Origin of the sequence: Streptomyces sp. ADI96-02 (assembly GCF_003846185.1) — a bacterium.
In the GTDB taxonomy this organism is placed as follows: domain Bacteria; phylum Actinomycetota; class Actinomycetes; order Streptomycetales; family Streptomycetaceae; genus Streptomyces.
Genome location: NZ_ML123034.1, coordinates 6,078,899 through 6,133,760, shown reverse-complemented (window position 1 = coordinate 6,133,760; position 54,862 = coordinate 6,078,899). Strand labels below are relative to the sequence as shown.

46 protein-coding genes are annotated in these 54,862 nt (G+C 73.1%); 12 read left to right on the top strand and 34 right to left on the bottom strand.

Annotated features, from left to right (window positions below; genetic code table 11):
• Positions 1-108: 108 nt before the first annotated feature.
• Entirely contained in the window at positions 109-1,746 is a 1,638-nt protein-coding gene (locus EES43_RS26825) for an ABC-F family ATP-binding cassette domain-containing protein (RefSeq protein ID WP_124271136.1), read from the bottom strand.
• A 144-nt stretch (positions 1,747-1,890) separates the two neighbouring features.
• Between EES43_RS26825 and EES43_RS26820 the strand changes: the two genes are divergently transcribed.
• Positions 1,891-2,814: an FAD-dependent oxidoreductase gene (locus EES43_RS26820; RefSeq protein ID WP_124271135.1), complete on the top strand. Its 924-nt coding sequence runs from the start codon at positions 1,891-1,893 to the stop codon at positions 2,812-2,814.
• A 56-nt stretch (positions 2,815-2,870) separates the two neighbouring features.
• Here EES43_RS26820 and EES43_RS26815 read toward each other — a convergent pair whose 3' ends face one another.
• The 3 genes from EES43_RS26815 to EES43_RS26805 all read right to left on the bottom strand — a co-directional run bounded on the left by EES43_RS26815 (position 2,871) and on the right by EES43_RS26805 (position 7,157).
• Positions 2,871-4,616 (bottom strand): BCCT family transporter, encoded by a 1,746-nt coding sequence (locus EES43_RS26815; RefSeq protein ID WP_124271134.1) that lies wholly within the window; start codon positions 4,614-4,616, stop codon positions 2,871-2,873.
• A 73-nt stretch (positions 4,617-4,689) separates the two neighbouring features.
• On the bottom strand, positions 4,690-6,072 hold the full coding sequence (locus EES43_RS26810; RefSeq protein ID WP_124271133.1) for a M14 family metallopeptidase: 1,383 nt from the start codon (positions 6,070-6,072) through the stop codon (positions 4,690-4,692).
• A gap of 170 nt (positions 6,073-6,242) precedes the next feature.
• On the bottom strand, positions 6,243-7,157 hold the full coding sequence (locus EES43_RS26805; protein WP_124271132.1) for an oxygenase MpaB family protein: 915 nt from the start codon (positions 7,155-7,157) through the stop codon (positions 6,243-6,245).
• A 234-nt stretch (positions 7,158-7,391) separates the two neighbouring features.
• Here EES43_RS26805 and EES43_RS26800 point away from each other — a divergent pair, with 234 nt between their 5' ends.
• A complete protein-coding gene (locus EES43_RS26800; protein WP_124271131.1) occupies positions 7,392-8,123 on the top strand; it encodes a MerR family transcriptional regulator in 732 nt (243 codons plus the stop codon).
• 24 nt (positions 8,124-8,147) lie between these two features.
• Here the strand turns inward: EES43_RS26800 and EES43_RS26795 are convergent, their stop codons facing one another.
• Genes EES43_RS26795 through EES43_RS26780 form a run of 4 tightly spaced genes read right to left on the bottom strand, consistent with a single transcriptional unit; the run spans position 8,148 to position 13,924 of the window.
• Positions 8,148-10,319, bottom strand: a complete 2,172-nt coding sequence (locus EES43_RS26795) for a 3-hydroxyacyl-CoA dehydrogenase NAD-binding domain-containing protein (protein WP_124271130.1) — start codon at positions 10,317-10,319, stop codon at positions 8,148-8,150.
• 43 nt (positions 10,320-10,362) lie between these two features.
• Positions 10,363-11,577 (bottom strand): acetyl-CoA C-acetyltransferase, encoded by a 1,215-nt coding sequence (locus EES43_RS26790; protein ID WP_124271129.1) that lies wholly within the window; start codon positions 11,575-11,577, stop codon positions 10,363-10,365.
• Positions 11,578-11,617: 40 nt separating this feature from the next.
• Entirely contained in the window at positions 11,618-12,760 is a 1,143-nt protein-coding gene (locus EES43_RS26785; protein WP_124271128.1) for an acyl-CoA dehydrogenase family protein, read from the bottom strand.
• A gap of 27 nt (positions 12,761-12,787) precedes the next feature.
• The gene (locus EES43_RS26780) at positions 12,788-13,924 is read right to left on the bottom strand and encodes a CaiB/BaiF CoA transferase family protein (protein WP_124271127.1); all 1,137 of its coding nucleotides are present in this window, start codon (positions 13,922-13,924) and stop codon (positions 12,788-12,790) included.
• 206 nt (positions 13,925-14,130) lie between these two features.
• Between EES43_RS26780 and EES43_RS26775 the strand changes: the two genes are divergently transcribed.
• Positions 14,131-15,333, top strand: a complete 1,203-nt coding sequence (locus EES43_RS26775) for a saccharopine dehydrogenase family protein (RefSeq protein ID WP_124271126.1) — start codon at positions 14,131-14,133, stop codon at positions 15,331-15,333.
• Positions 15,334-15,375: 42 nt separating this feature from the next.
• Here the strand turns inward: EES43_RS26775 and EES43_RS30845 are convergent, their stop codons facing one another.
• Together EES43_RS30845 and EES43_RS26770 are read right to left on the bottom strand one after the other, a co-directional pair.
• A complete protein-coding gene (locus tag EES43_RS30845) occupies positions 15,376-15,519 on the bottom strand; it encodes a morphogenic membrane protein MmpA (protein ID WP_164493285.1) in 144 nt (47 codons plus the stop codon).
• A gap of 79 nt (positions 15,520-15,598) precedes the next feature.
• The gene (locus EES43_RS26770; protein WP_124271125.1) at positions 15,599-16,291 is read right to left on the bottom strand and encodes an endonuclease V; all 693 of its coding nucleotides are present in this window, start codon (positions 16,289-16,291) and stop codon (positions 15,599-15,601) included.
• Positions 16,292-16,419: 128 nt separating this feature from the next.
• On the opposite strand from EES43_RS26770, the gene EES43_RS26765 reads away from it, so the two are divergent.
• On the top strand, positions 16,420-16,719 hold the full coding sequence (locus EES43_RS26765; protein ID WP_124271124.1) for a YciI family protein: 300 nt from the start codon (positions 16,420-16,422) through the stop codon (positions 16,717-16,719).
• Positions 16,720-16,778: 59 nt separating this feature from the next.
• On the opposite strand, the gene EES43_RS26760 is transcribed toward EES43_RS26765, so the two are convergent.
• The gene (locus tag EES43_RS26760; protein ID WP_124271123.1) at positions 16,779-16,958 is read right to left on the bottom strand and encodes a hypothetical protein; all 180 of its coding nucleotides are present in this window, start codon (positions 16,956-16,958) and stop codon (positions 16,779-16,781) included.
• Between the two features lie 285 nt (positions 16,959-17,243).
• Between EES43_RS26760 and EES43_RS26755 the strand changes: the two genes are divergently transcribed.
• The gene (locus tag EES43_RS26755) at positions 17,244-17,660 is read left to right on the top strand and encodes a spore wall synthesis regulator SsgD (protein ID WP_124271122.1); all 417 of its coding nucleotides are present in this window, start codon (positions 17,244-17,246) and stop codon (positions 17,658-17,660) included.
• Positions 17,661-17,763: 103 nt separating this feature from the next.
• On the top strand, positions 17,764-18,738 hold the full coding sequence (locus EES43_RS26750; protein ID WP_124271121.1) for an acyl-ACP desaturase: 975 nt from the start codon (positions 17,764-17,766) through the stop codon (positions 18,736-18,738).
• A 66-nt stretch (positions 18,739-18,804) separates the two neighbouring features.
• Here EES43_RS26750 and EES43_RS26745 read toward each other — a convergent pair whose 3' ends face one another.
• The 3 genes from EES43_RS26745 to EES43_RS26735 form a co-directional block, all read right to left on the bottom strand.
• Positions 18,805-22,215 carry a hypothetical protein gene (locus EES43_RS26745; protein ID WP_124271120.1) on the bottom strand — a complete coding sequence of 1,137 codons (3,411 nt, stop codon included), beginning with the start codon at positions 22,213-22,215 and terminating at the stop codon, positions 18,805-18,807.
• A 22-nt stretch (positions 22,216-22,237) separates the two neighbouring features.
• Complete coding sequence (locus EES43_RS26740; RefSeq protein WP_124271119.1) at positions 22,238-22,507, bottom strand: WhiB family transcriptional regulator; 270 nt, start codon at positions 22,505-22,507, stop codon at positions 22,238-22,240.
• A 129-nt stretch (positions 22,508-22,636) separates the two neighbouring features.
• Positions 22,637-23,431 carry a VOC family protein gene (locus EES43_RS26735; RefSeq protein WP_124271118.1) on the bottom strand — a complete coding sequence of 265 codons (795 nt, stop codon included), beginning with the start codon at positions 23,429-23,431 and terminating at the stop codon, positions 22,637-22,639.
• 237 nt (positions 23,432-23,668) lie between these two features.
• On the opposite strand from EES43_RS26735, the gene EES43_RS26730 reads away from it, so the two are divergent.
• Complete coding sequence (locus tag EES43_RS26730) at positions 23,669-25,903, top strand: DEAD/DEAH box helicase (RefSeq protein ID WP_124271117.1); 2,235 nt, start codon at positions 23,669-23,671, stop codon at positions 25,901-25,903.
• Positions 25,904-25,925: 22 nt separating this feature from the next.
• On the opposite strand, the gene EES43_RS26725 is transcribed toward EES43_RS26730, so the two are convergent.
• Positions 25,926-27,008 (bottom strand): multicopper oxidase domain-containing protein, encoded by a 1,083-nt coding sequence (locus tag EES43_RS26725; RefSeq protein WP_124271116.1) that lies wholly within the window; start codon positions 27,006-27,008, stop codon positions 25,926-25,928.
• Positions 27,009-27,267: 259 nt separating this feature from the next.
• Between EES43_RS26725 and EES43_RS26720 the strand changes: the two genes are divergently transcribed.
• Together EES43_RS26720 and EES43_RS26715 are read left to right on the top strand one after the other, a co-directional pair.
• Positions 27,268-29,775 carry a ThuA domain-containing protein gene (locus EES43_RS26720; RefSeq protein ID WP_124271115.1) on the top strand — a complete coding sequence of 836 codons (2,508 nt, stop codon included), beginning with the start codon at positions 27,268-27,270 and terminating at the stop codon, positions 29,773-29,775.
• 8 nt (positions 29,776-29,783) lie between these two features.
• Positions 29,784-32,012: an OmpL47-type beta-barrel domain-containing protein gene (locus EES43_RS26715; RefSeq protein WP_124271114.1), complete on the top strand. Its 2,229-nt coding sequence runs from the start codon at positions 29,784-29,786 to the stop codon at positions 32,010-32,012.
• A gap of 13 nt (positions 32,013-32,025) precedes the next feature.
• Here EES43_RS26715 and EES43_RS26710 read toward each other — a convergent pair whose 3' ends face one another.
• Both EES43_RS26710 and ligD read right to left on the bottom strand, forming a co-directional pair.
• Positions 32,026-33,105, bottom strand: a complete 1,080-nt coding sequence (locus EES43_RS26710; RefSeq protein WP_124271113.1) for an ABC transporter permease — start codon at positions 33,103-33,105, stop codon at positions 32,026-32,028.
• A complete protein-coding gene (gene ligD, locus EES43_RS26705; protein ID WP_241192542.1) occupies positions 33,102-34,127 on the bottom strand; it encodes a non-homologous end-joining DNA ligase in 1,026 nt (341 codons plus the stop codon). Before ligD ends, EES43_RS26710 begins: the two co-directional genes overlap by 4 nt.
• Before the next feature lie 76 nt (positions 34,128-34,203).
• On the opposite strand from ligD, the gene EES43_RS26700 reads away from it, so the two are divergent.
• From EES43_RS26700 to EES43_RS26690, 3 genes are all read left to right on the top strand, one after another.
• A complete protein-coding gene (locus tag EES43_RS26700; RefSeq protein ID WP_124271112.1) occupies positions 34,204-35,265 on the top strand; it encodes an ATP-dependent DNA ligase in 1,062 nt (353 codons plus the stop codon).
• 178 nt (positions 35,266-35,443) lie between these two features.
• On the top strand, positions 35,444-36,409 hold the full coding sequence (gene ppk2, locus EES43_RS26695) for a polyphosphate kinase 2 (protein WP_124271111.1): 966 nt from the start codon (positions 35,444-35,446) through the stop codon (positions 36,407-36,409).
• A gap of 612 nt (positions 36,410-37,021) precedes the next feature.
• Positions 37,022-37,486: an ATP-binding protein gene (locus tag EES43_RS26690; protein WP_241192541.1), complete on the top strand. Its 465-nt coding sequence runs from the start codon at positions 37,022-37,024 to the stop codon at positions 37,484-37,486.
• Between the two features lie 27 nt (positions 37,487-37,513).
• Here the strand turns inward: EES43_RS26690 and EES43_RS26685 are convergent, their stop codons facing one another.
• The 17 genes from EES43_RS26685 to EES43_RS26605 form a co-directional block, all read right to left on the bottom strand.
• Entirely contained in the window at positions 37,514-37,927 is a 414-nt protein-coding gene (locus EES43_RS26685) for an STAS domain-containing protein (RefSeq protein WP_124271110.1), read from the bottom strand.
• Entirely contained in the window at positions 37,924-39,015 is a 1,092-nt protein-coding gene (locus EES43_RS26680; protein ID WP_124271109.1) for a cobalamin B12-binding domain-containing protein, read from the bottom strand. Before EES43_RS26680 ends, EES43_RS26685 begins: the two co-directional genes overlap by 4 nt.
• Positions 39,012-40,673, bottom strand: a complete 1,662-nt coding sequence (locus EES43_RS26675) for a PP2C family protein-serine/threonine phosphatase (protein ID WP_124271108.1) — start codon at positions 40,671-40,673, stop codon at positions 39,012-39,014. Before EES43_RS26675 ends, EES43_RS26680 begins: the two co-directional genes overlap by 4 nt.
• Positions 40,674-40,854: 181 nt before the next feature.
• Entirely contained in the window at positions 40,855-42,096 is a 1,242-nt protein-coding gene (locus tag EES43_RS26670) for a lytic transglycosylase domain-containing protein (protein ID WP_124271107.1), read from the bottom strand.
• Positions 42,097-42,125: 29 nt separating this feature from the next.
• Positions 42,126-42,968, bottom strand: coding sequence for a hypothetical protein (locus tag EES43_RS26665; protein ID WP_124271106.1), 843 nt, complete (start codon positions 42,966-42,968; stop codon positions 42,126-42,128).
• 46 nt (positions 42,969-43,014) lie between these two features.
• Positions 43,015-43,545 (bottom strand): hypothetical protein, encoded by a 531-nt coding sequence (locus tag EES43_RS26660; protein ID WP_124271105.1) that lies wholly within the window; start codon positions 43,543-43,545, stop codon positions 43,015-43,017.
• A 65-nt stretch (positions 43,546-43,610) separates the two neighbouring features.
• Complete coding sequence (locus EES43_RS26655) at positions 43,611-44,249, bottom strand: hypothetical protein (RefSeq protein ID WP_241192540.1); 639 nt, start codon at positions 44,247-44,249, stop codon at positions 43,611-43,613.
• A 23-nt stretch (positions 44,250-44,272) separates the two neighbouring features.
• Positions 44,273-44,794: a hypothetical protein gene (locus EES43_RS26650; protein WP_124271103.1), complete on the bottom strand. Its 522-nt coding sequence runs from the start codon at positions 44,792-44,794 to the stop codon at positions 44,273-44,275.
• Positions 44,791-46,044 carry an MCE family protein gene (locus tag EES43_RS26645; RefSeq protein WP_124271102.1) on the bottom strand — a complete coding sequence of 418 codons (1,254 nt, stop codon included), beginning with the start codon at positions 46,042-46,044 and terminating at the stop codon, positions 44,791-44,793. The genes EES43_RS26650 and EES43_RS26645 overlap by 4 nt, the downstream gene beginning before the upstream one ends.
• On the bottom strand, positions 46,041-47,207 hold the full coding sequence (locus EES43_RS26640) for an MCE family protein (RefSeq protein ID WP_124271101.1): 1,167 nt from the start codon (positions 47,205-47,207) through the stop codon (positions 46,041-46,043). Before EES43_RS26640 ends, EES43_RS26645 begins: the two co-directional genes overlap by 4 nt.
• Complete coding sequence (locus tag EES43_RS26635; RefSeq protein WP_124271100.1) at positions 47,204-48,349, bottom strand: MCE family protein; 1,146 nt, start codon at positions 48,347-48,349, stop codon at positions 47,204-47,206. The genes EES43_RS26640 and EES43_RS26635 overlap by 4 nt, the downstream gene beginning before the upstream one ends.
• Before the next feature lies 1 nt (position 48,350).
• Positions 48,351-49,367 (bottom strand): MCE family protein, encoded by a 1,017-nt coding sequence (locus EES43_RS26630; protein WP_124271099.1) that lies wholly within the window; start codon positions 49,365-49,367, stop codon positions 48,351-48,353.
• Positions 49,364-50,395 carry an MCE family protein gene (locus EES43_RS26625; protein WP_124271098.1) on the bottom strand — a complete coding sequence of 344 codons (1,032 nt, stop codon included), beginning with the start codon at positions 50,393-50,395 and terminating at the stop codon, positions 49,364-49,366. Before EES43_RS26625 ends, EES43_RS26630 begins: the two co-directional genes overlap by 4 nt.
• Positions 50,392-51,672, bottom strand: coding sequence for an MCE family protein (locus EES43_RS26620; protein ID WP_124271097.1), 1,281 nt, complete (start codon positions 51,670-51,672; stop codon positions 50,392-50,394). Before EES43_RS26620 ends, EES43_RS26625 begins: the two co-directional genes overlap by 4 nt.
• Positions 51,672-52,475 carry an MlaE family ABC transporter permease gene (locus EES43_RS26615; RefSeq protein WP_124271096.1) on the bottom strand — a complete coding sequence of 268 codons (804 nt, stop codon included), beginning with the start codon at positions 52,473-52,475 and terminating at the stop codon, positions 51,672-51,674. The genes EES43_RS26620 and EES43_RS26615 overlap by 1 nt, the downstream gene beginning before the upstream one ends.
• 3 nt (positions 52,476-52,478) lie before the next feature.
• Positions 52,479-53,351, bottom strand: coding sequence for an MlaE family ABC transporter permease (locus tag EES43_RS26610; RefSeq protein ID WP_124271095.1), 873 nt, complete (start codon positions 53,349-53,351; stop codon positions 52,479-52,481).
• The gene (locus EES43_RS26605; protein WP_124271094.1) at positions 53,348-54,334 is read right to left on the bottom strand and encodes an ABC transporter ATP-binding protein; all 987 of its coding nucleotides are present in this window, start codon (positions 54,332-54,334) and stop codon (positions 53,348-53,350) included. Before EES43_RS26605 ends, EES43_RS26610 begins: the two co-directional genes overlap by 4 nt.
• Positions 54,335-54,862: the final 528 nt, after the last annotated feature.

Sequence of the window (54,862 nt, the reverse complement as noted above, 5' to 3'; positions counted from 1 at the left end):
GGGGCGGGGCGGGCGCACAGACCGCCCCGCCCCGCCCCGGCAGGGTGCTCGCGGAATTCCGCGGCCCGTCGAGGTGCGCTATCGCCTCCCCGCACGGCCCGGGTGCGCTCAGACTTCGGCGACCCGGCCGTCCGCCACCTCGATACGGCGCGTGGTGCGTACCGCCTCCAGCATCCGCCGGTCGTGGGTGACCAGCAGCAGCGTGCCGGTATAGGTCTCCAGCGCCGCCTCCAACTGCTCGATGGCGGGCAGGTCCAGGTGGTTCGTCGGCTCGTCGAGGACCAGGAGGTTGACGCCGCGTCCCTGGAGCAGGGCGAGCGCGGCGCGGGTGCGTTCGCCCGGCGACAGGCTGGTGGCGGGACGCGTCACATGCTCGGCGCGGAGTCCGAACTTGGCGAGCAGGGTGCGCACGTCGGCCGGTTCGGTGTCGGGGACGGCCGCGCAGAACGCCTCCAGCAGCGACTGTGCGCCGAGGAACAGCCTGCGGGCCTGGTCCACCTCGCCGACCACCACGCCGGAGCCGAGCGCGGCGTGGCCGGAGTCCAGCGGCAGCCGTTCCAGCAGGGCGGCGAGCAGGGTGGACTTGCCCGCCCCGTTCGCTCCGGTGATCGCGACCCGGTCCGCCCAGTCGATCTGGAGCGACGCGGGGCCGAAGGAGAAGTCGCCGCGCGCCACGCGGGCCTCGCGCAGGGTCGCGACGACGGAGCCGGAGCGGGGGGCGGCGGCGATCTCCATCCGCAGCTCCCACTCCTTGCGCGGCTCCTCGACGACGTCGAGGCGCTCGATCATGCGCTGGGTCTGCCGGGCCTTGGCCGCCTGCTTCTCGCTGGCCTCGCTGCGGGCGTTGCGGCCGATCTTGTCGCCGTCGGTGGCCTTGCGGCGGGCGTTCTTGACGCCCTTGTCCATCCAGGAGCGCTGCATGTGACCGCGTGCTTCCAGGGCGGCCTTCCGGTCCGCGTACTCCTCGTAGCCTTCGCGGGCGTGGCGGCGGGCCCGCTCGCGCTCCTCCAGGTAGGCGGCGTAGCCGCCGCCGTACAGGTTGATCTGCTGCTGGGCGAGGTCGAGTTCCAGGACCTTGGTGACCGTGCGCATGAGGAACTCGCGGTCGTGGCTGATGACGACGGTGCCGGCGCGCAGTCCGGAGACGAAGCGCTCCAGGCGCTCCAGGCCGTCGAGATCGAGGTCGTTGGTGGGCTCGTCGAGCAGGAAGACGTCGTAGCGGGACAGCAGCAGCGAGGCGAGACCCGCGCGGGCGGCCTGCCCGCCGGAGAGGGCGGTCATGGGCAGGTCCAGGCCGACCGTGAGGCCGAGGTCGGCGGCGACCTGCTCGGCGCGTTCGTCCAGGTCCGCGCCGCCGAGGGCGAGCCAGCGCTCCAGGGTCTCGGAGTACGCGTCGTCCGCGCCGGGAGCTCCGGCGACCAGCGCGTCGGTCGCCTCGTCCATGGCGCGCTGGGCGTCGGCGACTCCGGTGCGGCGGGCGAGGAACGCCCGCACGCTCTCGCCGTCGCGCCGCTCGGGCTCCTGCGGGAGGTGGCCTACGGAGGCGGTGGGCGGTGAGAGCTGGAGTTCGCCCTCCTCCGGGCGCTCCAGGCCGGCGAGCAGACGGAGGAGGGAGGATTTGCCGGCCCCGTTGACTCCGACGAGACCGATCACGTCACCGGGTGCGACGACGAGGTCGAGTCCGGCGAAGAGCGTGCGGTCGCCGTGTCCGGCGGCGAGGTCCTTGGCGACGAGAGTGGCAGTCATCAGGGTGCCGATCCTAATCGCCGTCCGGTGCGCCGCGGGCAGGGGGAAGCCGGAGCGGGCGGTCTCGCCGAGCGGGGTCCGGTGTCCGCCGCGTTCCGTTAGCGTCCTTCCCGGACGTGGCGGCCGGACGAGGGAGTGGGCGGGATGACGCGGGTGATCGTGGTGGGCGGCGGAGTGATCGGTCTCACCACCGCCGTGACGCTGGCGGAGCGGGGGCTGCGGGTGCGGGTCTGGTCGCGCGATCCGGCCGGGGCGACGACCTCGGCGGTGGCCGGGGCGCTGTGGTGGCCGTACCGCATCGAGCCGGCGGAGCGGGTGGGCGGCTGGGCGCTGGAGACGCTGGCGGTGTACGAGGAGCTGGCCGCGGCTCCGGAGCGGACCGGGGTGCGGCTGGCGGCGGGCGTGCACGGCGGTGAGCGGCTTGCGGCGCTGGGCCCGTGGGCGGCGGGGCTGACGGGGGCCGCCGAGGTGCCCGAGGGGCTGCGGGTGGTGCTGCCGCTGCTGGACATGCCGGTGCATCTGGCCTGGCTGGAGCGGCGGCTGGCGGCGGCGGGCGGTGCGGTGGAGCGGCGCGCGGTGGCGGGCTTCGGCGAGGCGGGGGCGTCGGCAGCGGTGGTGGTGAACTGCACGGGGCTGGGGGCGCGGGAGCTGGTGCCGGACGCGGGGGTGCGGCCGGTGCGCGGGCAACTGGTCGTGGTGGAGAACCCGGGCGTCGAGGAGTGGTTCACCGAGGCGGACGCGTCGTCCGCCGCGACGACGTACTTCTTCCCGCAGCCGGGCCGGCTGGTGCTGGGCGGGACGGCGGAGGCGGACGACGAGCGTCCGGAGGGGGACGCGGGGACGGCGCGGGAGATCGTGGCGCGGTGCGCGCGGGTGCGGCCGGAGATCGCCGGGGCCCGGGTGCTGGGCCACCGGGTGGGGCTGCGGCCGACGCGGGAGGCGGGGGTCAGGATCGAGGCGGAGCCGCTGCCGGGCGGGGGCCTGCTGGTGCACAACTACGGGCACGGCGGTGCGGGGGTGACGGTGGCCTGGGGATGCGCGCGGGCGGCGGCGGCCCTGGTGGGCTGAGCCGCCGCCGCGTACGTTCCCGGCGTTCCCGCGGTCCGTTCCCGGCGTTCGCGCGGTCAGTCGCCCGGGGGCGGGCCTGCGGGGCCGGGGCGGTGGCGCTCGTCCGTGGTGACGGCCGCGCCGGGGCCGATCCGGATCTCGAAGTCGCCGTCGTACTTGGCGTGCCCCTCGATGACGGCCGACTCGACCGCCTCCACGCCGAACTCCTGGCGGACGATCTGCGGGTCCCTGCGCAGGTCGCGCATGAGGGCCACGCACATGCCGATCATCACGACGACGAAGGGGGCGGCGACCAGGATGGTGAGGTTCTGGAGGCCTTGCAGCGCGTTCTCCTCGCCGTCGCCGATGAGCAGCATGACCGCGGCCACGGCGCCGGTCACCACGCCCCAGAAGACGACGACCCACTTGCCCGGTTCGAGGACGCCCTTCTGGGAGAGGGTGCCCATGACGATCGACGCGGCGTCGGCGCCGGAGACGAAGAAGATGCCCACGAGGACCATCACGAGGACGCTCATCGCGGTGGCGATCGGGAACTGCTGCAGGAGGCCGAAGAGCTGCGCCTCCGGGGTCTCGGCCCCGGTGAGCTTCCCGGCCTCGTCCAGCTTCATGGCCGCGCCGCCGAACACCGCGAACCAGACGAGGCTGACCGTGCTGGGCACCAGGATGACCCCGCCGACGAACTGGCGGATGGTCCGGCCCCGGCTGATCCGGGCGATGAACATGCCGACGAAGGGCGTCCAGGAGATCCACCAGGCCCAGTAGAAGACCGTCCAGGAGGCGAGCCAGTCGGCCACGTCGTCGCCGCCGGTGGCCTCGGTGCGTCCGGCCAGCTGTCCCAGGTTGCTGAAGTAGGCGCCGAGTGACGTGGGGAGCAGGTCGAGCACGATGACGGTGGGCCCGGCGATGAAGACGAACACCGCGAGGATCAGGGCCAGCACCATGTTGGTGTTGGAGAGCCACTGGATGCCCTTCTCCACGCCGGAGACCGCGGAGAGCACGAAGCAGAGCGTCAGCACGGCGATGATGCCGACCAGGAGGCCGGTGCCGGTCTTCTCCATCCAGTCCAGTTCCTGGAAACCGCTGCCGATCTGGAGCGCGCCGAGGCCGAGCGAGGCCGCGGAGCCGAAGAGCGTGGCGAAGATGGCCAGGATGTCGATGAAGCGGCCGAAGCCGCCGTTGGCGCGCCGCTCGCCGATCAGCGGCTCGAAGACGGCGCTGATCGTCTGCCGCCTGCGCCGCCGGTAGGCGCTGTAGGCGATCGCGAGGCCGACCACCGCGTAGATGGCCCAGGGGTGCAGCGTCCAGTGGAAGAGGGTGGTGGCCATGGCGGTCTGCATGGCCTCGGCCGCGTCGGCGGGATCGGTCCCCGGCGGCGGGTTGCGGAAGTGGGCCAGCGGCTCGCTCACTCCGTAGAACATCAGCCCGATGCCCATGCCGGCGCTGAACATCATGGCGACCCAGGAGACCGTCCGGAACTCCGGTTCCTCACCCTCCTGGCCGAGGCAGATCTTCCCGTAGCGGCTGATGGCCAGCCACAGCGCGAAGATCACGAAGCCCGAGGCGGCCAGCATGAAGGCCCAGCCGCCGTTGTGGATGAGCCCGTTGAGCGCGCTTCCGGAGACGCTCTCCAGGGAGTCGGTGGCCGTCGCGCCCCAGACGACGAAGGCGAGGGTGAGCGCCGCCGTGACCCCGAACACCACCCGGTCGGTGGTCGGACTCTTGGTACTGGGCGGTTCGGCGGGGAGGTCCGCCGTGACCGGCAGTCCCTCCCGCCCGTCCGATGTCTGGTCGTCCTGGGGCACGCCTGGCACCTTTCACCGAGTCCGAAAATCGCTCACCGTAGGCAGTACCACACCTGCCCACGATCTCGGAGGATCAACAAGCGGTATCGGCTTGACCGTTTGTGAGGTGATATGTCGCCCGCTGGTCGAGGAGCAGCGGAATCAGGTTCCGGGCGGGCTGGCGGAGCGTCACATACGCGCCATCCCCGTCCGGGCGGGAACGGACGCCGTGCAGGGCGAGCTCGTCCCCGACGTCGGCGAGCTGGGCGGCGTCGAGCCGGTAGCCGCACGGCGGGTCGGCGAGGATCCGGTCGGGCTCGGCGGGCTCGTTGTCCGCCCCGCCCAGATACACGGGGCCGCGGTCCGCCGCGCCGGAGAGCCGCGAGAGGGCGGTGGCCGTCCGGATGCGGACGCGCCGCTCGTCGGTGAAGGCGAACAGTCCGTCGAGCGCCGTGAGCTGGGAGTGCACCCGGCGGCGGTGGTTGAGCGCGGGGGCGGCCCTCTCGGCGTCGCTCAGCGCGTCGACGCGGGACTCGATGAGGAGTCCTACGGCGTGCTTGAGGCCCGAGGTGTTGCGCAGGATGCGCTCCTGGCCGTCGCCCGCGGTCTGCTTGACCGGCTCGCCGGTGACCGGGTCGGTCCAGATGCCGTAGTGGCCGCTGGTGTGGCCGCCCCGGGTCGCGGCGGGCCTCACATAGCCGTCGGACAGCGTCCGCGCGGCGTCGTGGACGGGGCCGTCGACGTTGAGGTTGCGCGGCCACAGCACGAAGAGGTCCTTGTCGTAGTACGGCGGAGTGGCCCCGTACTCGTGCAGGTCGTAGATCACGTCAGGGCGTTCGTCGCGCACGACGGCCGCCGTCGCACGGGCCTCCGCGGTCCTCAGCCCGATGTGGTCCCGGTTGACGTCGACGCCGTCGGCGTTGCCCCGGGTGTCGGCGGCGCGCCCGTCCGGGTTGGCGTTGGGCAGGACCAGCACCCTCGTACGGGAGAGGAAGGCGCGGGTCGCCCGGTCCTCGGCGAAGGCGAGATCGCGCACCGTGGACAGGCACGCCTCGCGCCCCGCGGGCTCGTCGCCGTGCTGGCCGCAGACCAGCAGCACGGTGGTGGCGCCGGGGCTCCGCGTCCCGACGCTCGCGAGCCGGAGGGGCCTGCCCTCGCCGGTCGTGCCGATCCGCCGGACGGAGACCCGCTCGCCGCCCCGGTCGACGGCGGCGAGGAACGCCCGCTCCTCCGGCTCGCCGGTCCAGCGCGCCCCGCCGCTCTCCTCGAATCCGGTACGCGGCGGGCGGGGCGCGGCCTCGGCGGGCGCTACGGCGAGCGGGGCGGCCAGGGCGGCGAGCGCCAGCGCCGCGACCGTACGGCGCAGCCCCGGGGCCCGGCGCGGTGCGGGCGACTCCGTCCCGGTGCGGGCCGCCACCGGTCCGAGCCAGGGGTGCGGGCTGAGCACACGGAGTGCGCGGGCGAAGCGATCGGTCATCGGCTGCTGCCTCCCGGGACACGAGGAGCGGGCACCGCGTGCCCGCCGCCTGTCGGCGTCTGCGGACGGTACCCCGGTCAACTCCGGTGCGACAGGGGGCGATCACCGCCGACCGCGTCGGCGCGGCGGGTGCGGAGCGGCGGGTTCCCGGGCGGTCGGGCGGTGCGGTGTCAGGCGTGGGCGCGCGGGCGTGCCCGGTGGGCGGCGCGGGCGGCGCGCGCCCTCGGCAGGTACCGCAGCCGCTCCGGGAGCACCGGCACGACGACGCGCAGCACGGAGCACAGCCGCCGCAGCCGCCGTTCCTGGTCCGGCGTCCACGGCAGGCCGATGGCCTCCCGGGCGTCCGGCGGCATCAGCCCGACGGTGGCGAAGCGGCGCAGGCGGGTCAGCGGCGGCAGCAGGACCGGCCACAGCGCGCGCAGCGCCAGCCGCAGCGGCAGCGGCCCTCGGTCGGGCGGCGGGAGGGGCGCGTCGGCGGCGACCAGTTCGCGCACCACGGCGGTCGCCTCGATCTCCTCGGCCAGCATCGCGCGGTAGTACGGCCAGAAGTCCTCGACGGTCTGCGGCATGTCCCGGTCGTGGATGCCCAGGATCCGGCCGACCTGGAGCCATTCGCGGTACAGGGCGCGTTCCTGCGCGGCGGTCAGCGGACGCATCAGGTACCGGGCGGCGTGCCGGTAGACCGGGAAGCCGGTGGCGTGGACCCAGGCGTAGTTCGCGGGCGTCAGCGCGTGGTAGCGGCGGCCCCGGGTGTCGGTGCCCAGGATCGTGCGGTGCAGCCGGCGCAGCCTGCGGCCCTCCTCGGCGGCCTCGGCACCGCCGTACACCCAGAGCTGGAGCGAGGCCAGGGACCGCTCGCCTCGGCCCCACGGGTCGCTGCGGAAGACCGAGTGCGCGTCGACGCCCGCCCCGACCGCAGGGTGGGCGACCTGGAGGGTGAGGGCGGCGGGCAGCATGAGCAGGGCGCGGATGTCGCCGGACAGGCTCCAGAGGACGCCTCCGGGCGGCGGCGGCGCGGGGTCCGTCCCGCCGCCGTCCGTCCCGCCGCGTGCCGCGGTCGCCGGCTCGGGCCGCGTGGTGGTCATCGTGGTGCTCTCCCAGCCGTCGGGCGGGTGGGGCCGTGTGCCGCCGGTGGGCCGTGTGCCGGCCGTCCCGCTCGTGACCAGTATGCGAGGGCGGTCCGGCCGTCCGGTCCGCCGGGGGCCGCGACCGGTGCCCGGGCCGGGCTGGACGGGGCGGCGGCGGTGCCGGACACTTTCACAGCAGTGGTGAGACAGCGGCGCTGTTCGACACAGTGCTGTTCGACACGAGGAGCAGAGATGGCGACCGGCACCGACGAGCCGACGCTCACCGTCGACGAGCTGGCGGCCCGCGCGGGCGTCACCGTGCGCACGGTGCGGTTCTACAGCACCCGGGGCCTGCTGCCGCCGCCGGTCATCGGGCCGCGCCGGGTGGGGCGCTACGGGGCCGACCACCTCTCCCGGCTCGCGCTGATCGAGGAGCTCCAGCACCAGGGCATGACCTTGGCCGCGATCGAACGCTATCTGGAGCAGCTGCCGCCGGACCTGAGCGCCCACGACCTGGCCATCCACCGGGCGCTGGTGGCGTCCTGGGCGCCGGACAAGGCGGAGGACACCTCGCGGGCCGAGCTGGAGCGGCGGGCCGGGCGGACGCTGACGGAGTCGGACGTGGACCGGCTGGCCGCGATGGGGGTCGTGGTGCGGCCGGAGACGGCGGGGGGCGTCTACCGGGTGGATCCGGGGCTGCTGCGGCTCGGAGTGGAGCTGCTGGACGTGCCGATCGCGCACGAGACGATCCTGGCGGCCCGCACGGTCCTGCTGGAGCACACCCGCTCGGCCGCCCAGCAGCTGACCCGGCTCTTCCGCGACGAGGTGTGGAACCCCTACCGGGAGCGGGAGGCGGATCCGGAGCACGTGGCGGCGATGAAGTCGCTCTCGGCCGACATGCAGCCGATCGTGGTGCAGGCACTGGTGACGGCGTTCCAGCGGTCGCTGAAGGAGGAGCTGCGGGCCGCGTTCACCGCACGGTGAGCGCGGCCCGCGGGCCGGGCGGGCTCAGTCGTGGAAGGTCTCGCCCCGTTCCGCCTTCTCCACGAGCAGCGAGGGTGGCAGGAAGCGGTCGCCGTAGCGCTCCGCGAGCCGGCGCGCGCGGGCGGTGAAGCCGGGCAGGCCGCCCTCGTAGCCGTTGATGTACTGGAGGACGCCGCCGGTCCACGGCGGGAAGCCGATGCCCATGATGGAGCCGATGTTGGCGTCGGCGACGGAGGTGAGGACGCCCTCCTCCAGACAGCGGACGCTGTCCAGCGCCTCCGAGAAGAGCATCCGCTCCTTCATGTCCTCGAAGGGCACGTCGGCGTCGGGCCTGGTGAAGTGCTCGCGCAGTCCGGGCCACAGGCCGGTGCGCCGGCCGTCCTCGTCGTAGTCGTAGAACCCAGCGCCGCCGCTGCGCCCCGGGCGGCCGAACTCGTCGACCATGCGGTCGACGACCTCGTCGGAGGGGTGGCCGGGCCAGTCGCCGCCCGCCTGGAGCACCGCGCGCCTCGCCTCGTCGCGGATCCTGCGCGGCAGGGTCAGGGTCAGCTCGTCCATCAGGGAGAGGACCTTGGCCGGGTAGCCGGACTGGGCGGCGGCCTGCTCGACCGAGGCGGGCTCGACGCCCTCGCCGACCATGGCGACGCCCTCGTTGATGAACTGGCCGATGACGCGCGAGGTGAAGAAGCCGCGCGAGTCATTGACGACGATCGGCGTCTTCCTGATCCGGCGTACCAGGTCGAAGGCGCGGGCCAGGGCCTCGTCACCGGTGCGCTCGCCCCTGATGATCTCCACCAGGGGCATCTTGTCGACGGGCGAGAAGAAGTGCAGCCCGATGAAGTCCTCGGGCCGGCGGACGCCCTCGGCCAGGGCCGTGATCGGCAGGGTGGAGGTGTTGGAGCACAGCAGCGCGTCGGGCTCGACGACGTCCTGGATCTCCTGGAACACCTTGTGCTTGAGCCCGGTGTCCTCGAAGACGGCCTCGATGACCGCGTCGCAGCCGGCCAGATCGGCGACGTCGCCGGTCGGCGTGATCCTGGCCAGCAGCTCGTCGCGCTTCGCCTCGGTCGTACGGCCCCGGGAGAGTGCCTTGGCGAGCAGCTTCTCGCTGTACGCCCGGCCCCGTGCGGCGGCCTCGGCGGAGACGTCCTTGAGGACGACGTCGATGCCGGCCTTGGCACAGGAGTAGGCGATGCCCGCGCCCATCATCCCGGCGCCGAGCACGGCGACCTTGCGGACCGGGCGCTCGGGGATGTCCCTGGGGCGGTTGGCGCCGGAGTTGACCGCCTGGAGGTCGAAGAAGAACGCCTGGATCATGTTCTTGGAGACCTGGCCGGTGACCAGCTCGGTGAAGTACCGGGCCTCGATGGTCAGGGCGGTCTCGAAGTCGACCTGGGAGCCCTCCACGGCGGCGGCCAGGATGTTGCGGGGCGCGGGCATCGGCGCGCCCGCGATCTGCTTCTTCAGGTTGGCCGGGAACGCGGGCAGGTTGGCGGCGAAGCGCGGGCTGGACGGGGTGCCGCCGGGGATGCGGTATCCCTTGACGTCCCAGGGCTGCCGGGACTCGGGGTTGGCGTCGATGAAGGCGCGGGCCTTGGCCAGCATCTCCTCGCGGGTGTCGGCGACTTCGTGGACCAGGCCGTTCTCCAGGGCGCGCCGCGGGGTGTACTGGGTGCCCTGGAGGAGCACCTTGAGCAGCGCGTCGGCGATGCCCATGAGGCGTACGGTGCGGGTGACGCCGCCGCCTGCCGGGAGGAGGCCGAGGGTGACCTCGGGCAGGCCGATGCGGGAGCCGGGGGCGTCGAGGGCGACGCGGTGGTGGGAGGCGAGCGCGATCTCGTAACCGCCGCCGAGGGCGGCGCCGTTGATGGCGGCGACGACCGGTTTGCCGAGCGTCTCGATGCGGCGCAGCGACTTCTTGATGGCGGTGCCGGTGTCGAAGGCGGCCTGGGCGTTCTCGGGGCCGGCCTTGATCATGTCCTTGAGGTCGCCGCCCGCGAAGAAGGTCTTCTTGGCGGAGGTGTAGATGATGCCGCGGATGGTGTCCTTCTCGGCCTCGGCGCGCTCCGCGACGGCCGCGATGGAGTCCTTGAAGCGCTGGTTCATCGTGTTGGCCGACTGGTCGGGGTCGTCGAGGACGAGGGTGACGACGCCGGTCTCGTCCTGTTCCCAGCGGATGGTCGTGCTCTCGGTCATGTGGGTGTCTTCTCCGTTGGAGGCGGGGTGGGCCGGGGGACGGTCAGAGGCGTTCGACGACGGTGGCGACGCCCATGCCGCCGCCGACGCAGAGGGTGACGAGGCCGAACCGCTGGTCGCGGCGCTCCAGTTCGTCGACGATCGTGCCGAGGATCATCGCGCCGGTCGCGCCGAGGGGGTGGCCGAGCGCGATGGCGCCGCCGTTGACGTTGACCTTGTCCAGGGAGAGGCCCATGTCCCTGACGAAGCGCAGGACGACTCCGGCGAAGGCTTCGTTGATCTCGACGAGGTCGATGTCGTCGATGGTCAGCCCGGCCTTGGCCAGCGCCTTGCGGGTGGCGGGGGCGGGGCCGGTGAGCATGATGGTGGGCTCGGAGCCGGAGACGGCGGCGGAGACGATCCGGGCGCGCGGGGTGAGCCCGTAGCGCTCTCCGACCTCCTGGGAGCCGATGGCGACGAGGGCCGCGCCGTCCACGATGCCGGAGGAGTTGCCCGCGTGGTGGACGTGGTCGATCTTCTCGATCCAGTGGTACTTCTGGAGCGCCACCGCGTCGAACCCGCCCATCTCGCCGATGCCCGCGAACGACGGCTTGAGGCCGGCGAGGGAGTCGGCGGTGGTGCCGGGGCGCAGGTGCTCGTCGTGGTCGAGGACGAGCAGCCCGTTGCGGTCCCTGACCGGGACGACGGAGCGGGCGAAGCGGCCGTCCTTCCAGGCGGCGGCGGCGCGTTCCTGGGAGAGGGCGGCGTACTCGTCGACGTCGCGCCGGCTGAAGCCCTCGATGGTGGCGATGAGGTCCGCGCCGATGCCCTGCGGGGCGAAGCCGGTCTGGAAGCTGGTCATCGGGTCCATCGCCCAGGCCCCGCCGTCCGAGCCCATCGGCACCCGGGACATCGACTCCACGCCGCCGGCCAGGACCAGGTCCTCCCAGCCGGAACGGACCTTGGCGGCGGCCAGGTTGACGGCCTCCAGGCCGGACGCACAGAAGCGGTTCTCCTGGACGCCGGCGACGGAGTCGGGGAGCCCGGCGGCGATGGCCGCGATGCGGGCGATGTCGGAGCCCTGGTCGCCGAGCGGGCTGACGACGCCGAGGACGATGTCGTCGATGGCTGCCGGGTCGAGACCGGGCAGGCGGTCCCGCATCTCGTGGATGAGGCCGACGACCAGGTCGATCGGCTTGGTGCCGTGCAGGGCGCCGTTGGCCTTGCCTCGGCCGCGCGGGGTGCGGATCGCGTCGTAGACGAATGCTTCGGTACTCAAGACAGCTGCCTTTCGGGGGTGGTTGCGGGGAGGGCGCGGCTCAGGCGAGCAGCGAGCGGCCGATGATCTCCTTCATGATCTCGGTCGTGCCGCCGTAGATCGTCTGGATGCGGCCGTCGGTGAACGCCTTCGCGACCCGGTACTCGCTCATGTAGCCGTAGCCCCCGTGCAGTTGAAGGCAGCGGTCGGCGACGCGCTTCTGCAGTTCGGTGGCCCACCACTTGGCCATCGAGGCGTGGACGGCGTCCAGCACGCCGTCGGAGTGGTCGACGACGCAGCGGTCCAGGAAGGTGCGGGTGACGGCGCACTCGGTGGCCATCTCGGCGATCTCGAAGCGGATGTGCTGGAGCTTGGAGAGCGGACGCCCGAACGCCTCGCGTTCCTTGACGTACCGGGTGGTGATCTCCAGCAGGTGTTCGGCGGCGGCGATCCCGGCGACCGCTATGCCCAGGCGCTCCTGGGCGAGGTTGGTCATCAGGTGGACGAAGGCGCCGTCGCGTTCGCCGAGCAGGTTCTCCTTGGGCACCCGGACGTCGTGGAAGAAGAGTTCGGCGGTGTCCTGGGACTTCTGGCCGATCTTGTCGAGGTTGCGGCCCCGCTCGAAGCCCTCCGCGCCGCGTTCGACGACGATCAGCGAGAGCCCCTTGGCGCCGCCCCCGGGGGTGGTCCTCGCCACGACGATCACCAGGTCGGCGAGGATGCCGTTGGAGATGAAGGTCTTGGAGCCGTTGAGCAGCCAGTGGTCGCCCCGGTCCTCGGCGGTGGTGCGGATGGCCTGGAGGTCGGAGCCCGCGCCCGGTTCGGTCATCGCGATGGCGGTGACCGTCTCGCCGGAGCAGAAGCCGGGCAGCCAGCGGCGCTTCTGCTCGTCGGTGCCCAGCCCGGTGAGATAGGGGCCGATGACGTCGTTGTGCAGGCCGATCGCCAGCCCGGCGGCCCCGGCCCGGGTGAACTCCTCGGCCAGGACGGCACTGTAGCGGAAGTCGGCGCTGCCGCCGCCCCCGTACTCCTGCGGCACGGCGAGTCCGAGCAGTCCGGCGCGTCCGGCGGCGAGCCAGGCCGCCCGCGAGACGATGCCGTCCTGCTCCCACTGCTCGTAGTGCGGCAGGACCTCCTTGGCCAGGAAGGCCCGGACGGTCTCGCGGAACGCGTCGTGCTCCTCGGTGAAGATCTGCCGCTGCACGGGGTCTCCCAGGGGGTGTCGTGTCGGTCAGGCCGGATCGGTGGGCGGCGTCAGGCCCGGTACGTCCCAGTCGGCGGCGACGTCCGCCGTGTCGGCCCCCGGCAGCGCGGGCCCGCCGCGTACGGAGCCGGGGGTGGCGGAGAAGCGCGGGGCCGGGGCGGGCTGGGTCAGGCCGCCGTGCTCGACGAACGTGGCGCGGGCGGCGAGATGCGGGTGGTGCGGCGCCTCGCGGAGCGAGAGGACGGGGGCCACGCAGGCGTCGGACCCGTCGAACACCTCCGTCCACCGCGCGCGGGTGCGGGTCGCGAAGCGGTCGGCGACGGCGGTGCGCAGTTCGCCCCAGCGGGCGAGGTCGCCCCGGTCGGGCGCGGTGTCCGCGATGCCGAGGAGCGTGATGAACTCGGCGTAGAAGCGCTGTTCCAGCGGGCCGACCGCCATGTACTGGCCGTCGGAGGTCTCGTAGACGCCGTAGAACGGGCAGCCGCCGTCGAGCAGGTTGGCGCCGCGCCGGTCCTGCCAGCCGCCGGCCGCCAGCATGCCGTGGATCATGGTGGAGAGGTGGGCCGCGCCGTCGACGATCGCGGCGTCCACCACCTGGCCGGCGCCGCCGGGCGTGCGCGCGTGCTGGAGCGCCGCGAGTACGCCGACGACGAGGTAGAGCGAGCCGCCCGCGTAGTCGCCGAGGAGGTTGGCCGGGACGGCGGGCGGTGCGTCGGGGGCGCCGATCATGCCCAGGGTGCCGGTGAGCGCGATGTAGGCGACGTCGTGCCCGGCCGTCTCGGCGAGCGGGCCGTCCTGGCCCCAGCCCGTCATCCGCCCGTAGACGAGCATCGGGTTGCGGGCCAGGCAGGCGTCGGGGCCGACGCCGAGGCGTTCGGCCACACCGGGCCGGTAGCCCTCGATCAGGATGTCGGCGCGTTCGGCCAGGTCCAGGACGAGGCCGGGGCCGGGTGGGCTCTTGAGGTCGACGAGCACCGAGCGCTTGTTGCGGTTGGTGAGGTCGTGGGCCGGGTCGACCCCGAGTCCGGGGCCGCCGGGCCGGTCCACCCGTACGACGTCGGCCCCGAGGTCGGCCAGCAGCATCGCCGCGAAGGGGCCGGGGCCGATCCCCGCCAGCTCGACGACGCGGACCCCGGTCAGCGGGCCGTGCCCAGTCCTGGTCATCCGTGAGCCCCCAGCGGTGTGACACAACCGATGTAACATCGATGATGCTAAGAACACGCCGCGCTCCGCACAACCCCTCAGGCCGAGCAAGCGCTTAGTTCTTCCTCCCATCCTCCCGCATCGGCTCCGCCCGGCCGTACGCCGCCGCGTCCGGCTCCGCTAACCTCTGCCTGCACGTCGGCACCCGGCCCCTTGCGGAGGTACTCGTGAACAGGCAGAACGGGGCGCCACGCCCCTTGGACGTCGTCCTCTTCGGCGCCACCGGATTCGTGGGGACGCTGACCGCCGAATATCTGGCCGCGCACGCCCCGGCCGGACTCCGCTGGGCCCTGGCGGGACGCGACCGGGGCAGGCTGGAGCGGCTGCGCGAACGGCTCGCCGCGATCGATCCGGGCTGCGCCGACCTGCCGCTGGTGGAGACCGACGCCGCGGACGCCGACGCCCTGCGCGAACTGGCCGCGTCGACGCGGGTGGTCGCCACGACGGTGGGACCGTACGTCCGGTACGGCGAGGAGCTGATCGCCGCCTGCGCCGAGGCCGGGACGGACTACGCCGATCTGACGGGCGAGGCCGAGTTCATCGACCGCAGCTTCGTGCTCCACGACACGCGCGCCCGGGAGACGGGGGCGCGCCTCGTGCACGCCTGCGGCTTCGAGTCCGTACCGCATGACCTCGGCGCGTACTTCACCGTCCTGCAACTGCCCGAGGGGGTGCCGCTGTCCGTCGACGGCTTCGTGCGCACCGACGCGGTCTTCTCCGGCGGTACGTTCGCCTCGGCGCTCACCGCGATGGGGCGCGGACCGAAGATGGTCGCCGCCGCCCGGGAGCGGCGGCTGCACGAGCCGCGCCTGGTGGGGCGGCGCGTGCGCGCCTCGGCGGGCTCACCGCACTACAGCGGGGCTACGGGCGCCTGGGCGCTGCCGCTGCCGACCGTCGACCCGGCGGTCGTGGGCCAGTCGGCACGGGCCCTCCAGCGGTACGGCCCGGACTTCCGCTACCGGCACTTCGCCTCGGTCCGGACCCTGCCGATGGCCCTCGGCGGCCCGGCGGCCCTCGGCGCTCTGGTCGCCGCCGCCCAGTTCGGGCCGGTGCGGGACTGGCTGACGGGGCGTTACGAGCCGGGGCGGGGGCCGGACGAGGAGCGGCGCGCGAGAAGCTGGTTCACCGTCCGCTTCGCCGGCGAGGGCGGCGGACGGCGGGTCTTCACGGAGGTCTCCGGCGGCGACCCGGGCTACGGCGAGACGGCCAGGATCCTCGCCGAATCGGCCATGTCACTCGCCCTCGACGAACTTCCGGCGACGTCCGGGCAGGTCACTCCCGTGGTGGCGATGGGCGACGCGCTGCTGGCGCGGCTGGGGGCGGCGGGGCTGCGCTTCCGGGTGGCGGCGGTCCGCGAGGACCTGCCGTAGGAGCCGCCGCCGGGCCGGTCGCCTGCGGGGTCGCGGTACGGCTCAGAGCGCCCAGCTGACCAGCGTGTACAGCATCGCGCCCAGCCAGACGAGACCGGTCATGCCGCCGAGGAGCATGCCGAGCGCGACCCGGCGCTCGGCGAGGCGGACGGGGACGTGCCGTACGGCTGTGCGAGAGGCGTTCATACGTACCAGCCTGCCCAGCGAGAACGCGGAGCACCACCCGTACGGATACTCAGCCGGCCGGCGGCGGACGCCCGCCGTTTCAGGCGGTCGCTTCCCTCAGCGTCCGGCGGCACAGCTCGTCCGCCCGGCGCGTGCTCTCCGGCTGGCGGAAGCGGCGGGCGAGGCGGAGCGTGTGGGCGCAGGCGTTGTCCAGGCTGATCCGGTGTCCCACGGAGACGAAGACCGGGTTGGTGTTCTCCTGGGTGCGCAACGCCCGGCCCACCACCTCCTCGCCGTCCAGCAGCGGGGAGGAGTCCCCGCGCCGGGGTCCGGGGGCTTCGTACGAAAAGGTGAACGGGTTCTTGCCGACGCCGATCACCGGGAGCCCGGTGAGCACACCGAGGTGGCTGGCGAGGCCGAAGCGGCGCGGGTGCGCGAGGCCGTAGCCGTCGCAGACGACGAGACCGGGGTCGACGGTCAGCGACTCCAGGGCCTCCAGGGCGGCCGGGATCTCGCGGAAGGCCAGCAGCCCGGGGACGTACGGGAAGGCGACGCGGCCGACGGCGGTGGCCTCGTCGACCGTCTCCAGCGTCGCGGCGTCCAGCACCACGGCCGCCGCGACGACGACGTCCTTCTCCTCGTCGTACGCCACGTCGACGCCGGTCACCAGGCCGGTACCGGGCGGCGGCCCCGGCTCGTCCAGCACCACCAGGCCGCGCAGGCGGTCCTGGATCGCCCGGCCCTCGGCTTCGTCCGCGGGGGTCTCATGGGCGGGAGGGGGCTGTGTCGTCATGACCGGAAGCTTAAGGGCTGCCCCGCGAGGTCTCCGCCGGGAGCGGGGGCGGTCCGCCGGGAGCGGGGGCGGTCCCCCGGCACGGGCGCGACCGCTGCGGCGGCAGGGGATCCCGTAGCCTGGCGATCATGTTCGTACTCGAATTGACCTACACGGCGCCGGTGGAGCGCGTCGACGCGCTGATGGCGGAGCACGTCGCCTGGCTGGACGACCAGTACGCGGCAGGCGTGTTCATCGCCTCGGGCCGCAAGGACCCGCGCGACGGCGGGGTGATCCTGGCCGTCGGGGAGGACCGTGCGCGGATCGAGGCGATCGCGGCGGCGGACCCGTTCACGGTGCACGGCGTGTGCGCTTACCGGGTGACCGAGTTCATCGCGACGAAGACGGCGCCGGAGCTCGCGCCGTTCCGTCAGCAGCCGGCCGGCTGAACGTTCGGGGCCGCCGTCCGGTCGCGTCGCGCGGCGCGGCGGGTCCGGCGGCAGGCGAGCTACTGGCGGCCGAGGATGAGGGCGAACGGTTGCTGGCCGGAGACGAGCGTCCGGCGCACGGTGCGCGCCTCGTGGGGGTGGTGCGCCCGGCGGACACGGCGGTGGCGGCTACCGCCGACGGAGGCGCGGAGCAGTGCGCGGCGGCTGGTGGGGGCCGCCTTCTGAGCACGTGTGGTCATTTTCACGCGCGGAAGATAACCCTTTTACCATGAATCGCCTTTCATGCGGATGGAGCCTTGGCCGTGCCTTGAACTGCCCTTGGCCATAACTGACTTGCACGTAACCGCTCACTCACGGCGCGCACTCCGACGCGGGATTCGGCGTCGCCCGCGGGACCTGGCGGGCAAGCTGGACGGGACGGCCGGTGACGCAGCTCACCCAGCCCTTCGGTGCACGGAACCATGCCCCCGGGCGTCTACTCCAGTGCCGGGAACCGTTCACCCAGCCGCGAGAGGGAGCAGGACTTGTCCAGCGCTATCGAGCACTACGTACAGGCCCGCATGGTCGCGTCCGCCCCGCGGATGGAAACCCTGCCCGCCACCCTGCGGTACGACCGCAAGGACCCCTTCGCCGTACGGATGGCGTTCCCGGCCCCCGCGACCCTGGAGGGGACCGAGGTGTCCTGGGAGTTCTCCCGCGAGCTGCTGGCCACGGGCGTCGACGCCCCGGCCGGCGAGGGGGACGTCCGCGTGCGGCCCTTCGGGTACGAGCGGACGGTGCTCGAATTCCACGCGACCGAGGGCGTCGCCATGGTCCATGTCCGCACCGACGAGCTGCGCCGCTTCCTGAGCCGGGCCCAGGAGCTGGTGCCGGTCGGGGACGAGGGCCGCTACCTGGATCTGGACCGGAGCCTGACCGACCTGCTCGGCGGCGCCTGCTGACGTCTCCGCCATCGCGGCTTGGCTTTGGACTTACGGTCGCCTTAACCTACGGTCACGTAACCTACGAGGCCGTAGGTAATTCTCCCGTCCCCAGGAGCTCCCCGTGACGATCACCTCTCCCCACCTCGGCAGTTCGAAGGCGTGGACCGACGCCCAGCTGCTGTACGCGCTGGAGGAGGTGGTGGAGAAGGAACTCAACCGCCATCTCAAGATCGCCAAGGACTGGATGCCGCACGAGTACGTGCCCTTCTCCGACGGCCGCAACTTCCCCGGCGTCTTCGAGGACGGCGACCCGTGGGCGCCGGACCAGTCCAAGGTCACCGACATCGGCAAGATCGCCCTCGTGGTGAACCTGCTGACCGAGGACAACCTCCCCAGCTACCACCACGAGATCGCCTCGCTCTTCGGGCGCGACGGCGCCTGGGGCACCTGGGTGCACCGCTGGACCGCCGAGGAGGGGCGGCACGGCATCGTGATGCGCGACTACCTGCTCACCTCCCGCGCCGTGGACCCGGACAAGCTGGAGCAGTTCCGGATGGCGCACATGGCGGAGGGCTTCGAGTCGGACAACCGGCACTCGATGCTGCACTCCGTCGCCTACGTCGCCTTCCAGGAGCTGGCCACGCGCGTCTCGCACCGCAACACCGGCCACCAGTCCGGCGATCCGGTCTGCGACCGGATGCTGGCCCGGATCGCGACCGACGAGAACCTGCACATGGTGTTCTACCGCAACCTGCTGGGCGCGGCCTTCGAACTGGCCCCGGACCTGACCATGCAGGCCGTGCGCGACGTCGTCGTCGACTTCCGCATGCCCGGCCACGGCATGCCCGGTTTCGAGCGGGCCGCCGCGCAGATGGCGATCGGCGAGATCTACAACATGCGCATCCACCACGACGACGTGATCCAGCCGGTGCTGCGCTACCTCAAGGTCATGAGCATCGACGGGCTGGGCCCGGAGGGCATGAAGGCGCAGGAGGAGCTGGGTCTGTACATGGGCGGGCTGGACAGCGAGGCGTCGAAGTTCGACGAGAAGCTGGCCGCGCGCAAGGCCCGGATGGCGGCGCGCGGACGCGCCTGACCCGACCGTTCCGCACGCCGGAGTGCTGGGGCCCCGCCCCGGCACTCCGGCGTGCGGCTGTCACTCTCACTCGTCCGCGGTGCTCTGCGCGTACGCCGCGTCGCGTACGTCCCCGCAGGGGTGCTGGCGCAGCATCCGCAGCTGAGTGCGCCAGGGGCCGGTCCACCCCGTGCGCCGGCCCGCGGCGGCCGTCAGCTCGGCGGCGAGCAGCCCCTCGGCCGGGTCGCCGGTCGCGGCGAGCCGGGCGACGACGACCAGCAGGACGGCGGGGTCGCCGCCGTCCGTCCCGCCGTCCGTCCCGCCGGGCGTCCCGCCGGGCGTGCCGACGCGCCGCCCGACGGTGTGCGCGGTCCTGGCGGCGAGCGCCGGCCGGCCCGTGTGCAGGGCGGCGAGGTGGACGAGCGCGGTGTGCAGCGCGTCCGCGTCCGCCTCCAGGTCCACGGAGCTCGCCAGCAGCGCGGCGGCCTGCGGTGCGAGGTCGCGGTGGGCCGCCAGCACCCGGCCGGCCTCGTCGCGGACGGCGGCGGTCCTCGGGTCCGGCGCACCGCCGCCGCCCGCGAGCGCCCGGGTGAGGTGGTCGAGCCGCCGGCGGGCCGGGCGGTCCCGCTCCGCACCGGCGTCGTCCGCCGTCTCGCCGGTGGCCAGCAGGTTCAGAGCGCGGTTCAGCGCGACGGCCGCCTCCGGGACCGCCGGGGCGGCCTCGGCGAGGGCGTCGGCGGCCGAGCGCCAGACGCCGCGCCGGTCCAGGTCGGTCAGGGCGTCGACCAGGACGGCGGCGGCTCCGGGCGCCCAGGGCAGCCACCGGACGAGCGCGCGGTGGGCGAGGGCCACCAGGGCGTCGTCGCTCGCGCCGCACACCGCCGCCACCGACCGCGCATAGCGGCGGCGCAGCTCCGGGGCGAGCTCGACGGGTCGGGCCCGCAGCACGGCGAGGCGCAGCGCGCGCTCCCCCTCGCACGCCTCGGCCAGCATCCGCCACAGGCGTTCCCCGCCGAGCAGCGGCGGGGCGGAGGCGACGCAGGCGGCGCGCACGTCCGGGTGCTGACCGGGCTGGGCGAAGGCGTCCGCCAGCACGGTGGCGGCCTCGGTGCGGGGCAGCAGCGCGGCGGCGAGCCGGACCATCTCCTTGCGGGCGGTGACCTTGCCGGTGCCGGGTGCGGTGCGGGCGGCGAGGAGGGAGCCGAGCCGGGAGGGCCGGGTGCGGGCGGCGGCCCGGCGCGCCGCGGGGATCGCGACCCGCGCCCGGTCGTCCCCGCCGTGCGCGAGCAGGTCGGGCAGGACGTCGGCGGGCCGGTCGGTGTAGGCGAGGGCGGCGAGCGCGGCCTCGGCGAGGACCACCTCGGGCGCGCCGGTCCGGGCGCGCAGGGCGTCCGCTCCCCGCCCGGGTATCCGGGCGAGCCGCCCGAGCGCGGCGGCGCGCGTGTACAGCGGCAGCTTCTCGTCCGCCGCCGCCCGCTCGGCGTCGCGCTGCGCGGCGCGCTGCTGCCTCGGCGTCCAGCGGTCGACGTCCGCCGTCCCGACGGTCCACGGCGTACCGGGGGCGAGGAACCTGCCCCGGGGCGGCGGGCCGTCGAGGTACGCGTCGAGCAGATCGGTCCGCCGGCCGGTCAGCACCCGCTGCACGGCGGGGAGCGCGGCGGCGGACGGGTCCCGGGCCAGCAGCCGTTCGACCCGCGCGTCCCGGTCCGCGGACGGCCGCAGCCAGAGGCCGGCGGCGGTACGGGCGGTGGTCTCGTCGCCGTAGCCCACGGCCTGCCGGAGCAGTTCCTGGAGGCCGGGCAGGCCGTCGGCGCGGTGGCCCAGCGCTCGGGTGAGGGCGAGCACGAGGCCGTAGTCGGAGCGCTCGGCTCCGGCCTCCAGCCACGGGCGCAGCGCCTCGAACACGGTGTGCTCCTGGCCCCGGCGCAGGGTCCGGTCGAGGCGGCCGAGGTCGGCGCCGCCGCTGTTGCCGGTGATGCGGACCAGAGTGCGCAGGGCCCAGTTGAGCAGGGCCCGGTGTCCGGTGACCGCGTGTTCGCGCAGGACGCCGACGGCGAGCCGGCTGAGGGCGGAGCGGCTCGCGGCGGAGGAGTCGCGGGACTCGACCGCGTCGGCGGCGACGCGGTCCAGCAGCGGCTCGACGGTGTCGGTGAACAGCGCGGGCGCGACGTCGAGGAGCGCGGTGAGGGCGGCCGAGCGGACGGGGTCCTGTTCGTTGCGCAGGCGCAGCAGGTCCTCCAGCGCGGTGGCGACGGCGTCCGGATCGGCCGAGCGGCCCGCGGCGCGTACGAGGAGCGACCAGGCCGCCGCCCGCTCGTCGGCGACGGGCCCCCGGGTCGCGGCCAGGAGCCGGTCGCGTATCTCCTCGAAGGGGAGGTAGGACTCCAGCGCGAGGACGACCGTCCCGTCCGCGCCCCGGGTCCGGGCGCGGTCCGCCAGCCGCCGGGCCACGGACGCCACGTGAGTGCGGGGCAGCGCGTCCAGGAGGGCGGTGTCGACCACGTCCGCCGAGGGGCCTTCGCCCCGGTCGGCGGCGACCGCCGCGTGGAGCGCGGCACGGCGGCCCGGCGGCAGGGAGGTGAGCAGGCGCGGCAGCAGGCCGGACGCGTCCCCCGCCTCGCGGCCGAGGGCGGTGAGGAGGTCGTCGGGCAGGGCGCGGGCCAGTCTCCGCAGCAGGGTCCGGCTGAGGGCGTGGTGCGGCAGCGCACAGGCGCCGGGTACGAGCAGGAGGCGGGCGGAGCGGGCGGGGTCGGCGGCGACGAGGGCGGGCAGGCAGCGGTGCAAGGAGACGGGGAGCCGGCGGGGCCCGTACCGTTCGAGGAGGTCCAGCACCCGGTGCGGGAGGGCCCGCGCCGCCGAGGCGACGCCCCGGTCGTACCCGTACGCCTGCCACCACAGGTCGCGGCCCGCCGCCGGGAGACCGGACAGCTCGGCTTCGACCGCGGTCAGGAGCGGTCCGGGGTGGTGGTGGCCGAGCGAGGACCAGCAGGCCGCCGTACGGAACAGGTCCGGCAGCAGTTCCTCCACCGCCGCCGCCGAGCAGGCGGGCAGCAGCCGCGCGGCCTCGGTGTCGCCCCAGGTCTCGCGCACCTGGGCGATCAGCCGGTCGGCGAGCGCGGTGCGCCGGTCGGCGGCGACCGCCCGTACGAGCTGCCGGCGCACGACGGCGGGAGCATCGGCGAAGGCCCGTTCGTAGGCGGCGTCCGGCACTCCGAGGCCCAGCCCCGCGCGCAGGGCGTGGCCCCGTACGACGGCGTCCTCGTCGGCCAGGTGCGCGCCGATCCAGTCGGCGTCGCGGCCGACGGACGCCGCGACGACGGCGATCCGCCGCTCGTACGGGTCGCCGTCCGCCAACTCGTCCAGGACCGGCCGCAGTACGCCCTCGTCGGCCAACCGCCGTGATCTCGCGGCCAGTTCTCGCATGCGCCGCTCGTGGGACAGCGGTTCGAGGGCGTCGAGGAGTGCGGCGGCGAGGACGAGCGGCTGTACGTCGGTCATGGAGGGATTGTGCCGTGCCGGATCAGGTTCCGGCCGCCTCCAGGCCGCCGCGTCCCTCTCTGCGCAGCCGCTCGCGCTCCTTCTCCGACAGTCCGCCCCAGACGCCGAACCGCTCGTCGTTGGCGAGTGCGTACTCCAGGCACGCGACGCGTCCTTCGCAGGCGTTGCAGAGCTGCTTGGCCTCGCGCGTCGAACTGCCCGGGGCGGGGAAGAAGAACTCGGGTCCGGCCTGCGCGCACAACGCGGTCTCCTGCCAGGCGAGTGCGTCTTCGGTCACGGTGTTGATCAGCATGCGACACACGGTGCACGATCGTGATAAACGACTGATCAACGCGTCATCGCATCGGCGTCCCGCGCGGGCGGCACGCACGGGCGACGCCGGGACGCTCTGTTCCGGGACGCCCTACTGCCGCGGGACGCCCTACTGCTGCGGCGCGGGCGTCATCACGGCGAAGACGGCACCGTAGGGATCGGCGACGTTGGCCATCTTGCCGACGCCGGGCACCTCCATCGCCGCCAGCGTCTCCGTGCCGCCCAGCCGCTCGGCCCCGGCGACGGTGGCGTCGACGTCGTCCACCGCGAAGTACGGCATCCAGTGCGGTCCGCGGACGGCCTCGGTGGGGACGTCGTCCATCCGGACCAGGCCGCCGAACGACGCCTCCGAACCGGCTCCGGACGGGTGGACGGTGGTGTAGACGTACTCGGTGCCCTCGACCTTCAACTCGTCGGTGCGCCAGCCGAAGACGCTGTCGTAGAACGCGGCGGCGGCCGGTACGTCCGCGGTGTACAGCTCGGCCCAGAGGAAGGCGCCGGACTCGTGGACGGCCCCGAGGCCCGGATTCGTCCTCGGCTGCCACACGCCGAAGTACGCCCCGGCCCGGTCGGTGAAGCCGCCCATCCGGCCGAAGTCGAGGACGTCCATGGGCTGGAAGGCCGCGGCCCCGCCCGCCTGTGCGACCTTCTCGGCCGTGGCGTCGACGTCGGGCGACTGGAAGGAGACCGACCAGGCGCTCGGCGACTGGGACGCGGGGACCGTCATCACGCCGGCGGCGTTGCGCCCGTTCAGCGTGAAGATCCCGTAGCCCCCGACCTCGGGCCCGCCGGGCACCAGTTCCCAGCCGAACAGGCCGCGGTAGAAGGCGGCGGCAGCGTCGATGTCGGGCGTTCCGAGGTCGATCCAGTTGGGTGCTCCGTCGAGGAAAGCGGGGCTGGGCATGGGTGTGCTCCTTCGGCGAGGGCCGGCGCGTCGCCCGCTCCCGAGGTGCGGCCACGCGCCTGTCCCTTCGAGTCTGGCACCGGCCGCCGACGAGCGCAGTCCGCGTGCGGCCGACCGTGCGCGCGGCGGGCCGCGGGCCCGTTCCCCGGGGGATCGCGGGCGGGGCGTGGGACGATGACGCCGAGGGCCGGGCGGAGTCCGGCGTACGGCGGGGCCGGCGGGGACAGAAGGACGCACATGAGGCAGACGGGGGACGCGGACGGTCCGGCGCCCACGGGCAGGGCCGCCCGTGAGCTGTGCACGCGGGCGGAGCGGCTGCTGGCCGCCGCCCGCGCCGTCCTGGAGGACCGGGCGCGCGCGGTCGACGCCGTACGGGCCGTGCTCGACCCGCTCCTCGACTCCCTGGTCGGCGGGGAACTGGGCGCGATCCCCCTCGCCCGGCTGAAGGACGTCACCGAGGGGCGGCTGCGCGTGAACGCCCTGGAGCAGGCCGGCTTCACCACCGTCGGCGAGGTCCACGCCACCAGCCGCTACGCGCTGCGGCAGGTTCCGGGGGTGGGGGCCGCCACGGCGGACCGGACGCTGGCAGCCGCGGGGCAGATCGCCCGCGCGGTGCGGGACACCGTCGCGGTCCGGATCGATCTGGAGCACCCGGACGACACGACGACGGCGCTGGTCATCGCGTTGCACCGGCTCGTGGAGGCGGGCGCGGACGTCCGCCGGGCCGCCGACGCGGCGAGCGCCCTGGCCGAACGGCTCGACCCGCTGCTGGAGGCCGCGGGTCCGGCCGGGAGCCGGGTGCGGATGGTGTTCGCGGGGAGCCGGGCCCGGGGCCGGGCGCGCGAGGCGCTCGGCTCGCTGCGGACGGCCGTGAACGGGGCGGCCGAGCAGGAGCTGCCGATGCTCTTCGGCCAGGTGTCGGTCGACCTGCTGCGGGCTCCCGCCTCGCCGGCGGCGGCCTGGGTGGACTTCGAGCTGCGGTCCGCCGAGTACTACAGCCTGCTCGCCGAACTGTCCGGCAGCGGCCCGGACCGCGACGCGGCCGAGGGCTTCCTGCCCGCCGAGACAGCGGACCGGGTGCGGGCCCTGCTGCTCGACGAGACCCGGCTGCGGGTGTCGCTGCGCGGCTACCAGGCGTTCGGGGCGCGCTTCGCGGTGGCGCAGAAGCGGGTCATCATCGGGGACGAGATGGGGCTGGGCAAGACCGTCCAGGCCATCGCCGCCCTCGCCCACCTGGCGGCGCGGGGCGGGACGCACTTCCTGGTGGTCTGCCCGGCGAGCGTGCTGATCAACTGGACCCGGGAGGTCCGCGCCCGGTCCACCCTGACGGTGCGTCCGGTGCACGGGGCGGAGCGGCAGGAGGCGTTCGCCGAGTGGTGCGCGCACGGCGGTGTGGCCGTGACCACGTTCGACGTCCTGCACACGCTCCCGGAGGTGGCCGAGGCGGCAGTCGTGCCCGGGATGCTGGTGGTGGACGAGGCGCACTTCGTGAAGAATCCGGCCACCCGCCGCTCCCGCGCGGTCGCGGCCTGGGCGGAGCGCGTGGAGCGGGTGCTGTTCCTCACCGGCACGCCCATGGAGAACCGGGTGTCGGAGTTCCGCAGCCTGGTGCGCCAGCTGCGGCCGGAACTGGCCCCGGCGGTCAGCTCCACGCACGGCGCGGCGGGCTCCCGGGCCTTCCGCAGGGCCGTAGCGCCGGCCTATCTGCGCCGCAACCAGGCGGACGTGCTCGCCGAGCTCCCGGCGCTCGTGCACGTGGACGAGTGGGAGGAGTTCAGCGCCGAGGACCTGGCGGCGTACCGCGAGGCGGTGGCGTCGGGGCGGTTCATGCGGATGCGCCGGGCCGCCTACGCCGCGCCCGCCGCCTCGGCCAAGCTGGAACGGCTGCGGGAACTCGTCGGGGAGGCACGGGGCAACGGGCTCAAGGTCGTGGTCTTCTCCTACTTCCGCGATGTTCTCGCCACGGTCGGAGAGGCGTTGGGCGAGGACGTGTTCGGCCCGCTCTCCGGGAGCGTTCCGGCCGCCCGGCGGCAGGAGCTGGTCGACGCCTTCTCGGCCGCACGGGGGCACGCGGTGCTGCTGAGCCAGATCCAGGCCGGGGGCCTCGGGCTGAACATGCAGGCGGCGTCCGTGGTCATCCTGTGCGAGCCGCAGGTCAAGCCGACGCTGGAGCACCAGGCCGTCGCCCGCGCACACCGGATGGGGCAGGTGCGGACGGTCCAGGTGCACCGGCTGCTGGCGGCGGACAGCGTCGACCAGCGGATGGTGGACCTGCTGGCGCGCAAGGACCGGCTCTTCGACGCGTACGCCCGGCGCAGCGACCTCGCGGAGACCACGCCCGACGCGGTGGACGTCTCCGACGCCGAACTCGCCCGGCGCATCGTCGAGGAGGAGCAGCGCCGGCTGCCCCGGCCCGCCGGAGCGTCCGGGCGGGCGGCGGCGGGGGCCGGTGACGCCGCCGCACCGTCCTGACGACCGGGCGGACGATGTGCCGTCAGTGCCGGTGCTCCTCCGCACCGGCCCCGGTGTCCTTCGCCGTGCCCCCCTCGGTCGAGTCCGCGTCCTTCGCCGTACCCTCGTCGGCCGTGCGCGGAGCGTCCTCGCGCGCGGCCCCGCCCGCCGCGTGGTGGGGTTCGTAGCCCGGGATCGTGCCGTCCGGCTTCCTGACCAGCAGCAGCCCCGCCATGCCCATGTCGGAGTGGCTCTGCACGTGGCAGTGGTACATCCAGGCCCCGGCGCCGACGTGTTCTCCCGCGATGATCTGGAAGCCGAAGGAGTCCGCCGGGCCGCAGATCTTGTTGTCCACCACCCGGCTCGGGTCGTCGGGGCCGGTCAGCAGTCCGGTTCTGTTGTCGGCCCAGCGGTGCCCGTGGATGTGGAAGGTGTGGTAGTACTCGCCGTGGGTGATCATCACCACCTCCAGCCGGTCGCCCACCGTCGCCTCGAAGTCGGGGCTCTCATGACCCGCCCTGTTGTTGATCGTCATGTCGTTGAACACGATCGTGATGGTCCTGTCCGGCAGGATGTCGCCCTTGCGCCGCACGACGAGCGGTCCGTAGAGGCCCTTGCGGATGCCTCCGGTGCCGTGGTCCGTGCCCACGACGTGGTCGTGGTAGTGCCAGTAGCCCGCGCTGCCCGCCACATGGGTGCCGTCCTTGCGGCGGCCCGGGGCGTGCGTGCGCCAGGTGTACGTGCGGGTGCCGCCGGGCTCGACGTGGCTCCTGTTCATCCGGGTGCCGTCGCTGGCGACGTCGTAGTCGACGCCGTGGACGTGGAGGCTGGCGTCCACGTCGGTGAGGTTCTCGAACTCGATGTGCAGCGTGTCGCCCTCGTTGAGCTCGATCAGGGGACCGGGCACCGACGCCTTGCCCTTCTCGAAGCCGTAGCCGAGCTGCCCGTCCGGGAGCTTCTCCGCGTACATCTTCAGCCGGCGCACCACACCCCCCGCCGGGGCCGTGCGCGGCGGCTTCTCGGCGGAGGCGGCCTCCACCGATCCCAGGGACAACGATGTCACCCCGGTGGCGGCAGCGGCTGCGCCGCCCACCAGCATCCGCCGGCTGAAGGTCCTTCGGTCCATGTCGAACTCCCCACTGCGATAAGGAAACTGGCGGGCCTGCGGAGACGGAGAGGGGTCCACGGGATCCCCGGAACGGCCCACACCGTAGCCGGGGACCCACCGTTTATCCACACTCAGGACAAAGTTCGTGCGATTGCTGCCATAGCTCTTGGCGAGTCGCGAAAAGAGGTCTAGCTTCATGCGCTGTCGCAATCACCGAAGAGGGTAGTGACAGAAAGTCACCGAGAGGTGCAGTGACCACAGAGGGGTGAGTGACCACATGCAGCGCGCACCACATCACCGGTCCAGATCGCGACGCGGCCTCGCGGCGGCCGTCGCGGCCGGCGCACTGACCGTGTCCCTGCTGGGCGGCAACTCCGCCGACGCCAGGGCCGACACGTCCCCGGATCCGGATCTGGTGGCGAGGATGGCGACAACGTTGTCCCTGCCGTCGCCCCCGGGCGGCGCGAACAACGTCAAGGTGCTGGTCTTCCACGCCTCGGCGGGCGACGAGGCGCCGTACACGGACGCCGGGATCGCGGCGATCGAGAAGATCGGGCTGAGCGGCCCGGCGGCGGGCCGGTTCACCACCGTGGCCACCGCCGACGCCGAGGTCTTCACCAACGGCAAGCGGCTCGGCTCCTTCAACGCCGTCGTCTTCCTGACCGGCGGCGGCGACGTCCTGGACCCGGAGCAGGAGGCCGGCCTGGAGGCGTACATGGAGGCCGGCGGCGGCTTCCTCGGCATCCACGACGCGGCGCGCACCGAGCCGTACTCGGACTGGTTCACCGGCCTGGTCGGGGCGCGGCCGGCGGCGAGCAGCCCGGCGGCCGTGCAGCGCGCGACGGTGGAGACCGGGGACCGGATCCACCCGGCGACCAGGAACCTGCCACTGGAGTGGAAGCGGCCCGATCGGTGGCTGAACTGGACGAAGAACCCCTCCGGTGACGTGCACACAGTCGCCCGCGTCCGGGAGTCGACGTACAGGCCGGGCGCGAGCGCCAACGGCTGGGACCACCCGGTCTCCTGGTGCCGCGACTACGACGGCGGCCGGTCGTTCTACACGGCCATGGGCGGTACGGAGGACAGCTTCGCGGAGAGCGACTTCCGCGACCACCTGCGCGGCGCGCTCGCCTGGACCAACCGCACCTCTCAGGCCGACTGCAAGGCGACGATCACCTCCAACTACACGGCCGTACGGGTCACCCGGCCGAACAAGCCCGGCAAGAACGACCAGATCGGCGAACCGCACGGGCTGGTGACCGCACCGGACGGGCGGGTCTTCTCCATCGGGCGCGGCGGCGCCGACAGCAGCGTCCCGGTCGTCACCGACTGGAACGACCCGAACATCGGCAGGGGCAGGGGCGAGATCCACGTCTACGACCCGAAGACCGGGAAGGTCTCCCTGGCCGGCGCGCTGGACGTCTTCGGCAACAAGGGCGGCGGCGACGAGCTGGTGAAGGTCGAGGAGGGGCTGCTCGGCATCGAGCTGGACCCGGACTTCGCGTCCAACGGGTGGATCTACCTGCACTACACCCCGCACGCGAAGATCGACCGCGACAAGCGCATGGCGACCCGTCAGGTATCGCGCTTCACCCTCGATCCGGCGACCGGCAGGCTGGACACGGCCTCGGAGAAGGTGCTGCTCGGCTGGCCGGTGCAGATCAACAGCTGCTGCCACGCGGGCGGCGGTATGGCCTGGGACTCGAAGGGCAACCTGTACATCGCCACCGGTGACAACAACTCCTCCGGATTCAGCGGTGGTTACTCCGGAAACAACCCGCAGCCGAACTACAAGGGCGTCGCCTTCGCGGACGCCCGGCGCACGGCCGGCAACACCAACAACCTCAACGGGAAGATCCTGCGGATCCACCCCGAGGACGACGGCGCCTACACCCTGCCCGACGGCAACCTCTTCACCGGCGAGGAGCCGGACGAGGGCGGCGGAAAGACCCGGGGCGAGATCTACGTGATGGGCGTGCGCAACCCGGCCCGGATCTCGGTCGACCCCGCGACCGACACGCTGTACGCGGGCTGGGTCGGCCCGGACGCCGGCGCGCCGAGCACCACCTGGGGCCCGGCGAAGTACGACACGTTCGCCGCGATCACCAAGGCGGGCAACCACGGCTGGCCGTACTGCATGGGCAACAACCAGCCCTACCGGGACCGCAACCTGCCCGACCCGGCCAAGCCGCTGGGCTGGTACGACTGCGAGGCCCCGAAGAACGAGTCACCGCACAACGACGGCCTGGTGAAGCTGCCGCCGGTGACGGCGAACACCATCTGGTACTCGCCCCAGGGCGGCGGCGTGGACTATCCGCGCGACGCCAACGGCGTGCCGAGCTACAAGGTCGAGGACCAGAAGCAGTTGCTGCCCTGGCTCAAGGGCGGCGGGCAGGCCACGATGAACGGCCCGGTCTACCGCTACGACGCCGCGAGCGACTCCACCGCGAAGTGGCCGGCGTACTGGGACGGCAAGTGGTTCGTCGGCGACTTCTACGACGACACGCAGCCGCGCCACGCCGTGCTCACCGACCCGAGGACGGTCGGCAAGGGCGGACTGCCCACGCACGCGGAGTCGTTGAAGAAGATCATCCCGGTCGGTGCGGACGGCATCCGCAATCTGATGGACTGGAAGTTCGCGCCGGACGGTTCGCTGTACGTCCTGGACTACGGGCGCGGCTTCTTCACCTCCGACTCCAAGTCCGCGCTGTGGCGCGTGTCGTACAAGGGCGGCGGAGCGACTCCGGCCGCCGAGGACCTGGTCGGGAAGGCGGCAGCGCAGTGAGACGCACGATGACGACCGCACGGCGCAGGCGCCGCCCCGGGGCCTTCTGGACCGCCCTGCTGGCCTCCCTCCTGATGGTCCTCGGGCTGACCTCGACGGCCGCGTACGGCAGGGAGGACGACACGGCGGCGGACGCCGCCGCCGAGCAGGTCCTCACCTGGACCGCGGGCGACCCGATCGACCGCTACCTGTCGTTCCCGAAGACGGCGGTGGCCGGCAAGGCGACCATCGTCTTCGAGAACAGCGCGGCGACCGGCAACACGACGAGCATGCCGCACACGCTGACGTTCAGCGTGTCGGACCCGGAGTTCAACGACGACGTCCAGCTGAACATCCTGGCCAACCCCGGCGACGCCCAGGGCGGCAGGCACAGCGTCGAGGTGACGCTGTCGCCCGGCCGGTACTTCTACCACTGCACGATTCCCGGCCACGGCCAGATGCAGGGCATCCTGACCGTCACCGAGGGCGGTGGCGGTGACGACACCGACGCTCCGCAGACGTCGGCGAAGGTCGACGGCGACAAGAACGCCGAGGGCGCGTACATCGGCCAGGCCACCGTCACGGTGGCGGCGACCGACACGGGCTCCGGGGTGGACACCGTGGAGTACGCCCTGGGCCGGGACGGGCCCTGGCAGCCGTACACGGCACCGGTCGTGGTCGACGAGGTCGGCTCCCACACGCTCCGCTACCGGGCCACCGACAAGGCTGGCAACGCGGCGCCGGAGAGATCCGTCGACTTCGCGGTCGCCGCGCCGCCGACCGACGACACGACGCCGCCGGACACCTCGGCGACCGTCTCCGGCGAGAGGGACGCGGCGGGGGCGTACCTGGGGATGGCCACGGTCACCGTCACCGCGTCCGACACCGGGTCCGGCGTCAACACCATCGAGTACGCGCTCGGCGCGGACGGCGGATGGAAGCCGTACACCGCGCCGGTGATGGTCCACGAGGTGGGCGAGCACACGGTCCGCTACCGGGCCACCGACCGTTCGGGGAACACGGCGGCGGAGAAGTCCGTCGGCTTCACCGTGGTGGAGCCGCCCTCGCAGGACAGGACGGCTCCGGAGACCTCGCTGAAGCTGGAGGGCGACAAGAACTCCGACGGCGCGTTCATCACGAGCGCCAGGGCCGCCGTCAGCGCCACCGACGACGACTCGGGCGTGTCCAAGGTCGAGTACTCCCTCGACGGCGGGCCCTATCTGGCGTACACCGCCCCGGTGATCGTCGACCGGGTCGGCCACCACACCTTCGCCCACCGGGCCACGGACAAGGCGGGCAACACCTCCGAGGCGAGAAAGGCGTCGTTCACCGTCGCCCGGGGCGGCGGGGTCCCCGCGCCGAACTGCGCCGAGTTCGACGAGCGGCACACCGTCTTCGTCGGCACCGTCGACACGGGCGTCCCGAACCGGATCACCCGCAACCGCTGCACCGTCAACGAACTGATCGAGGACGAGAAGGACTGGTCCTCCCACGCCCTGTTCCTCAAGCACGTGACGGCGGTGCTCGACAGGCTGCTGACGGACGGAGTCGTCGACCAGCGCGAGCGCAAGGCGGTCGACCGGGCCGCCCGGCAGTCGGGCATCGGCAGGCCGGGCCAGTCCGAGGGCTACACCAAGCTCTTCGACGGCACGGCGGCCTCGCTCGCCAGGTGGCAGCACGTGGGCGGCGGCGCGTTCGGGCTGAACGCGGCGGAGGGCTCGATCACCAGCTCCACCTCGGTGGACGGCATGGGCATGCTCTGGTTCCCGGCCCGCGCCTACGGCGACTTCTCGCTGAAGCTCCAGTGGCGGGACGACGCCCCGGGCGCGGGCAACGCCAACGGCGGGGTCTTCGTCCGCTTCCCGAAGGTCCACGACCACCCGGAGGAGTCGCGTCCGGAGTGGGTCGCCGTCAAGTACGGCCACGAGGTGCAGATCAACGACCGGCCGGACGGCGACATGTACAAGACGGGCTCGCTCTACGGGTTCGACCGGGTCGGCCTCGGCGGCGCGGGCGTCACGCCCAAGGGCACCTGGAACGACTACGAGATCCGGGTGGTGGACCAGCGCTACGAGGTCTACCGCAACGGCGTCCTGATCAACTCGTTCGACAACAGGGGCGGTCAGCTCTTCGAGCCGCCGCGGGGCGACGACCCGGGCACCGACGGCCGGCGGTTCGCCTCCGGTTACATCGGACTCCAGGTCCACGGCGTCTCGGACGTCATCTCCTACCGGGACATCCGGATCAAGGAGTTGTAGGCCGTACAGGCCCTCAGGAGGGCGTGCCCGCGTGCTCCGGCGTGCGGGCGCGGCCTCCGGGGGCCCGGTGGCGCAGCACCCGGAAGACCGCGCAGGAGACCAGCGCCCAGGCGGCCAGGACCAGGTAGGGGAAGACGAACTGGTGGCCCTGGTAGTAGACCGCGGTGTGCTGGGCGCTGACCGAGGCGCCCGGCGGGAGCCACCGCCCGATGTGCCCGAGCACCGTGGGCAGCAGCGGCCAGGACACGGCCCCGCCCGAGGACGGGTTGCCGATGATCACCATGAGGCCCCAGGTGGGGATCAGCGCCCAGCGGCCCATCAGGGTGTTGAACATGGTGAAGACCATGCCGGTGGTGAACATGGTCAACGCCAGGATCAGCCAGGACTGGACGAAGGGCAGGTCGACGGCGCCGAGCAGCCAGTCGACGATCGCGGCGATGGCGAAGCCGCCGAGCAGCGCGTAAGCGGCGGTGAACGCGACGCGCTCCGCCGGATCGAGCCCGCGGGCGTGGATGCTCAGCTGGGTGGCGCCGAGGAAGCCCATGATCACCGCGGCGAGGGAGATGTAGAAGAGGGCGAGTCCGCGCGGGTCGCCCTTCTGGAGCGGTTTGACGTCGGTGACCCTGACCGGCACTCCGGTGGCGTCGCCGACCTTCAGGCCCGCCTCGCCGAGCAGTTGGGCCACCGCTGAGCCGGACGCGCCCGCCACGTCGAGCTCGACGCCGCCGCCCGCCGGGCGCAGCACGGCGAAGGCCCGCTGCTCGTCCAGGGCCCGCCGGGCGTCCGCCGGGTCGGCGTAGGTCCGCAGTTCGAGCGAGGTGTCCAGGGCCTTCTCCATGCCCGCCGCGAAGACCTGGGTGGCCCGGTCGCCGGGCCCGGCGACCAGCGCGGCCGGGATGCGGTGCGGGGTGGGGTCGGCCATCGCGTAGGTGTAGGACCCGGCGAAGAGGCCGGCCGCGGCGGCGACGATCAGCACCAGGACGGTGGCCGGCAGGTACGGCGAGTCCTTGTACGCCTGCCGGCGTTCGCGCGGGGTACGGGGCCGCCCGTGCGCCCCGTGCGGAGGGCGGGGCCGGGCGTCCTCGTGGCTCACGCCATCTCGCCGTCGTCGTCGTGCCGGGCGCGGCTGGGCTGGACCCGCTTCGGTTCGCCGGGCATCTTCGGGTACTCGGGCGGGTAGGGCATGTCGCCGAGGCCGCGGTCCCGCTCGTCCCGGTCGGCCAGCTCCAGCAGCGCGTCGAGCCGGAAGGCGTGCCGGTCCATGTCGGCGTGGACGTCGCCCAGTTCGGCGTAGCGCACCGGCAGTGTGCGGATGTCGAAGTCGTGCGGTTCGGCCTCGTCGATCTCCTCCCAGCGCAGCGGCGCGGAGACCGGGGCGTGCGGGAAGGGGCGTACGGAGTAGGCGGAGGCGATCGTCCGGTCCCGGGCGGTCTGGTTGAAGTCGACGAAGATCCGCTCGCCGCGCTCCTCCTTCCACCAGGCCGTCGTCACCCGCCGCGGCATCCGGCGTTCCAGTTCGCGCCCGGCGGCGATCGTGGCGCGCCGCACCTCGGTGAAGGTCCAGGCCGGCTCGATGGGCACGAAGACGTGGATGCCGCGTCCGCCGGAGGTCTTGGGCCAGCCGCGCACCCCGTGGTCCTCCAGGACCGAGCGCAGTTCGTGGGCGGCGGCGACCGCGTCCGCGTAGTCCGTGCCGGGCTGCGGGTCCAGGTCGATGCGGAGTTCGTCGGGGTGGTCGGTGTCGCCGGCGCGGACCGGCCAGGGGTGGAAGGTGAGGGTGCCGAGGTTCGCGGCCCACAGCACGGCGGCGCTTTCGGTGGGGCAGATCTCGTCGGCGGAACGGCCGCTGGGAAAGGTGATGCGCGCGGTGGGGATCCATTCGGGGAGGTTCTTCGGGGCGCGCTTCTGGTAGAAGAAGTCTCCCTCCACTCCGTCGACGAACCGCTGGAGAGTGGTCGGCCGGCGGTTCAGGGCGCGGGTGACGCCCTCCCCCACGGCGAGGAAGTAGTCGGCCACGTCCCTCTTGGTGTAGCCCTTCCGCGGGAAGTACACCTTGTCCGGATTGGACAGCCGCACCGCTCGTCCGCCTGCGTCCAGCTCCACCGCTGCTCCCATGACGGCCACGGTAGGCCGCTCGCACATATGCCGCATATCGGAAGACGGGCGGCGGGGCGCGGGCCAGAATCGGGGCATGGACCTGCCCGTGATGCCGCCCGTGAAGCCGATGCTCGCCAAGTCGGTGTCCGCGATCCCGCCGGGCATGCAGTACGAGGCGAAGTGGGACGGCTTCCGGGCGATCGTGCACCGCGACGGCGACGAGGTGGTGATCGGCTCCCGCACCGGGAAGCCGCTGACCCGCTACTTCCCGGAGCTGGTCACCGCCCTCCGGGAGAACCTGCCGCCGCGCTGCGTGATCGACGGCGAGATCGTCGTCGAACACGGCGGCCGGCTCGACTTCGACCGGCTCAGCGAGCGCATCCACCCGGCGGAGTCGCGCGTCCGGATGCTGGCCGAGCAGACCCCGGCGCGCTTTGTCGCCTTCGACATCCTGGCGGCCGACGCGACCTCGCTGCTGACCACCGGCCAGGCGGACCGGCGCGCGGTCCTGGAGGCCGCGCTCGCCGGGGCCGCGCCCCCGGTCCACCTGGCCCCGGCCACCACGGACGTGGAGGTGGCGCGGCGGTGGTTCGAGCGGTACGAGGGAGCGGGGCTGGACGGGATCGTGGCCAAGCCGCTGGACCTGCCCTACCGGCCGGACGCCCGCACGATGTACAAGATCAAGCACGAGCGGACCGCCGACTGCGTGGTGGCCGGCTACCGCGAGCACAAGAGCGGCCCCGTCGTCGGCTCGCTCCTGCTCGGCCTGTACGACGCCGGGGGCGTGCTCCAGCACGTGGGGGTGTGCGCGGCCTTCCCGATGAAGCGGCGGGCGGAGCTGGCCGAGGAGCTGGCCCCGCTGCGCTCCGGGACCGGGGACCACCCCTGGGCGGACTGGGCGCGGGCGGAGGCGCACGAGGGCGGCCGGCTGCCGGGGGCCCCGAGCCGCTGGTCGGGCAGGAAGGACCAGTCCTGGGTGCCGCTGCGCCCCGAGCGGGTCTGCGAGGTGGCGTACGACCACATGGAGGGCGACCGCTTCCGGCACACCACGCAGTTCCGGCGGTGGCGCCCGGACCGCACTCCCGCCGGATGCACGTACGCGCAGCTGGAGGAGGTCGTCTCCTACGATCTGGCCGAGGTGCTGTCGGGCGGCTGACCGGGTCGCCCGGCCCGCACCCGCCTCCGGACATGGGAGCCGGGACCGGGGGCAGGTACAGGGCGTGCGCCCCGCGCGCCCGGCCCCGGGCTCCACGCCGGGCGGGGGCCGCACCGCACGGCCCCCGCGGTTCGGCGGCGGCCGATACCCATCATCGAGACGAACAGAGGCTGACCGGATGACGGACGACGGGACGACCGACCCCGCGGAGCTGCTGACGGGGCTCACCGTGGACGGACGGCGGCCCGAGCAGCCGGTGCTGCTCGACGAGCAGGGCCGGCCGCTCGCCACCTGGCGCGAGAACTATCCGTACGAGGTGCGGATGCGGCGCAAGGAGTACGAGCGGGGCAAGCGCGTGCTGCAGATCGAACTCCTCAAGCTCCAGCGCTGGGTCAAGGAGAACGGGCAGCGGCTGGTGGTCGTGTGCGAGGGGCGTGACGCGGCGGGCAAGGGCGGGACGATCCAGCGGTTCACCGAACGCCTCAACCCCCGCGGCGCGCGCGTGGTCGCACTGGAGAAGCCGACCGAGCGCGAGGCCGGGCAGTGGTACTTCCAGCGGTACGTGGCGCATCTGCCGTCGGCGGGGGAGATCGTCTTCTTCGACCGGTCCTGGTACAACCGGGCGGGCGTCGAGCGCGTGATGGGCTTCTGCACGCCTCAGGAGGCCGATCACTTCCTCGACCAGGCGCCGCAGTTCGAACGGATGCTGGTGGACGACGGCGTCCTGCTGGTGAAGTTCTGGTTCTCGGTCTCCCGCAGCGAGCAGCGCACCCGGTTCGCCATACGGCAGGTGGACCCGGTGCGCCAGTGGAAGCTGTCCCCCACCGACCTCGCCTCGCTGGACCTGTGGGACGAGTACACCGCGGCGAAGGTCGACATGTTCCGGGCCACCGACACCGTGCACGCGCCGTGGACGGTGGTGAAGAACAACGACAAGAAGCGCGGCCGGCTGGAGGCGATGCGCAGTGTCCTCTCGCGCTTCGACTACGACAGCAAGGACGAGGACGCCGTGGGCGCTCCTGATCCGCTGATCATCGGCCCCGCCGACACCCTGCTGGAGCCCGGCGAGGAGCCCACCGACCTCTCCCCCACTCCGCTGGCCCGACGGGTGCACGGCCCGGGGGACCATCCCGAGGAGGAATGACCGGACGGGGACGGGCGGGCGCGGGCGGCCGGTGCGCACGGACAGCGGAGAGCGGAATTCCGACGTGCGTTCACCTGGTCGCCGGGCCGGGCGCACATGAGATCGGCGCACTTCCCGCGAACGCCGCGAAAAACCCTTTCGGTTTCCCGGCTTTCCCCGCCTCGCTCCCCCTCCCCTCGTTTTCCTCGCCCGTTTCGCTCGCCGTCGTGAATTCCGCCCGGCCGCGCGTCGGACCGTACGCCGTGGGCCCGGCGGTGGTGCCCGTACCCGCCGCGCGCGTATTCCCAGGCGGTGATTCGCGGCCCATGAACACGGCGCGCCCTCGACGTCGATTCCCTCCCGATTCCCTCCCGATTCCCTCCCGATTCCCTCTCCATTAGCCCTCGATTCGACCTCGATTCGCCTTTCCCTCGTCCTCGATCCGTCCTTGATCCATCGAGCGCGGAAGCCGTCGGACAGGTCCGGGGACGTGTGGATGCGGTGCCAGCGGGAATGCGGTGGTTTCGATGGTGATTCCCCAACGGGGTCACGCCTCGTCGACGGCCGATGAGGAACGCGAATCCGCCGGGCACGCGCGAAGGGCGGGGAAAGCACGTGGCACAGGTGATGGTGATGGCAGGCAAAGCAGCCCCGGACACGTACCGGACCCGTCCGGCCCGTGACGTCGGCCTTCTGCGCGAGGCGGAGAAGGCGACGACGCGTGAGGGACCGAAGAGCGCCGCCGAGGCACGCGACATCGTCACGCGGCTGCTGACCACCGACTTCTGCGAACTCTCCGCGGAGGGGCGCTCCGACGTCGTCATGGCGGACGCCCTGCTGGTGACGTCGGAGCTGGTGACCAACGCGCTGCGGCACGGCGGCGGTCTGACCGGGTTCTCCGCCCGGATCACCGACGACGGGCTGCGGATCGTGGTCGACGACGCCTCCTCGCGCCCGCCCGTCCTGCGCCGCGAGAGCGGGGCGGTCGCGGGCGAGGGCGGCTACGGGTGGCCGCTGGTCCAGCGGCTCACGTCGCGGCTCTCGGTGGCGCCGCAGGCGGGCGGCAAACGCATCGTGGCCGTCGTGCCGCTCTTCTGAGGCCCTCGGCGGCCGGGCGGCCCCGGTTCAGAAGGACGGCGGCGGTCCCGGAGACGTCCGGGGCTCGGCGGACGCCTCGTCCGTGCCGCCCCGCGCGGGCAGCTGACCGCCCTCCTCCTCGAAGAGGTGCAGGATGCCGGTGATGCGCATGATCCGGTTCAGGAAGGCGGGCCGGTCCTCCACGTGCAGCCGCACCCGGCGGGCGGTGGTGTCGCGGTGGATCTGCAGCAGCGCGGAGACGCCCATGGAGTCGCACAGGAGCAGCCCGGCGCAGTCCAGGTGGAGGTCCTTCAGCTCAGGCTGCGCGGCCAGCGTGTCCCTCACCCGGCGTACGAGTTCGTCGCTCGTCCCGTAGTCCAGGTCTCCGCCGAGACGCAGGCGGGCCCGGAGCGGTCCCACCTCGGGCGTGACGGTGAGGAGTTGGTGCGGCAGGGCGGTCATACGGTGGCTCCGGGTGGCTGATCGGCTGATGTGACGTACTCGTCCAGATCGCGTCTGGCGCGGTCGAGGATGCGGTGGGCCCGGGGGAAGTCCCGGAGCTGGGCGTCCAGGGCGTCCAGGGCGGGACGCAGGGATCGGGCGGGGACCCGCCGGGCGGCCAGCACACCCGCGGTCCAGGCGATGAAGTCGGCGAACAGGTCGTCGCTGTCGGTGTACAGGGCGACGCCCAGGAACTCCACGATGTGGGCGACGTCCTCGGCCGTGCGCTCCCGCTGCGGGCCGGTGTACCGCGCCATGGCCGGGAAGTCCGTCTCCAGCCGCGTCAGCACTCCCCGGACGAGGCGGCCCCGGGAGCGGGCGACGAGCGTGTACTCCTGGTCCATCAGGTGCGGCAGGTCGTCCACCTCCAGCCGGCCCGTCGCGAGGTCGGGGGCGGGTATCCCCTCCGCCAGCTGCCGGGCCGCCGCCCGCGCGTCCGGCGCCCAGGCGTTGGCACCGAGCAGGCGCGCGTAGCGTCCGTCCGGGCCGAACGCCGCGCCGCCGGCGAGGACGGGCACGCCGATCGCCTGGCACGCCGTGATGGCCGTGTGCGCCGCGGGCAGCCGGGCGCTGATGGAGGAGGAGAGGGCCACCGCGTCCGCGCCGGAGTGGTGCAGGTGCGCCACGAGGTGCGGCGTCGGCACCTGTGCGCCGAGGAAGTCGACCTGCCAGCCCCGCAGGGTCAGCACCTCGGCGAGCAGCCGGGCCGGCAGGACGTGCCACTCCCGGTCCACGCAGGCGACGGTGATCCGGCCGTCGTGGCGCTCGGGGCGGTGGGCGGGATGGTGGGCGAGGGCGGCTATGACGCGGTCGGCGATGGCGGTCGCGGCGTGCTCCTGCGCGACGGTCAGCCGGTCGGCCTCCCAGGCGCGGCCGATCTCCGACTGGACGGGGGCGATCACGTCGAGCAGGACCGTTTCCGGGGTCACCCCGCCGTCCAGGGCGGACATCACCAGATCCGCCGCCGCGTACTCGTCCCGGCCGGTGACCGCCGCCCACAGGCGGTCGCGGAGCGTCGGGAGGTCGGTGACGGTCGGTGCGGAGGTCATCCCGTGTACCTGCCCCGTGTGTGCCCGTTCACCGCACTCAGATGGGTGGTGGGCGGGGCCGTGATCGCGACCAGGGCCAGATCGTCGTGGCCCGCGTCCTGGAGCCAGTGCGACGCCAGCATCTGGATGTGCTCCACGACGGCCTCGCCGGGCATGCCTCCGCAGTCGCCGAGGCCGCGCTTCAGCCGCTCCTCGCCGAAGAGTTCGTCGCCGAGCGGTCCGCCGCGCGCCTCGGTGATCCCGTCGGTGTACAGCAGGCAGGTGTCGCCCGGCAGCAGCACCGTCTCGACGGTCCGGGCCTGGATGTCGTCCAGAGCCCCGACCAGGCTGCCGCGGGTGGGCACCTCCTCCACCCGGCCGTCGCCGCGCACCACCAGCGGCACGGGATGGCCGGCCGAGGTGAGCCGCAGGTGCACCTGGTTGCCCTGCCGCAGCACCGAGGCCAGGACGAGGGTGGCGAAGCGGGTGTTGTGGGTGTTCAGGAGCGCCCCGTTGAGCAGTCCCAGCACCCGTTCGTGGTCGTCGGCCATCGGCATCAGCGCCTGGAGGGTGTTGCGGATCTTGCCGGTGAGGACCGCGGCCTCCAGCCCCTTGCCGCAGACGTCCCCGAGCACCACGAGGGAGGGCTCGTCCTTCGTGGCGCCGGGGTGGACGTCGTAGAAGTCGCCGCCCACCCGTTCGCCCTCGTCGGAGGGGCGGTAGCCGCCGGCGAACTCCACCCCGTTCACGCGGTGGAGACGGGGCGGCAGCAGGTCGCGCATCAGGGTCTGCGTGATGCTGTGCTGTTCGGCGTAGAGGCGGGCCGCCGACAGGGCGGCGCCGGCGCGGGCGGCGAAGAGCCGGGCGAACGTCTCCTCGTTGGCGCTGAACTCCGTACGGGAGTTTCGGCGCAGCAGGACGAGCGCTCCGGCGGGCACGCCGTGGCCGGGGAGCGGGGTGATGACCACCGATCCGACCGTTCCGGTGAAGTCCTCGGGCAGCAGCCAGTCCGGGAGGGCTGCCGGGTCGATCCACCGCGAGGGGACCGGCGGGAAGCCCTTGAGGGCTTCGGTGAGGCCGGGTACGAGCGACGGGTCGGCCGCCACCAGGTGCTGGGTGGCCTCGCCGCCCGCGAGGGCCCGGGTGAGGCGCAGCTGCCGGCCGGCCGGCGGAGCCACCACGACGACGGCGTCGGCGAGGTATTCGGCGGCGAGCCGGGCAGTGGCGGCCATGCACCGCTCCGTGTTGAGCGAGGCCAGCAGGACGTTCGACGCCTCCGCGAGGAACCGGGTGCGTTCCTGTTCGGTGGCCAGCGCCTCCTCCGCCGCCCGCCGGGCGGTGTGGTCGACGAGCCACCACAGCACGTTGCCGTCGGCGCACCGGGTGGGATGGGCCTCGAAGCGGCCGGAGTGGAAGTCCCCGGTGACGGCGGGAGGTGACGCACCGCCCTGGCGTACGGGCTCGGCGGCCACCTCCGTGGTCGCGTCGGCCAGCCAGGACAGGGCGTCGGGCAGCCGCGCCCCGACCCTCACCCCGGCGAGAGAGCCGGCGGCGGCGTTGGCCTCGACAACGGCGCCGGCCGGGTCGACCGCTATCACCGCGTGGGGCGCCCGGTGCCAGGCGGTCGCGGCGGATCGCGGTTCGTTGTACGGGGCTGCCTCTGCCTTGGGTGAAGCCATGGGGGGGACCCGCCTGCGGCGAGTCGCACCACCTTCCAACTGGACGACGAACTCTTTCCCTGGGGCAAACATCGCGGAGTCGACCCCCGCTTGGCAACCCGGCCTCCCGTGCGTCCGCCGTGCGAGTGCCACGCGTCACAGGTGGCTCACGTCATGTACTCGCCACCTTCACCCCATCCCCTCATCCTCCGCTGCCGCCGGGGGTTTCGTCCGGGGCGCAGGGGTCCTCGGCGGGGTCTCCGGGCTGCTCGGTTCCGCCTGTCGGCGTCCCGGAGGGCGACGGGCCGCCGGTCGGGCAGGCCGGGCCGGTGGGATCGGGACTCGGTCCCGGGCCGGTGGGACCGGGGTCGGTCGGGCTCGGTGTGGGGCCGGGGCCGGTGGGGCCCGGGTCGGTCGGCGTGGGCTTCGGGCCGGGCCCGGTGGGCGTCGGGTGGGGGCTCGGGCCGGGCGTCCCCGACGGGGTCGGCGTCGGCGAGGTGGGCGGCCGGGTCGGCTGCGGTCCGACGACGACGCCGCCTCCGCCCTTGCCCGGCGTGCCCTTGCCGCCGGACCCGCCGACCGGCCCGCCGGGCAGCTTGTCCCCGCCCGCGCCGGGGCTCCGGGGGACGACGCCCTCGCCGTCGGCCACCGGGTGGGCGCCCCCGCGGTAGAACTCCAGCCAGGACAGCACCGTGCGCAGATAGGCGTCGGAGCGGTTGTAGCTGAGGATCGCCCGGTCCAGGTCGGCGCGGACGCCCAGGTCGCGTCCTCCGGCGCAGAGGTAGGACCCGGCGGCGAGCGCCGCGTCGTAGATGTTGTTCGGGTCCTCGCGGCCGTCGCCGTTGCCGTCCTTGGCCCAGTTCGCCCAGGTGGAGGGGATGAACTGCAGGGGGCCGACGGCGCGGTCGAAGGCGCGGTCGCCGTCGTACCGCCCGCCGTCGGTGTCCCGGATCAGGGCGAAGCCCGCACCGTCGAGCGCGGGTCCCAGGATCGGGCTGAGCGTCGTGCCGCGTGCGTCGACCCGTCCGCCGCGGGCCTGGCCGGACTCCACCTTGCCGATCGCCGCGAGCAGCTGCCAGGGCAGCCGGCAGCCCGCGTCGGACCGGTCCAGTGCTGCCTCGGCCCGGCGGTAGGCGGCGAGCACGGTCGCCGGGATGCCCGCCTCGGACCAGGCGCGGGACACGGCCGGGGACGACGGCTTCTCCCCCGCCCGGCCGGGATCGGGCGGCTTCGGGCTCGCCAGGGGCGGGAGTTCGGTGTGGTAGGCGTCGTCGCCCGGCGCCTCGCTCCACACGACCTCCTCGGACCCGGCGCTCCGCTCCCCGCGCGGCGCGGGAGCGGGCCCGGCGAACCCGGGCGCCTGGGAGGCGGTGAGCGCGGCCATGGCGGTGACCGCCGTGACGGTGCCGGCCAGCCTGCGGCCTGCCGTGCCGTTGAGCCTCATGCGTGGTCCCCTCTCCCCGGCGGTCCCGTTCACCGGGTGAACGTGTCGATGGCGGCGATGCGCCAGGCGCCCTGGCGGTGCACGGCGTCCACGGCGAACATCGCCGCCGCGTAGGTGGTCTCCTCGTTCTTTCCGGTACGGGTGTTGCTCTGGTCGGCGAAGATCAGCAGGCGCGCCCGGTCGCCGTCGAGGAACTCCACCGCGCTCTCCGTCACCGTCGTGGTGAGCACGAGCTTCTGCTTCGGCGCCTGTGCGCGTACCTCGGCGAGCATCCCCCGGTGCTGCTCGACGGCTCGGCCGGTCAGGTACGTGCGCGCCGCGCGGTCGGAGCGGGCGGGCGAGGCGTAGTCGTACGAGAAGACCGCGCCGACCGCCTCGCTGATGCGGCCCTTCACCTCGCTGGTGCGGGCGATGTCGGTGAGCGCGGTGTTCTGCCGGGCCGGTTCGCCGCGCAGGCTCGCGGCCGAGGTGAACGCCCAGACGGCGAAGGTCCCGAGGACGACGGTGAGGACGCAGAGCACCGCGGGCAGCCCGACGCGGAGGCGGGCGGCGAACCGGCGTACGGCTGAAGCGGAAGCGGCCCGGCTGCCTTCCTCCGCCGCGACCGCCGCCTCCGCCTCTGCTCCCCGCGCGGCCTCGTCGCCGTTCACGGACTCGTCGCCCGAGCCGGCGACCGGGTGCGGGCCCTCGCCGCTCGTGCCGGGCCCGCCCGCCTTCTCCGGCGCGTCCCCGATCCGCGAAGGCGCGTCCCCGGCCTGCGGCGCGTCCCCGATCCGCGAAGGCGCGTCCTGCGGCTCCGTCGCGGACGCGGAGCGCGGTGGTGCGGTGGTGAGCCGGCGGCGGCGGTTGACGAGGTGGCGGGTCGTCGACATGGCGGGGTCCTCTCGGTGGTGGTGCGGGGGCGGGGCGGGTGGCGGGTCAGCCGGCCGTGCTGCCGACGGGCGCCTGGCCGAGCGCGCTGAGCTTCCACCCCTCGGCGGTCCGGGTGAGGGTGCCGAGCATCCGGCTCTCCTTCACCGCCGGTTCGCCCTTCGGCGCGGCGACGGTGACCCGGAGCGCGACCATCACCCCGGCCCGGCCCGCCCGTTCGTCGAGTTCGGTCACCGCGCCGGCCAGCACCTTGGCGGAGCTGACCGTCTTCGCCGACGTGATCTGCTCGGAGAACGCGTCCCGTCCCTCGACGAGTTGGCGGTGCAGGTCGCCGGTGGTCGACGCCTCCCAGCTGTCCAGCCCCTTCTCCAGAGCGCGGTGGTCGAGGGTGTTCATGTTCTGCACCGCCTGCTCGCCCGCCGCCAGCGCGTCGTCCCGCGCCCGCGCGTAGGAGGCGGCGTCGTCGTGCGCTGCCTCGTAGCGCTGCCACCCGCCCCAGCCCGCCGCGCCGGCCGCCACGACCGTCAGCGCCGTCGCCGCGATCACCAGCGGGTTCCTCGTCGTCCTCACCCGTGCCATGTGCTGCCTCTCCGTGCCCGCCGTACCCGAACCGATGTGCCGCGCCCGCCCGTGCCGCAGGACTGTCACGTGGAGCCGATCTCGACGATCCGCCAGTGGCCGTCGCGCAGTTCGGCGGTCACCGTGAGCTGCGCGGAGGCGGTCGTGGCGGCCTTGCCCCGGCGCTCGTAGACCTGGTCGAGGAAGACCAGGAGGTGGGCGCTGCGACCGGTCAGCCGGGTCACGCCGGCCCGCACGACGTGGGTGGTGAGCGTCAGCTTCTGGTCGGCGGCCTGCTTCTCCACCTGGCCGAACAGCCGCGCGTACTGGCCGAGCGCCCGGCCCGCGAGGACCTGTTTCGCCGACTCCTTGGTGGCGGCGGTGGTCGCGGGCCCGTACGAGAAGATCCTGCCGAGGGCGCTGCTGACGTCCCCCGTCACCCGTGCCGTCGCCTGCGCGTCGGTGAGGGCGAGGTTCGCCGTCGCCGGAGTGTCGCGCAGTTGCCGGCCCTCGGCGTACAGGACACCGCCCGCGGCGAGCAGGACGACGGCGAGGAGCCCGCCCAGCAGGCGGGGCCATCCGCGCCGCCGGGGTCCCCGAGCCGCCTCCGTCGCCGTCTCCGCCGCCTCAGCCTCCGCCTCAGGGGCGTCGGCTTCCGTGCCGGGAGCCGGTTCGTCCTCGGCCGGGCGCGTCCGTAGGGGTGCGTCCGTGTTCGTGCCGTTCACCGTCGCCGTTCCTCCCCGCTCCCTCATCCGCCGCCGCCCGCGCCGATCGCGGTGAGCGCCTTGACCTTCCAGCCGTCCGCCGTGCGGGCGAGGGTGGCCGTGAAGCGTTTGCGCTGGGTGCCGGCCGCGCCGGTGCGCGGGGTGACCCCGACGTCCACGGTCGCGATCAGCTCGGCCGTACCGGCGCGTTCGTCCAGTGCGGTGAGCGCCGCCGCGGTGACCTTCCCGCGCGCGGTGTCGCCCGCGGTCGTCAGGGTGCGGGCGTCGGCGTCCGCCGTGCGGGCCAGCTCGTCGCGGAAGGGGCCGGTGGCGGCGGTGCGCCAGGCGCGCAGCCCGCCGCGTACGGCTGTGGCGTCCGAGCCGTCGAGGCTGTTCAGCGTCGCGAGGTGCCGCCGGCCCTCGGCCAGGGCCGTGTCGCGGGCCTTGGCGTAGGACAGGGCGCGGTCGCCGTGCGCCTGGCTGTAGGACCAGCCGCCGAGGCCGCAGACCAGTGCCGCGACGAGGAGGACGGCCCAGCCGCCCGCCCGTTGGACGCGGGGCGTCATGAGCGGCCTCCCAGGCCGAGCAGCCCGGCCATGCCGTCCGCGGCGGGCGCGGTGCCGGGTGTGCTGCCGAGCGCCCCGGGAAGCCGGTCCCCCGTACCGCCGAGCAGCATCGAGCCGGGCCGGGCGGGCTTCGGAACCGGGCCGCCCTTCGGGGCGTTGGCGCTGCCCCGGACGTTGACGCCGGTGCCCGGCGACGACGTGCACCGGGCCTTGGTGTTCAGGGCGGGCGCGGGCGAGGTGTCGAGACCGTTGCGGTAGGCCGTGCCGCCGTAGCCGGCCGTGCAGGGCAGCGGTTCGAAGAAGGTGACGGCCAGGCCGAACCGGGCGCCGTCCTCATCGACCGCGCTGGCTCCCGCCGCCACGACCGCCGGGAGCTTCACCAGCAGTTCCTCCAGGCCGCGTTGGCGGGTGACGGCGACCTCCGAGGTGGTCAGCAGGTTGGCGACGACGACGCCGAAGGCGGGGTCGAGGTCGCGCAGCAGTCCGCTGATCTGCACGGCGGCGTCCGGGGTGGTGGCGATCAGCCGGCGCAGGTCGGTGTCCGAGCCCTTGAGTTCGGCGGCCAGTTCCTTCGCTCCGGAGGCGAACCCCTTGAGCGCCCGGCCCTGTTCGGCCTGGGTACGGAGCACGGTCTCGCCGTCGGCCATCAGGCGGGTGGTGACCGGCAGGGAGCGGTCGGCGGCCTCGACGAACTCGCTCCCGGTGTCCAGCAGCACCTGGAGGTCGTCCCCGCGGCCTTCGAAGGCGGTGCCGAACTCCTCCACGACGGTCCGCAGGCTCTCCAGGTCGACCGAGCCGGCCAGGTCGTTGACGCTGGTGAGGACGTCGGTGGGCGGCGCGGGGAGCGTGGTGTCGGCCTCGTCGATCACCGAGCCGTCGCCCAGGAAGGGCCCGTCACGGCGGGTCGGGCGCAGGTCGACGTACTGCTCGCCGACCGCCGAGAGGTTGGCGACGACCGCCTGGAGGCCGTCCGGGATGGGCGGGGCGTCCTTCTCGATCCGCAGTTCGGCCTCGACGCCGTCACCGGTCAGCTCGATGGGGCCGACCCGGCCCACGGAGACGCCCCGGTAGGTGACGTTGGAGTGGGTGTAGAGCCCGCCGGTCTGCGGCAGCCGCACCGTGACGGTGTAGTAGCTGCGCAGGCCGACGTAGTGGCCGAGGTCGGCGTAGCGCACGCCCAGGTAGCTGAGGACGAGCACGGCGATGACCAGGAAGGCGATGTTCTTGAGCCGGATGGCGAGGGTGATCACGGGGTGCTCCCCTGCTCGGGCTTCGAGGTCGACGGCACGCCGGGCAGGGGCAGCGGGAGCGCGCCGCGCGCCGCGGCGCCCTCGGCCGGAGGCTTGGGGAGTCCGGGGTCGTCGGGGACCAGGGCCGGTATGACCTGGGTGCCGGGCGCGGCCGTCACGTCCAGGTAGACGTTCAGGTAGTCGCCCTTCACCCCGCGCAGCACCTCGTCGGTGAAGGGGTAGGTGAGCAGCGCCTGGAGGGAGTCGGGGAGGTCCTTTCCGGAGTCGGCGAGCGCCTTGAGGGTCGGGGCGAGTGCCTTGAGGTCGGCGATCATGTCGGCTTTGCTCCGGTTGATGGTGTCGACGGCCACCGTGGAGAGGGTGTCGAGCGAGCGCAGCATGGCGAGCAGGGAGCCGCGCTGCTTCTCCAGGACCTTGAGCCCGGGGCTGAGCCCGGTGAGGACGGTTCCGACGTCCTGCTCGCGGGTGGCGAGGGTGGCCGAGAGCCGGTTGACGCCGTCGAGGGCCCGGGTGATGTCGCCCCGGTTGCCGTCGAGGTCGGTGACGAGCGTGTCGACCCGGTCGAGCATCGAGCGGACCTGCGGCTCCTGCCCGGCCAGTGCCTTGTTCAGCTCGGTCGTGATGGTCCTGAGCTGGTCGACGCCGCCCCCGTTGAGGACCATGGACAGGGCGCCGAAGACCTCCTCGACCTCCGGGTTGCGGTTGGTGCGGACGTACGGGATGCGGTCGCCGTCCGCGAGGGAGCCGCGGGCCGTGCCCTGGGCGGGCGGGGTGAGCTGGACGAACTTCTCGCCCAGGAGGCTGGACTGTTCGAGGCGGGCGTGGGCGTTGGCGGGGAGGTCGATGTCTCCGTTGACCCGCATGGTGACGCGGGCGCGCCAGCCGTCCGGGGCGAGGTCGATGCGGGTGACGCGGCCGACGGAGACGTCGTTGACCTTGACCGAGGACTGCGGCGCCAGGCTGAGGACGTCGCCGAAGTCGGCGGTGATCTCGTACGGGTGGTCGCCGAGGTCGGCTCCGCCCGGCAGCGGGATCTGTTCGATGCCGGTGAAGACCGGTCCGTCGGGGCGGACCGCGACCAGGGCGATCAGCGCTCCGGCGGCGAGCAGGGCGGCGGCCCCCGCGGCCGTGCGGGCAGCTCTCTCGCGCGGTGTGCGGCTCATCGTTCCGCCCCCTTCTTGCGGGCCGGGCCCCGGCTCGCGCTCTGCTTCTCCGGGGTGCCGAAGACCGTGCCGATCTCGGGCAGCGGCAGGACGGGCAGGGCCTTGCGCCGGGTGGCGTCGACCGGCGCGAGTCCGCCGAGGCCGGCGGGGCCGGAGCCCGCGTCGGGCTCCACGAGGGGCCCGCCCATGGACAGTTCGTTGAGGTTGGCCCGGCCGTTGAGGGTCCGGTTGGCGGGGTCGTAGGCGTTGAGGACGTTGCCCGCGGCGAGCGGCAGGGTGTCCATCGCCTCGGCGATGGAGGCCCGCTGGTCGGCGAGGGCCTGGGTGACGGGCACCAGGGCCTCGACGTTCTTCTTCAGCGCGCCGCGGTTCTCGGCGATGAACGTCTTGACCCGGCCGAGGGCGACGCCCAGCTCCCTGAGTGCGGCGCTGAGGTTCTTCTTGTCGTCGGCGAGGAAGCCGGTGACGGAGTTGAGCTGCTGCTCGGCGGCGCGGACGTCGCTGTCGTTGTCCTTGAGCATGGTGGTGAAGGACTGGAGGTACTTCAGGGTGCCGAAGAGGTCGTCGCTGCTGTCGTCGAGCGTCTTGGTCGCCTTGCCGAACTGCTCGATGGAGTCCCCGATGGCCTTTCCGTTGCCGTCGAGGTTCTTCGCCCCGGTGTCCAGGAGGGCGGCGAGCGCCCCGTCGGCGTTGGCCCCGTCCGGGCCGAGCGCCCTGGAGAGTTCGGTGATCGACGCGTAGAGCTGGTCGACCTCGACGGGGGTGGCGTTGCGGGCGGCGGGCAGGACGGCGTCGTCGGCCAGGAGCGGTCCGCTCTCGTAGGCGGGGGCGAGCTGGACGTACCGGTCGGCGACGATGCTGGGGGCCACGACGACCGCGTGGGCGTCCGCGGGGACCTTGACGCCCTCGTCGAGGCTCAGGACCACCGCGACCCGGTCTCCGCGCGGTTCGACGGACCGGACCTCGCCGACCTTCACGCCGAGGACGCGGAGGTCGGATCCGGCGTAGACGCCGGTGGCCCGGTCGAAGTAGGCGGTGACGGTGGTCCGCCCGTCCTCGGCGAGGGACATCACTCCGGTGGTGGCCGTCACGGCGACGACCGCGAGTCCGGCTCCGATGCCGGTGATGCGCGTGAGTCTCATGTCATCGGCCGCCTTGCTTCGGTGGCATGCATCCGGTCGCCGGCGGAGTCCCGGCGGGGAGGTAGTTCCTCGGGACCACCCCGCAGGCGTACGTGTCGAACCAGCGGCCGTTGCCGAGGGTGTTGCCGACGAGCCGGCTGTAGGCGCCGGTCATGGCGAGGACCTTGTCGAGGCTCTTGCGGTTCTTCACGAGGACGGCGGTGACCCGGCCGAGGGAGTCGAGCGTCGGCCTCAGCTGCTTCTCGTTGTCCTCGACGAGTCCGGTGAGCTGAGCGCCGAGGTCGCGGGTGCCGGTGAGCAGCAGGTGGATCGCGTCGCGGCGGGCCTGGATCTCGGCGAGCAGCAGGTTGCCGTCCTCCAGCAGGGTCTCGAAGCTGCTCTTCCGGCCGGCCAGGGTCCGGCTGAGGCGCTTGCTGCCCTGGAGCAGCGTGGCCAGTTCGGCGTCGCGCCGGGAGACGGTGCGCGAGAGGGCCGAGAGCCCTTCCGCGGCGCTGCGCACGTCGGGCGGGGAGTCCTTGAAGGTGGCGGAGATCGTCTCGAAGCTCTTGGCGAGCTGCGCGGTGTCGATCTCCCCGATGGTCTCGCCCAGCCCGTTGAACGCCTGCGTGACGTCGTACGGGGAGGTGGTGCGGCCGGCGGCGATGCGGGAGCCGGGGTCCTGGGCGGCGTTGCCGAGCGGGTCGACGGCGAGGTACTTCTCGCCGAGGAGCGTCTTGACGGCGATGCCCACGGTGGAGGCGTTGCCGATCCAGGCGTCCTGGACGGTGAAGTCGACGCGCACCTTGGGTCCGTCGAGCGCGACGCCGGTGACCTCGCCGACCTTCACCCCGGCGATCCGCACCTCGTCCCCGTCGGTGAGCCCGGCGGACTCGGTGAAGTCGGCGCTGTAGGAGGTGCCGCCGCCGACGAAGGGCAGCGAGTCGGCGCGCCAGGCGGCGAGGCCGAGGAGGGTCAGGACGAGGAGTCCGACGATGCTGACGGAGACCGGGTTGCGTTCCCGGATGGGCGTGATGCTCATGCCTGGCACCTCGGTTGGGTGATCGCGATGCCGGTGGGAGGTGCGCTGCCGTCGTCGGTGGCCACTCCGCTGACCCGGGCTTCGCACAGGTAGAGGTTGAACCACGAGCCGTAGGAGGCGAGGCGGCCGATCGCCTCCATCTTGGCCGGGGTCCGCTGGAGGAAGTTCTCGATCTGCGGGGTGTTGCGGCCCAGTTGGTCGCTGAGGCGGCCGAGGTGGCGGATGTCGTCCTTGAGCGGCGCGCGGCCGTCCTGGAAGAGGTCGGCGGTGACCGTGGTCAGGGCGCCCATCGCCGTCACGGCCTCGCCGAGCGGCTTGCGGTCGGCGGAGAAGCCGGTGACGAGCTGCTGGAGGGTGACCACGAGGTCGTCGAAGCCCTCCTCGCGGTCGTTGACCGTCTTGAGGACGGTGTTGAGGTTCTTGATCACCTCGCCGATCACCCGGTCCTTCGCGGCGATGGTGCCGGTCAGGGAGCCGACGTGCTGGAGGATGCTGTCGACGGTGCCGCCCTCGCCCTGGAGGACCTGGACGATGGAGCCGGCGAGCTGGTTGACGTCCGGCGGGGACAGCCCTTCGAACAGCGGCTGGAAGCCGTTGAAGAGCTGGGTCAGGTCGAGGGCCGGGGTGGTGCGGGAGAGCGGGATGGTGTCGCCGGCGGCGAAGGTCCGGCCGACCGGTCCGACGCCGCGTCCGAGGTCCACGTAGCGCTGGCCGACCATGTTGAGGTACTTGATGGACGCCGTCACGGACGCCGGCAGCGCGCGCCCCCTGCGTACGGCGAAGGAGACCTCGGCGACCCTGCGGTCGGCGACCGCGACGGACTCGACCTGGCCGACCTTCACTCCGGCGATCCGGACGCTGTCGCCGGGGATGAGGCCGGTGGCGTCGGAGAACCGCGCCTTGTAGGTGACGGTGTCCCCCACCCCGGTGTTGGCGATGGACAGGCCGAGGACGGTGGTGGCGAGGACCGTCACCAGGATGAAGACGAGGGATTTGGTGAGCGGTCCCGCGAGGGAGCGGCGTTTCACTTGAGCTTCACCTCCGCACCGCGGAAGGCCGGACCGATGAGCACGCTGCTCCAGTCGGGCAGGGTCTGCGGCTGCACGTTCAGTGACGGGGCGACCAGCTCGTTGACGAGCTGAGACTCCTGGGGCGAGTTGGGCAGGCCGAGCGCGGTGTCCCGGCCGTCGTCGGTGCGGTCGGTGACGTCCTGGGCCCGGCGCGTGTCCGCGGTCGGCGCGTGCTTGCCGACGTAGGGCACCGAGTAGCAGTGCGGTCCGCCGCCGGCGCGGTAGACCGGAGTGTCCCGGCCAGGGACGTACTTCCCCTTGGACGGCACGGACTTGACCGCGACGTGCAGTCCAGGCCGGTCGGTTCCCTTGCCCAGGGCCTTGTCCATGGCGGGCACGAATCCGGCCAGGGTGCGCAGGGTGCAGGGGAAGGACGCGGCGTACTCGCCGAGCAGTTCGAGCGAGGGGCGGCCGGCGGCGGAGAGCCGGATCAGGTTCTCCTTGTTCTCGCGGAGGAAGGAGGTGACGTCCTGGGCCGAGGCGGTCGTGGTGCCGTACAGCCCGGCGAGCCGGGCCTCCTCCTCGGCGATGGTCGAGCTGGTGGTGGTCGCGTCGGTCAGCGCGTCGAGCACGTCGGGCGCGGCATCGGCGTAGAGCGTGCTGACCTTGACGAGCTCCTTGATGTCGGCGTTGAGCGTGGGGAGTTGGGGGTTGAACTTCTTCAGGTGCGCGTCGAGCGTGACGAGGGTGTCGCCGAGCTTCTCGCCGCGTCCCGCCAGGGCCTGGGAGACGGCGGTCAGGGTGGCGGAGAGCTTCTCGGGCTTGACGGCGGTCAGCAGCGGCAGGACGTTGTCGAGGACCTGTTCCAGCTCGATGGCGTTGCTGGAGCGGTCCTGCGGGATCACCGCTCCGGCGCTGAGCGTCCGCTCGGAGGGCACGCGGGGCGGCACCAGGGCGACGAACCGCTCGCCGAAGAGTGTGGTGGGCAGCATCTGCGCGGTGACGTCGGCCGGGACGCGGCCGAGCTTGTCCGGGTCGATGGCCAGGGTCAGCCGGGCTCCCTCGCCGTCGGTGGCGATGGAGCGCACCTGTCCGATGACGACGCCGCGCAGCTTCACGTCGGCGTTGTCGTGCATCTCGTTGCCGACGGAACCGGTTTCGACGGTGACGGTGGCGTCGTCGGTGAAGTCCTTCTCGTACACCGAGACCGAGACCCACACCAGGACGGCGGGGACCAGCAGGAAGGTGACGCCGGCGAGGCGGCGGCGGACGGTGCGGGCGGCGCGTGGACTCATCAGCCGGCCACCTTCACGGTCGTCGTGGCGCCCCAGATGGCGAGGGAGAGGAAGAAGTCGGTGACGCTGATGAGCACGATCGCGTTGCGCACCGACCGGCCGACGGCCACGCCCACTCCGGCGGGTCCGCCGGTGGCGTGGAAGCCGTAGTAGCAGTGGGCCAGGATGACGAGCACGCTGAAGATGAGCACCTTGAGCACCGACAGCAGGACGTCGTCCGGTGAGAGGAAGAGGTCGAAGTAGTGGTCGTAGGTGCCGGCCGACTGCCCGTTGAAGTAGATGGTGATGTAGCGGGAGGCGATGTACGAGGAGAGCAGCCCGATCGCGTAGAGCGGGATGATCGCGACGACGCCGGCGATGATCCGGGTCGTGACGAGGTAGGGCATGGACCGTACGCCCATCGCTTCGAGGGCGTCGACCTCCTCGTTGATCCGCATCGCGCCGAGCTGGGCGGTGAAGCCCGCGCCGACGGTGGCGGAGAGGGCGAGGCCGGCGACCAGCGGGGCGATCTCCCGGGTGTTGAAGTAGGCCGAGATGAACCCGGTGAAGGCCGAGGTGCCGATCTGGTCGAGGGCCGCGTACCCCTGGAGGCCGACGACCGTGCCGGTGAACAGGGTCATCGCGACCATCACGCCGATGGTGCCGCCGATGACGCCGAGTCCGCCGCTGCCGAAGGCCACCTCGGCGAGCAGCCGCTGCACCTCCCGGAGGTAGCGGCGCAGGGTCCGCGGAATCCAGACCAGGGCCTTGACGTAGAAGGTGAGCTGGTCGCCCGATCTGTCGAGCCAGCTGAGCATCGCCATCGGTCAGCTCCCCTTCGCGGGGACGATCTGGAGGTAGATCGCCGTGAGGACCATGTTCACGAAGAACAGCAGCATGAAGGTGATGACGACGGACTGGTTGACCGCGTCGCCGACGCCCTTGGGACCGCCGCGCGGGTTGAGGCCGCGGTAGGCGGCGACGATGCCGGCGATGAAGCCGAAGATCAGGGCCTTGAACTCGCTGATGTACAGGTCGGGGAGCTGGGCGAGGGCGGAGAAGCTCGCGAGGTACGCGCCCGGGGTGCCGTCCTGCATGATCACGTTGAAGAAGTAGCCGCCGAGCGTGCCGACCACGGAGATCAGGCCGTTCAGCAGGACGGCGACGAGCATGGTGGCCAGGACGCGCGGGACGACCAGGCGCTGGATCGGTGAGACCCCCATGACCTCCATGGCGTCGAGCTCTTCGCGGATCTTGCGCGAGCCGAGGTCGGCGCAGATCGCGGAGCCGGCGGCGCCGGAGATGAGCAGGGCCACGATGATCGGGCTGGCCTGCTGGATCACCGCGAGGACGCTGGCGCCGCCGGTGAAGGACTGGGCGCCGAGCTGCTGGGTGAGCGAGCCGACCTGGAGGGCGATGACCGCGCCGAAGGGGATGGAGACGAGGGCGGCGGGCAGGATGGTGACGCTGGCGACGAACCAGAACTGCTCGACGAACTCGCGGAACTGGAAGGGCCGGCGGAAGACGGCCCGGCCGACCTCGATGCCCAGCGCGAAGAGCTTGCCGGTCTCGCGGAGCGGGGCGAGCAGCCGGCTCTCCCGCCGCTGCCCGGGTGCGGGAGCGGTCTTCGGGGCGGCGTCCTTCGGCGGCGGGGCGTCCTCGGGCGGCTCGGGGGGCCGCACCGGCACGGGTGCGGTCACCGGTGCGCCCCTTCCGCGGCGGGGGTGTAGCTGTGGAGGATCGCGGTACGGGCGGCCTCCGGCAGCTGGCCCATCATCGCCATCACCCGCTCGCGGCGGCGCAGCGCGCCCTGGCGTACGGGCATGCCGGGCGAGGGCTCCAGTTGCGGCACGACGGACCGGGGCGCGGCGGTAAGGGCGGTGTTCCCGTTCAGCTGCTCGGCGGCGAGGGTGGCGGCGTCCTTCTCCTCGGACATCCCGATGGGTCCCTCCCGGCGTCCGGCGAGGAACTGGGAGACGACGGGCGTGTCGCTGGTGAGCAGCACCTCGCGGGGGCCGAAGGTGACGAGGTTGCGGCAGAACAGCATGCCCATGTTGTCGGGCACGGTCGCCGCGATGTCGAGGTTGTGGGTGACGATGAGCATCGTCGCGTCGATCTGCGCGTTGAGGTCGATCAGGAGCTGCGAGAGGTAGGCGGTGCGGACCGGGTCGAGTCCGGAGTCCGGCTCGTCGCAGAGGATGATCTGCGGGTCCAGGACCAGGGCGCGGGCCAGGCCGGCGCGCTTGCGCATGCCGCCGGATATCTCGCCCGGCAGCTTGCCCTCGGCGCCGAGCAGACCGACGATGTCGATCCGCTCCATGACGATGCGGCGGATCTCGGATTCCTTCTTGCGGGTGTGTTCGCGCAGCGGGAAGGCGATGTTGTCGAAGAGGGACATCGAGCCGAAGAGGGCTCCGTCCTGGAACATGAGGCCGAACAGCTTCCGCGTCTCCATGATCTCGCGCTCGGGGCTGTTGACCATGTCGACGCCGTTGATGAGCACGCGGCCCTGCTCCGGTTTGAGCAGTCCGATGATGGATTTCAGGAAGACGGTCTTTCCTGTTCCGGAAGGACCGAGCATGACACTCACTTCACCGGCGGGCAGGGTGAGACTGACGTCCTGCCAGATGTTCTGTTTGCCGAAGGACTTCGTCAGGCCCTCGACGACTACTTCGATCCCCATCGGCCCTCCTTCGAAGTGGTGGTGAACATGGTCATCTGTCGGCACTCCGGCTCTGGGTGAATCCGATGGCGGCTCGCCACACGTGCACCAGGGGGCGCACGCTATGTCCGTCGAAACCGCCAGGGCAAGCCGTTGAGCAGCGGGAATCGACGATCGCGGTACGGCGGGCGGATCACTTGTCACTGGATGACAAAATTGTTTCCTGTCTTTGTCGAAACGTGCGCAAGCGCTCCGCCGGCGGGCCTGTTCCGGACGGGGCCGCCACGGGGCGCCCACGCGCCGGACAAGCGGGTTCACACCGCGAACCAGCAGGTGCAGAGGGGTAATCAAGCCGTTCAACCGGGACGCTACGGGTCGGTAACCTGACTTCGCAATACTGGTTACGGAATTTTCTGCGGCGTAACTCCGCGGCTTTGCATTCTTGTTGTCCGATGAGTAGGCGCGCTTCCAAACCTGTTGATCGGTGAGGAGTTCCGGCGCGGGCGGAGGACGCTGGAGGGGCCGGGGCGTCGTTCGGCGGGGCCGCCC

Excerpts from the sequence above, each read along its gene's own strand:
- ligD (WP_241192542.1), bottom strand. The coding sequence starts at position 34,127 with ATGGGAGCAGCGGTGGAGCTGGACGCAGGCGGACGAGCGGTGCGGCTG.
- EES43_RS26805 (WP_124271132.1), bottom strand. The coding sequence starts at position 7,157 with ATGACCACCACGCGGCCCGAGCCGGCGACCGCGGCACGCGGCGGGACG.
- EES43_RS30845 (WP_164493285.1), bottom strand. The coding sequence starts at position 15,519 with ATGAACGCCTCTCGCACAGCCGTACGGCACGTCCCCGTCCGCCTCGCC.
- EES43_RS26810 (WP_124271133.1), bottom strand. The coding sequence starts at position 6,072 with ATGACCGATCGCTTCGCCCGCGCACTCCGTGTGCTCAGCCCGCACCCC.
- EES43_RS26660 (WP_124271105.1), bottom strand. The coding sequence starts at position 43,545 with ATGGCACGGGTGAGGACGACGAGGAACCCGCTGGTGATCGCGGCGACG.
- EES43_RS26760 (WP_124271123.1), bottom strand. The coding sequence starts at position 16,958 with ATGACCACACGTGCTCAGAAGGCGGCCCCCACCAGCCGCCGCGCACTG.
- EES43_RS26735 (WP_124271118.1), bottom strand. The coding sequence starts at position 23,431 with ATGCCCAGCCCCGCTTTCCTCGACGGAGCACCCAACTGGATCGACCTC.
- EES43_RS26780 (WP_124271127.1), bottom strand. The coding sequence starts at position 13,924 with ATGACCAGGACTGGGCACGGCCCGCTGACCGGGGTCCGCGTCGTCGAG.
- EES43_RS26720 (WP_124271115.1), top strand. The coding sequence starts at position 27,268 with ATGCAGCGCGCACCACATCACCGGTCCAGATCGCGACGCGGCCTCGCG.
- EES43_RS26700 (WP_124271112.1), top strand. The coding sequence starts at position 34,204 with ATGGACCTGCCCGTGATGCCGCCCGTGAAGCCGATGCTCGCCAAGTCG.
- EES43_RS26630 (WP_124271099.1), bottom strand. The coding sequence starts at position 49,367 with ATGAGCATCACGCCCATCCGGGAACGCAACCCGGTCTCCGTCAGCATC.
- EES43_RS26730 (WP_124271117.1), top strand. The coding sequence starts at position 23,669 with ATGAGGCAGACGGGGGACGCGGACGGTCCGGCGCCCACGGGCAGGGCC.
- EES43_RS26640 (WP_124271101.1), bottom strand. The coding sequence starts at position 47,207 with ATGAGCCGCACACCGCGCGAGAGAGCTGCCCGCACGGCCGCGGGGGCC.
- EES43_RS26820 (WP_124271135.1), top strand. The coding sequence starts at position 1,891 with ATGACGCGGGTGATCGTGGTGGGCGGCGGAGTGATCGGTCTCACCACC.
- EES43_RS26795 (WP_124271130.1), bottom strand. The coding sequence starts at position 10,319 with ATGACCGAGAGCACGACCATCCGCTGGGAACAGGACGAGACCGGCGTC.
- EES43_RS26665 (WP_124271106.1), bottom strand. The coding sequence starts at position 42,968 with ATGTCGACGACCCGCCACCTCGTCAACCGCCGCCGCCGGCTCACCACC.
- EES43_RS26670 (WP_124271107.1), bottom strand. The coding sequence starts at position 42,096 with ATGAGGCTCAACGGCACGGCAGGCCGCAGGCTGGCCGGCACCGTCACG.
- EES43_RS26765 (WP_124271124.1), top strand. The coding sequence starts at position 16,420 with ATGTTCGTACTCGAATTGACCTACACGGCGCCGGTGGAGCGCGTCGAC.
- EES43_RS26605 (WP_124271094.1), bottom strand. The coding sequence starts at position 54,334 with ATGGGGATCGAAGTAGTCGTCGAGGGCCTGACGAAGTCCTTCGGCAAA.
- EES43_RS26650 (WP_124271103.1), bottom strand. The coding sequence starts at position 44,794 with ATGACGCCCCGCGTCCAACGGGCGGGCGGCTGGGCCGTCCTCCTCGTC.
- EES43_RS26690 (WP_241192541.1), top strand. The coding sequence starts at position 37,022 with ATGGCAGGCAAAGCAGCCCCGGACACGTACCGGACCCGTCCGGCCCGT.
- EES43_RS26740 (WP_124271119.1), bottom strand. The coding sequence starts at position 22,507 with ATGCTGATCAACACCGTGACCGAAGACGCACTCGCCTGGCAGGAGACC.
- EES43_RS26715 (WP_124271114.1), top strand. The coding sequence starts at position 29,784 with ATGACGACCGCACGGCGCAGGCGCCGCCCCGGGGCCTTCTGGACCGCC.
- EES43_RS26745 (WP_124271120.1), bottom strand. The coding sequence starts at position 22,215 with ATGACCGACGTACAGCCGCTCGTCCTCGCCGCCGCACTCCTCGACGCC.
- EES43_RS26770 (WP_124271125.1), bottom strand. The coding sequence starts at position 16,291 with ATGACGACACAGCCCCCTCCCGCCCATGAGACCCCCGCGGACGAAGCC.
- EES43_RS26620 (WP_124271097.1), bottom strand. The coding sequence starts at position 51,672 with ATGAGTCCACGCGCCGCCCGCACCGTCCGCCGCCGCCTCGCCGGCGTC.
- EES43_RS26800 (WP_124271131.1), top strand. The coding sequence starts at position 7,392 with ATGGCGACCGGCACCGACGAGCCGACGCTCACCGTCGACGAGCTGGCG.
- EES43_RS26825 (WP_124271136.1), bottom strand. The coding sequence starts at position 1,746 with ATGACTGCCACTCTCGTCGCCAAGGACCTCGCCGCCGGACACGGCGAC.
- EES43_RS26680 (WP_124271109.1), bottom strand. The coding sequence starts at position 39,015 with ATGACCTCCGCACCGACCGTCACCGACCTCCCGACGCTCCGCGACCGC.
- EES43_RS26725 (WP_124271116.1), bottom strand. The coding sequence starts at position 27,008 with ATGGACCGAAGGACCTTCAGCCGGCGGATGCTGGTGGGCGGCGCAGCC.
- EES43_RS26635 (WP_124271100.1), bottom strand. The coding sequence starts at position 48,349 with ATGAGACTCACGCGCATCACCGGCATCGGAGCCGGACTCGCGGTCGTC.
- EES43_RS26675 (WP_124271108.1), bottom strand. The coding sequence starts at position 40,673 with ATGGCTTCACCCAAGGCAGAGGCAGCCCCGTACAACGAACCGCGATCC.
- EES43_RS26685 (WP_124271110.1), bottom strand. The coding sequence starts at position 37,927 with ATGACCGCCCTGCCGCACCAACTCCTCACCGTCACGCCCGAGGTGGGA.
- ppk2 (WP_124271111.1), top strand. The coding sequence starts at position 35,444 with ATGACGGACGACGGGACGACCGACCCCGCGGAGCTGCTGACGGGGCTC.
- EES43_RS26615 (WP_124271096.1), bottom strand. The coding sequence starts at position 52,475 with ATGGCGATGCTCAGCTGGCTCGACAGATCGGGCGACCAGCTCACCTTC.